Raw genomic sequence first — 52,675 nt, 5'->3', positions numbered from 1 at the left:
GTTTCCCCCAAACTACTCCCCCTATCCTTATTTTTTTTAAAACCATCTCCCCCCCCCCCACCCCCCCACCCCGCTGGTGTTGTCGGTCCCGCGGGGGGTGGGGGGGGGGTGGGCCGGCGGCCTCCTGCAACCAACCTCCCAAACCACGGGCCGCACACCTATCAACCCGTGCCGGCGACCCCTCCATCCAAACCAACGGCGCCGGCCCACATCCACGGAGCCGGCCAGCCCCCGCCGAACGAGCACGGAGCGCAGATGTCCGAGCCCACCAAGTGAACCGAAGCAGGAAACCTTCGAAGACAAACGCGACCCGCGAAGCCACCAACCCCCAGGCGAGTTCCGAGCACCGCGCGCAGGCGGCGGGGGATGGCCGGCGGCCCTCCACGAGCAGTCGGCGGGGCCAGTCAAGGTCCCGAAGGAGCGAGGCCCCGCAAACCCCAGCCCCGAACTTGACGTATTCTCAAACGCCATGCTGCGAGCCTGCATCGCCCTCCTGCTCCTCCCGATCGCCGCCTGCACCGCGCCGCCCGCCCACGTCGCCGCGGCCAGCGCCGGCGGCAACCCGGGCAGTCCGGCGACCAAGGAGTTCAAGGCCCCCGGAGACCCGAAATCGGCCACCACCTCGCCGACCATCCGCGGCATCACCGTCTCCACCCACCGCGACGGTCAGGACTGGGGCACCGACGTCATCGACCCCGCCCTCGACGATCTGCAGAGCGTCGGCGCCAACTGGGTCGCCATCCACCCCTATGGCTGGATTCGCGGCGACGGCACCGTGCGCTTTCGCGAATTCGATCCCGAAAACCCACCGGCCCACATCACGCGCCCCATCGCCGCGGCCCACGCCCGCGGCCTCAAGATTCTGATCAAGCCGCACCTCGGCTACTGGCGCTCGCCCTTCCGCTGGCGCGGCGACATCACCTTCGACGACGACGCCTCCTGGGAGCGCTTCTGGAGCAGCTACGAGCGCTGGATCCTCGCCATGGCCCACGCCGCCCGCGGCGCCGACGCCTTCGCCGTCGGCACCGAGCTCGACCGCACCCTCGACCAGAGCGAGCGCTGGCGCACCCTGATCGCCAAAGTGCGCCGCATCCAGAAAGCCCCCCTTACTTACGCCGCCAACTGGACCGACTACCAGCGCGTCGAGTTCTGGGACGACCTCGACTGGATCGGCATCCAGGCCTACTTCCCGCTCACCGAAGAGGCCCTCAAGGATCCGCGAGCGCTGGAGCCCGAGATCACTGCCGGCTGGCGCCAAGAGATGCAGCGGCTGCGCGCCTTCGCCGACCGCCACGAGCGCGACATCGTGTTTACGGAGCTGGGCTACAACCGCTCCTTCTCCGCCCCGGTAGCGCCCTGGGAGTACCGCACCGACGGCGCTGAAGCGGAGGCCATCCAGGCCGTGTGCCTGCGAGTCGCTCTCGACGCCGTCGAAGGCGAGCCGCGGGTGCTGGGCTCCTTCCTGTGGAAGTGGTTTCCGCCGCCCCACACCGTGGGACGGAACTTTCAGCTCGCCACGCCCGAACTGCGCCGGGTGATCGGCGACGCCTGGGACCGTTAGCCCGGCGCCAACGCCGCGACCACCTCTGCGGAGGTTCGAATACCCGACGTCATCGCCCCCTCGAGGCCCGGGGCGACCAGCTCGGTGTGCTCGCCGGCGAAGTGAATCGGACCGATCGGCTGGGGAATCGCCGAGGCGAAGGCCTGTAGCTGGCCGGGAGCGTAGTGCGCGTAGGCGCCCTGGGCGTAGGTCGAGGCCCAATTGATGGTCATCGCCGCCTCGCAAGCGTCGGCCGCCTCGGGCCACAGCGTCGCCAGCCACTCCACCACCTGGTCCGAGTGCCGTTCGGCGCTCAGCTGCGAGAACTCCGCCAAACCCGCCCCGTTGATCCAGTTCAGCAGCAAGCCACGACTGCCTTCCCCCTCCGAGAGATCGAACAGCCGTTCGAACTTCGAGTCGCTGTAGAGCACCGAGAACTTCCCATCGGCGAGCCAGAACCGCCGCTTCGTCGGGATGAAGGTCTTCGCCACCTGGGTGTAGGGCAGATCATCGATCATGCGCTGCCGCTCCGCCGGCAGAGGCGGCTCGAACTCGACTTGGCGAAGGGCCGTGAACGGCAGGGTCAGAATGACGCGGGCGGCGCGGTAGGTTTCTTCGCCCCCCGGTGAAGCGAACACCAGACGCAAACCGTCGCCGTCCCGCACCACGGCATTCAGCTTGCGGCGATAGGTGATCGCCCCACCGAGGCCGGCGGCCATCGCCTCCGGCAGGGCGCCCTGGCCGTCTTTCAGGCGCAGGGCGATGCCGGAGTCCCCCAGCCGGCGCAAGAAATCGCGCAGCGCGCTCAAGGCGGAAACGGTGCTCAGACGGTTGTAGTTGAGGGAGTGCTCGATCAGGCCGAGGGCCGCCGGCGAGGCGCCCTGCTGCTGCAAGAGCTCGAGCAGCGACAGGCGATCATAGGCGGCGCATTCCGGGGCCATCACCCCCTCGACCTGGCCGATCTCCTCTGCCAGCGGGCGGAGATAGTGGCTCAGAAGGCGAAAGGGCGCCAGCGGCTTCTCCGCCGGGTGCAGGTCGAGGGGCCAGCGATCGGGGTCTTGGCGCAGGTCCGAGCCGCGCACGGTGCTACCCGCGAGTCGGACGAGAGTGTCTGGACGGGGCGTCGGCATGAGGACTTCTTCGATCGCCAGCCCGAGGCGGTCGCAGAAGCCGCGCCAGTGACGATAGTCGCTGCCGGCGCTCATCGCGCCGGCGTCGATCGGGAGACCGTCCCCGAAGGGATTGCGCAAGGTCCAGACCCGCCCGCCGGGCCGCTCCGAGCCTTCGAAGAGCCGCACCTCGACCCCCGCGTCGCGCAGCTCCCAGGCCGCCGTCAGGCCGGCCAGCCCGGCCCCCACCACCGCCACCCGCCGCGGAGTCCCGGCGCCGCAGGCGGAGAGCCAGGGAGAGGCCGCCAGCAGCCCCAGGCCGGTGACGAAGCGCCGCCGATCGAATTGTCTTTCGGCCATGACAATCAGCCTACCAGGCGGCCTCAACGGCCGGGCTCCGAGGCCGGCTCAGGCAGGCGGTACCGACAGGGGCAGAAGGAGGGACTGTCTAAAGGTTGGGCAGAACAACGGCCGCCGACTTCGCCGCGGCGAGGTGGCCGCGGGCTCGCATCCAAGAATCGTTGTAGATGGTGCTCAGGTAGCGCGAGCCAGAATCGGCGAACAGGGTCACCAGTCGCGCCGGCCGAGCGAGGGATTCGGCAACCTGGCGCACACCCACCAGCGCCGCCCCGGCCGATCCGCCGACGAACATGGCCTCCCGCCGGGCCAGCTCGCGAGCCGCCAGAAAGGCGTCCCGGTCGCACACCTGGACCATGTCGTCGAAGAGCTCGAACTCGGGACAGTCGATGATCTCCTCGTCGCCCAGGCCCTCGACGCAGGAGGCCTTGGGCTCGACACGACGGCCAGTGCGGAAGTACTCGGTGAACACCGACCCTTCGATATCCACCGCCACCACCCGAATCGTCGGATCCTGCTCCTTGAGATAGCGCGCCACGCCGGAAACCGTGCCACCGGTTCCGATGCCGCAAACGAAGGCATCGATGCGGCCGTCCATCTGGCGCCAGATCTCCGGGCCGGTGGTCAGGTAGTGGGCCTCATTGTTGACCCGGTTGTTGTGCTGATCGGGAAAGTAGAGGCCTTCTTCCGCTTCGGCCAGCCGGCGCGCCTTGCGGTTGTAGCTCTCGGGATGCTCCGGCGGCAGCTCGCCGTCGACCAGCACCAGCTCCACCCCCAGAGCGCGCAGGCAGTCGAGCTTCTCGGGACTGGTCTGGCGCCGCACCACCATGCGGCAGCGCAATCCTTCGAGCACCGCCATCATCGCCAGTCCCATGGCGGTGTTGCCGGAGGAGGCCTCAAGCACGACGCCGCCGGGCCGCAGCTTGCCCTCGTCGAGGGCGCGGCGCACGATGTGGCGAGCGATGCGATCCTTGACGCTCCCCATCGGGTTCAGGTACTCGAGCTTGGCGTAGGCCTCACACGGCGCCGGCACCGTCCTGCCCAGCCGCACCAAGGGTGTCCAGCCGACGGCGTCGCTCAAGCGGTCGAAGACTCTCAGCTCGTTCACGGGCGGATTATAGCCAGCGAATGCGACATTTCCGGGGCAGCCCCCGGCCATTCCGTGACCGCTTCCCTGCTCGACCCGAGGATCTTCCCGACGGTCGATGATCGACTCTCGGTCACCGCGTCGCTACTCCAAGGCGGACAGCGTATGATCCCTAGTTCAAGCCGGCACTTTCAGAACCAACTTCAAGGAGAGTTCCCGATGTCCGAAGACTTCCCGCGCGGCCGCTTTGTCTGGTACGACCTGATCACTCCCGATACGGAGGCGGCCAAGGCCTTCTACGGCGCCATCGTCGGCTGGGGAACGATGCAGTGGGATGGCCCCGCCGACTACTCCATGTGGACCCGTGGCGAGATGCCGATGGGCGGTGTCGTCGGCCTCTCCAAGGAGGAGCTCGACGGCGGCATGCCGCCGCACTGGGTCGCCTACATCGCCACCCCCGACGTCGACGCCACCGCCGCGCGCTGCAAGGAGCTCGGCGGCCAGGTGCTGCACGGCCCCGAGGACATTCCCAACACCGGCCGCTTCGCCCTCTTGCTCGACCCCCAGGGCGCCAAGTTCGCCGCCTACACGCCGGCCGCCGAGGCCGGCGGCCACGACGGCCCGCCGGAGCTCGGCGAGTTCTCCTGGCACGAGCTGATGACCAGCGACTACGAAGGCGCCATGGCCTTCTACAGCGACCTCTTCGGCTGGCAGAAGCTCGACGCCATGGACATGGGCGAGGCCGGCATCTACCAGCTCTACGGCCGCACCGAGATGCCCCTCGGCGGCGCCATGAACCTGACGCCGGAAATGCCCATGCCGCCGTCCTGGCTGCACTATGCGCGGGTCGAAGACATCAACGTCGCGGTGGACAAGGTCAAGGAGCTCGGCGGCCAGATCGTGGTCGGCCCGATCGAGGTGCCGGGCGGCGACTGGGTGGTCCAGGCCAGCGATCCCCAGGGCGCCATGTTCGCCCTCCACCAGGTGGGAGCACCGCCAGCCGAATAGAGGCTGTCCAGCCGACAGCAGGTCGATTCGAACCGCCCACGAAGCCAACGCTCGCGGGCGGTTCTGTTTCTCGGGCTAGGTGATCGAGCGCGCCAGCCGCCTCGAGGCAGCCAGGCCAATCCAAAGGGCGAGCAGCCACAGGCCCCAGGAGCGCAGGGTCGGGATATCGGCCGGGATGGCGCCTTCCTCGAGCTCGATCACGCGGTCGACGTCGAGGTTGCGCAGCACATCGCGGCGGCCACTCGGCCAGCGCACCGCCAGCTCGTCGACGCGGGTGGCGGAGCCCAAGCCGAAGTGCGCCTCGATGGGGTTCTGCGACACGTAGTTGCTGCCGGCGCGCAGCTCCTGGAGCTGGGTGACGCCGCCAACGGTGACCTCGATGTGGGCCCCGACCGCCGAGGTGTTGCCATCGGCGCCCCGCAAACGCACCCCCAAGTAGTGCCCCAGGGCATCGCCGCCGTCGTTGCGGAAGAGGCGGGACGGCCCGGCGTTGTTGGCGATGAAGAGGTCGATGTCGCCGTCGCGGTCGTAGTCGAAGCAGACCACGCCGCGACCCTGCCGCAGGGCCTCGACGCCGAGCTTGGCGGCGCGCTCGCTGAAGGTGCCGTCGCCATTGGCGATATAGAGGCGGGCCGGATCGTCGAAGAACTCGTTGGCGCCGGACAGCGGCATGCCGTTGACGTGGAAGAGGTCCGGGTGACCATCGTTGTCGAGGTCCGCGAAGCAGCTCCCCCACCCCCAGTAGCCGTAGCGCACGCCGGCCTCGTCGGTGGCGTCTTCGAAGGTGCCATCGCCGCGATTGCGATAGAGGCGGTTGCCGCTGATCCCCCAGTTGCCGGGCACGATGCCGTCGGGATCCCAGATGCTCGACACGAACCAGTCGAGGTCGCCGTCGTGGTCGTAGTCGATGACCGCCGCACCCATGCCGTTCTCGTCGTCGATCTCGGGTCCGGTGACGTCTTCGAACCGTCCGTCGCCGAGGTTGCGAAACACCCGGCTGGTGCCGAAGTCGGCGGCGAGCAGAAGATCCGGGAGGCCGTCGAGGTCGATGTCCGCGAAGTTGGGGGTGAAGCTGAAATCCTCGCGCTCGAAGGCGACGCCCAGGCCCGAGCTTTCGTCGATGTCGGTGAAGACGCCGCCGCCCTCGTTGCGCCACAGATGCTCGCCGGCACCGGGCGGTCCCCAATGGCTCAAGAAGGCATCGAGGTCACCGTCGAGATCGATATCCGCAAAGGCCGCCGAAAAGGTGTTGCGGAAGGTCGCGAAGCCGGTGCGATCGCTGATCTCTTCGAAGGTGCCGTCGCCCTGGTTGAGGAAGGCCCGCGGTGAGGTCCCGCCGACCCCTCCGATCACCAGGTCGGGCCAGCCGTCGCCATCGATGTCGGCGAAGGTCGGGCCACTGCCACGCTCACCGCTGATCGCGACGCCGGCGGCCGCTCCGAGCTCCTCGAAGGTGCCGTCGCCGCGGTTGCGGAACAACAGGTTGGGGCCCATCGTGCCGCGCACCGCATAGAGATCGACAAAGCCATCGCGGTCGTAGTCGCCGGCCGCCACCCCGCCGGACATCATCGCCGGCTCGGTGAGCGGCGGCGTACCGAATCCATGTTCGTAGAGAACGCCGGCCGCGCGGGTGACGTCGGTGAAGGTCCACCCTTGCGCCGCAACCGCCGTCGCAGACAACAATCCAGCGAGTCCCGCCCAGAGATAACGCCTGAAAATCATGTTGCCAAAGCATAGTCGATCTCGTCGACTTGCGCTTTCGAAGATCGAACGGTTAGCATGAATGCATATCTCATAGATTGCCTAAGCGTCTGGAAGCAAAGGATTCCCGCCCTTTCGGCCCTTGTGCCCCATGGCGTACGGCCCACGGAGGTTGTAATGCGGCAGTCGATCCGGTGGATGCTGTGCCTCGTCCTGACGATTTCGTCGGCGCTGCCCCTCGGCGCCTTCACCCGGCCGACCCACCGGAGTGAGCTCGAGCCGCTGCAGAAAGCCATGCCGGCGATGCGCGAGGGCCGTGAGGTGGCCGCCGCCGCCGCGGTGATGAACCGCCTTCCGGGCCGAACCGCCTGGAGCGCCTTCCTGCCTTCCCTGGGCCCGCGAGGAGAAGTCTACTTCGATCTGTCGACCGGCGAGCCGGCGATGGTCAAGGGCGCCCCGATCGCCATGATTCCAGGCCGCGGCAACCAGCTCCCGACACCACCCCACGGCGTCGACGAGACTCTGGTGACCTCGCGATCGGACGCCTTTCTCGACCGCCACGCCGCTCTTCTGCCGGTGCCTCGGCTGGAGATCGTTCATCGCAAGACCTTTCGCGCCAGCGACCATCTGTGGGTGGTGACCTTCGAGCACCAGCCCGCCGGAGTGCTGGTGGCGAGCTCGCGCCTGACCCTGCTGATCAGCCACGGCAACCTGGTCTCCTGGGGCAGCGAGGACATCTTCCCGCGCCGCCCAGGCAGCGTCGCCGAGCCGACCTTCGGGCGCGAGCAGGCACAAGCCTTCACCGCCCAGTACGTCGATTGGGACACCAAGCGCGACGCCTGGATCGGCGAGCCGCAGCTCCTCTTTCTGCCCGAGAAGGCCGGCCTCGGCGCCTTGAGCAGCGCCCTGCCGGGCAAGCGACACCGGCTGGTGTGGGAGCTGACCTTCCGCCGCGCCGGCGTGGTCGGCACCTGGCTGGCCCACGTCGACGCCGTCCGCGGAGAGATCCTGCAGTTCGCCGACATCAACCAGTACGGCTGGATCCGCGGCGGCATCGAGCCCTCGACCTGGACCGACACCGAGGTCAACCGACCGCTACCGCTGGTGACCTTGAGCAGCGGGGGCTTTTCGAGCCTCGAGGGGCTGCTCTCGGCGACCGCTCCCTTCACCGCGTCCCTCGACGGCGAGCTGATCCAGATCGCCGACCAGTGCGGCACGCCAGGGGCCCCGGTGCTGGCCGCCGACAGCAACCACAACGTCAACTTCGGCATCGGACCACCGAATCCCGCTGGCGATGCCGACTGCACCACCAACGGCCTCGGCGACGAGCACAACACCCATGCGGCGCGCTCGGCGTACTACCACACCACGCGCCTGAAGGATAAGGGCCGCAGCTGGTTGCCGGCCAACGGCTGGCTCGACAGCTCCCACGAGGTGCGGGTCAATATCGAGGACACCTGCAACGCCTACTGGAGCCCGCCGGGAGGCTTCAACGGCTTCTTCCAGGAAGGCTTCAACACTCAGCTCGATCTGCTGTGCTGGAACACCGGTGAGATCGCCGCCATCTTCCAGCACGAGGTCGGACACGGCCTCGATCAGAACGACGCTCAGGGAACCGCCGATGGCGGCACCGGCGAGACCTATGCCGACGTCCTCGCCATGCTCGACAGCCACGAGTCCTGCGGCGGCCCGGGCTTCTGGGACCAGATGTGCCCGAGCTATGGCTTCCCTTGCACCGACTGCACCGGCGTCCGCGACCAGGACTACGCCAAACACCTCGACGGCAATGGCGAACCGGTGACCACGCCGTTCACCCCCGACAACTTCACCCGCACCTGCCCCGGCGGCTTTTTCGGTACCGGTCCCTGCGGCCAGCAGGTGCACTGCGAATCGATGCCCGGCGGCGGCGCCATCTGGGATCTGGCGGTGCGCAAGCTCGGCCCGGCCTTCGACATCGACACCGCCTGGTTGATCACCGAACGCACCTGGTTCCTCGCCATGCAGGGCGCCACCGGCGCCTTCAACTGCAACTCCACCACCTTCGTGTCCGACGGCTGCGCCACCACCTCGTGGTTTCAGACCATGCTGGCGGCGGACGATGACGACGGCGACCTGACCAACGGCACGCCCCACGCCGCCCACATCTTCGCGGCCTTCGACGACCACGCCATCGCCTGCGGCAGCGCCGCCGACGCCGGCAATCAGAACAGCTCCGGCTGCCCCGTTCTGGCCGCCCCGGTGGTGACCGCCGCGGCCACCGCCGGCACCCTCGACGTGAGCTGGCCGACGGTGCCCAACGCCGGCGGCTACACCGTCCTCAAGAACCACGGCGAGTGCAACCGCAGCTACCAGCAGGTCGCCAACCTCGGCGCCGCAGCCACCGGCTTCATCGACTCGGACGTCCTCGACAACCAGCCCTACAGTTACCGGGTGGTCGCCCTCGAGACCGCCGCGGACCTGGCTTCGAATAGCTGCTACTCGGATCTCTCGAACTGCGCCGAGGCCACCATCAGCGCCTGTCCGGCCGCCCTGGCGGCGGCTCCGTCGCTGAGCAATCCGGCCGACAACCAGGTCGAGGTGGGGTGGGATGACGCTGGCAGCTGCGCCAGCTTCAACATCTATCGCCAGCAGGGCGGCTGCACCGGCGGTGGCGGATTCGTCCGCATCGCCGCCGGCGAGGCCGGCTCGCCCTACAGCGACCTCGCCGTCTCCGGCGGCATCGCCTACGGCTACCAGATCTCGGCCCTCGATCCCACCGGGTCCTTCGAAACCGGCCGGTCGCCGTGCAGCGAGATCACCCCGACCGGTGCTTGCAACGAAATGCCGTCCTTCGACGCCGCGGCGGTCATCGCCAGCAATCGCGAGGACATCGTCTGTGGCGTCCGCCTCGAGTGGGGCGACGGCGCCACCACCTGCCCGGCCCAGGCGGTGGTCTACAACGTCTATCGCGACACCTCGCCGGGCTTCCTGCCCGGCGACGGCAATCGCATCGCCACCAACCTCGCCGCCACCAGCTATCTCGACAGCGACGTCGAGTCCGGCACCGAGTACTTCTACATCGTGCGCGCCGAGGCCCTCAGCGGCGTCGGCGGTGGACCCAACGGCGGCGTCGAAGATCCCAACGTGTCGACCGTTTCGGCGATCCCGAGCGGCCCCTTCGGCGCCCTCTTCCAGGACGACCTCGAAAGCGGCACGGCGGCCTGGTCCACCACCACCGGCCCCACCGACGAGGGCACCGTCGGCTGGGCCCTGGTCACCGACTTCAGCACTTCGGCACCGACCTCCTGGTTCGCGCCCGACACTCCCGACATCGGCGATCAGCGCATCGAGCTGGTCGGCGACACGGCGCTGGCCTCCGGCGCCGGCCTGCTGCGCTTCTGGCACCGCTTCAACACCGAGGCGACCTACGACGGCGGTGTCCTCGAGTACTCGGTGGACGCCGGCGCCTCCTGGTTTGACATCCTCGCCGCCAACGGCGGCGCGATTCCCGACAACGCCGACCGCTTCCTCGCCAACGGCTACACCGCCACCATCCGCGCCACCGCCACCACCAACCCGGCCGCCGGCCGCGACGCCTGGAGCGGCAACAACGGCAGCGACTTCGTCCAGGTGGTGGTCGATCTCGCCGACTTCGCCGGCACCTCGGTGCGCTTCCGCTGGCGCATGACCAGCGACGCTTCGGTATCCCGAGACGGCTGGTGGGTGGACGACGTCGAAGTCATCGAAGGCTCCGTCTGCAACGACCCGAGCCTGATCTTCGCGGACAGCTTCGAGTCCGGCGACACCACCGCCTGGACGACCGCTGTGCAGTAGACCCCCGCCGCCGGCGAAGCACCCGGGGCGGTCTGCAGACCGCCCTTGGCGAGCCCTCCCGGAGGCGCCGACTCTTGATAGATTCCGTCCCACACCGGACCAACATGGGCCGATGCCGAGGCGCCAGGAGCGCCGACTACCAGGAGACGAGCATGGCGGTCGAGATCAGCGGAGAATACGCCGGCAACCTGAAGGTCAACATGACTCACGGTCCTTCCGGCACCAGCCTGACCACGGCGGCGCCGGTCGACAATCAAGGCGATGGCAGCTCCTTCTCTCCCACCGACCTGGTGGCGGCGGCCCTCGGCAGCTGCATGGTGACCTTGATCGCCATCGCCGCCGAGCGCGACGGCATCGACTGCGCCGGCTTGGGCTTCAGCCTCGAGAAGCACATGAGTCTGGCGCCGCGGCGGGTCGAGTCGGTGCCGATCCGGATCCGCATGCCGGCCGGCCTCAACGGCAAGCAGCGCACCTTCCTCGAGCGCGCCGCCATGACCTGCCCGGTGCAGCGCACCCTGCGGCCCGACTTCGAGCGGCCGGTGATCTTCGACTACGGCAGCTGAGACTCACAACCAGCGGCGAGCCGCGACGGCGCAGAGCAGCGCCAAAACCAACAGCCCCCACCTCGACAGGGTCGGGATCTCGACCGCCGGCGGCTGATAGCGCAGCCGCGCCACGAAGCCGTCGACGCCCCCGCCGAAGGTCGGCTGGAAGGGGCGCGCGATCGGAAAGGCCAGCCCCTCGTCGGTCGACCCGGCGAACACGAAGTCACCGGCCGGTAGCTGCTCGACGCCGTTGATGAAGTCGTCCCCTTCACCTCCGAAGTAGGTCCCGAAGGCGAGCTCCGTGGCTTCCTGGCGCAGCAGCGCCACAAAGCCGTCGCGGCCCCGGATCAGACGATCCTGAAAGGCATCGCGCACCGCCAGATCCGGGGAGGCGGTCGAGCCGGCAACGGCGAGGCCGCCCTCCGGCAGGAGGGTCAGCGACAAGATCTCATCGGTCAAGACGCCCCCGAAGTAGCTCGCCACCTGGAGCGCCGCGCCGCTCGGCTCGAGGGCAGCGAAGAAGCCATCACGGCCGCCTCCGAGCCGCGGCTGAAAGGGCACCGCCTGCCCCCCGGCCGCCTGCACCGGAAAGTCGTCCGATTGGGTGTAGCCCCCCACCCAAGCATTGCCCGCCGCATCGAGGTCGACGTCGAGCACGAACTCGAGCTCCGTTCCTCCCAGGTAGGTCGAGTACACCAGGGCCGAAGCATTGGCCTCGAGGCGAGCCACCCAGGCATCGGAGGCGATGCCGCGGCGCACGCTCTGGAAGGGTGCGGGACTACCGGCCAAGGGAAAATCGTCCGAGAAGGTGGCTCCCGCCAGGGTGATCTCACCGCTCGGTGAAAGCGCGACGGTGCTCGCGGCCTCGTCGTCGCTTCCTCCCAGGAAAGTGCCGGCCACCAAGTTCCTGCCGGTGTCGTCGAGGTGGATCAGGAAAGCGTCCTGGCGGCCAGCCAACGCCGGCTGGAACGCCCCTGCCGGGACCGGAAATGCCGGCGACTCGGTGAACCCGGTGACATAAAGGGACTCGTTCGGCGCCACCGCGACGCCATTGGCCCGGTCCCAGCGATCGTCGCCGAGGAAGCTCAGGTAGACGAAGCGGTCGCCGGCGGCAGCGAGCTTGGCGAAGAAGGCGTCCGGCTGACCGCCATCGCAGGCCCCGTCAGAGCCGCAGGCGCCATCGAAAGCCCCGAGGGTGACCGGCAGGTCCGGCGAATCGGTCTGCCCGACGACGTAGACATTCTCGGCCTGATCGATCGCGACGTCGATCCCGAACTCGTCGCCGCTGCCGCCGAGGTAGGTCGACCAGAGAACCGTTCCGCCATCGGAAGCGAGCTTGCTGACGAAGGCATCGCGACCGCCGCCGGTGGCCGGCTGCGCCGCCCCGACGACCGGGAAGTCCGGCGAATCGGTCGTCCCGACCAGATAGAGGTCGCCGTCCGCGTCGAACTTCACCCGCACCGGCACATCGACGCCGGTACCGCCGAGAAAGCTCGCGAAAACCAACACCGTGGGGTCGATCACGAGCGGCAGCGAGGGATCGAAGGAAGCCACCCGGAAACCGACCTCGACCGCGCCCTCGAGATACTCGAGGACGTAGGAGCTGGGCACCACCCGGCGCTCTCCCGCCACCTGCTGGAAGGCGATCGGCGGTGCCTGCCGGTAGCGGCCACCGGCCGCCGACGACACGACCAGGGAGCCATCCGGCGCCAGCTCGACCTTGGAAGCACCCTCGACGGCCATTCGAACCCCCTCCGGCGAGACGCCGGCGGCGAGCTCGAAGTCATAGCGCAGAGCGCCCGGCGAGCCGTGCAGCCGCACATCGACCCCTGGCCGAATCCGCCGATAGAGCACCTCTCGGAAATGCACGAGGCCGGTGACATGGCGGTCTGCCAGCAAGTAGTGGCTGCGCCCCGGCAGGCTTCCCCGGGGCTGCACCGTCTCCGCCCTTCCCCACTTGAAGGCGATCGGCGCCGCCGGCCCGTGGGCGTCGAGGACGATTCCGTCGGCCAGCAGATGGGCACCATAGCCCGGTCCCCGAGCCGACAGCAGAACCTGCGGATCGAGCTGCCCGCCATTGACCTCGAAGAACACCCCCGGCGAGGCGGCAGCGGCCGGCACCAAGCCACAAGCGATGGTCAGAAGTGCTGCCCCAAAGCTCAGCCCGCGAGCCCTCCATCGGCGACTCGAAACTTCCGCCGCCGCGCCCTTCTCCTCTACGATCTCGATCATCATCCACTCCTCTTCCCTTGCGATGATACGGGGGTGTCGAGAGAGAAGAGGAGCGTGGCGAGGTTCCGTTCCCAGGAAGAGCCGAGGAACCTTCGCGGCCCACGAACCATGGAGTGGTTCTCGAAGGCCGTCTTCCGCCACCCCGGGCGAACGGGCAGCGGGTTCGCCCGCTGGCCATGATCGGGCCGGTGCCGGCACCGCGCTGTGGATTCCGCCCCGGCACCGACAGGATTTCGCCGCGCTTCCTGTCGCACCGTCGACGCCGAAGGGTCACATGCACCTTCTACGGTAGGCTGCCGCTATGCTCAGCCGTCCAGCCGATGACGGTCTTTTCGAGGGAGGAAATACCATGCGCACTGCACCCACTCGCCTTTGGATCATGGCACTCGTTCTGCTCGTCCCCGGCCTTTTCGCCTGCGGCGGCGCCGGGACCGATTCCGGCGAGCGACCCACCGCCGTCGTGATGATCATCGGCGATGGCCTGGGCCCCGCCCAGATCGCCTATGCCCGGCGGCAAGCCCTCGAGGTCGGTGAGCGCTTCGCCTTCGAATCGCTGCCGGTCATCGGTATGGTCTCGACCTACTCGGCCTCGAACGCCGTCACCGACAGCGCCGCCGCCGCCACCGCTTTCGCTTCCGGCGTCAAGGCGGTCAACGGCCAGCTCGGCATCGATCCCGACGGCAACCACCTGAAGACGATCAGCGAGCAAGCGCGCGAAAACGGTTGGAAGATCGGCTACGTCACCAACACGGCGATCACCCACGCCACGCCGGCCGGTTTCTACGCCCACGTCGAAAACCGCTATCTCGACGCCGACCAGATCGCCGTCGACCTTCTCGAGCAGGCTCCGGATCTGGCCCTCGGGGGTGGCTTCCGAGACTTCGTGTCGCCGGTCGACTTCGGTCGTCGCAAGGACGGCCGCAACCTGCTCGACGAGGCTCGCGAGCAGGGCTACACGGTTTGGAACTACGACTCCGACCTCGGCCAGCGGCCACCGGAGCGCCTCCTCGGCCTGTTCGCGGGCAATCACCTCGGTTTCGAGCTCGACCGCGAACGCCTGCCGGAGAGCCTGCGCACGCCGCCCCTCGATCAGCTCGCGAGCATCGCCCTCGAGGCCCTCGGCCGCGATGGCCAGTCCTTCTTCCTGCTGCTCGAAGGTGGCCGCATCGACCACGCCGGTCACGACTTCGACGCCGCCGGCGTCGCCGCCCAGGTCGAGGCCTTCGATCGCGCCGTGCAGGTGGTCCTCGACTACCAGAAAGAGCACCCCGACACGCTGATTCTGCTCACCGCTGACCACGCCACCGGCGGCCTCGCCGTCAACGACTTCGTCGATTGGGCAGCGGCCGAACGCCAGCAGGCTTCGATCGAGTGGACGGTCTCCTCACTCCAGGACGCCGAGGATCCGGCGCCGGCGCAGGACGTCCGCGATTGGATGGGCTACGAAGACCTGCCGGAAGAGACTCTCGAAGAAATCCGCGTCATCGGCGACAAGTATGAGGCCGCTCGCGCCCTCGGCAACTTGCTCGCCGAGCGCCATGGCGTCACCTGGGTGCCGAAAATCGACAGCTTCAACACCGCCGGACACACCGGCGACGACGTTCCCCTCTACGCCGGCGGCCCCGGCGCCGAGAGCTTCAGTGGCGCCCTCGACAACACCGAGATCCCGCAACGCCTTGGGGCGTTGCTCGGCTGGGGCGCTCCGAACGGCTGAGAGCCACCTCCAAACGCACCTACGATCCCCGGCAACCTAGCCGGACCCGCTCACTGAATCGGTCGATTCCGCAGAGGCCCGGAGCCGGGCGATACGTTTCTCGAGATGGCGACGGACGGCCGGGCTCGGACTGAGGGCGAGGGCTTGCCGAAAAGCCGTCTCGGCCTCGTCCCGCAGGCCGCATCGCGCGGCCAGATCGCCACGAGTGGCCCAGGCCGGGAGGTAGGTCGCCAGGGCGGCATCGGAGAACACCTCGGTCCCCTGCTCCAAAGCCTCCTGCGGCGTCTTCGCCTGGGCGAGGGCCACCAGCCGGTTGAGCGCCACGACCGGTGACGGCGCAGAGCGCATCAACCCGTCGTAGCAGCTCAAGATACGGCCCCAATCGGTGGAGTCATAGGTTTCCGCCGTGGCGTGACAGGCCGCGATCTCGGCCTGATAGTGATAGGGCGTGAGCTCGCTTCCGCGAGCCGCGCGCAGCAGATAGTCCAGGGCCTCGGCGATCAAGGAGCGGTCCCAGCACGAGCGGTTTTGATCTGCCATCAGGAGAAGATCACCGGCACCGTCGACGCGGGTCGACAGGCGGGCCGCCTGGAACCTCAACAGCGCCGCGAGGGCATAGGTGGACGGCAGCGAGGTCAGGGGATGGGCGGCCAACAAAGCACTCAGGCGCAGACCCTCTGCGAGCAGATCACGGCGCACCAGGGACTCGCCTTCGGCCGCGTCCCACCCTTCGTTGAACATCAGGTAGACGATCTCGTGAACCACCTCGAGGCGCGCGATCAGATCCGCCGACTCGGGCATCGCGAGCTCGACACCAGCATCGCGCAGACGGCGTTTGGCGCGCACCAGACGTTGCGCGATGGTCGCGCGGCGGGTCAGCAGGGCGCGAGCGATCTCCCCCACCGAGAAGCCTCCCACCGTCTTCAAGGTCAAGGCCACCTGATCGTCACGCTTGAGCAGCGGATGGCAACAGGCCAGGATCATGCGCAGCTGATCGTCCCGCACCTCCCGGGCGAAGGCCGGCGGCGGCGATTCACCATCATCCGGTAGACGCGTCAGCAGGGCCTCGATGCGCGGTCCTTCCTCGCGCCATCGGCCGCGCCGCCGCAGCACCTCGAGAGCCCGGTTCTTGGCCACCTGGATGATCCAGGCGCTGGGATTGTCGGGCATTCCCCGAAAGGGCCAGAGGCGCAGGGCCTGGAGTAGCGCCTCCTGCACCATGTCCTCGACCAGATCGAGATGGCGCAGCCCGAAGATGCGCGTCAGAACGGCGACCATCTCCCCCGCCTGGTGACGGAAGAGATGGTCGATCGACTCTCCGACGGCAGCCTGCGAGCCGGGAGTCCGTCCGGACGAGTCAGTCATCGCCTCAGCCGTGAACGTCATCGATGCGGCGCAGCTCGATGCGCTCGCCGTACTTCAGGTGCGGGCAATCACGGCACAGCTCGACGGCCTCGTCATAGTCCTCGGCGGCGATGGTGAAGTAGCCCCCGACGATCTCCTTCGCCTCACTGTAGGGGCCGTCCGTCACCCGCACGCCGCCGTCCACCAGGGAAAGCTGCCGACCGCCCTCGTCGGCGAGCTTCTCGCCCCCGATCAGGCGTCCCTGGCCCTCGAGGCGCTGGCGCCAGGCGACGTACTCTCCCACGATGCTCTGAATCTCCTCGGCGGAAACATCACTGAAGTCGGCGGGGCGGTCGTGCAAAATCAGCATGAACTGAGCCATGGTCCTTCTCCTCTCGTTGGTTCGAACGATCACCGAAGAGCGTTTCTTCGGCCGTGTCGACCCCTAGACGAACGGCCCGCCGGAGAATCGACAAGCAGCCCCAAAAAATTCTCGAGCGCCCACCCGGCAGCGGGCGCGAACCGAACCCGGGCGCCACATCTTGCCGCTCTCTCCGAGCCCTCCGCAACCCCTCTGCTAGCGCTCACCCGATTACCGACCAAATCAATAGTTGACACGTCATCTAATTTCCTCTACAGTTTCGCCATGGTCGAAAGCCGCCTCCTCCGCGAGCTCAAGCAGAGCCGGCCCTTTGCCTCTCAGGCAACGGAAGCACTGCTGTCGATTCTGAAGACCGCCGACATGGTGCGCTCGCGCACCGCGGCGATCTTCAAGGAGCGCGGACTGACGGTCCAGCAGTACAACGTCCTGCGCATCTTGAGAGGGGCGCTGCCGGAAGGCCTACCCACCCTCGAGATCGCCGACCGCATGGTCGAAAAAGCACCCGGGATCACCCGGCTACTCGACCGCCTGGAAAGCAAAGGATGGGTGCGCCGGCAGCGCTGCCCGGAAGATCGTCGACAGGTCCTCTGCTGGGCGACGCCGACCGCCCTCGAGCTGCTCGCCGAGCTCGATGGCCCGGTCAACGCCGACGAGGTTGCGACCATGGCCGGCCTCGACGCCGCAGAGCAGGCCCAGCTGATCGAGCTTCTCGGCCGCCTACGGGCCAGCCTCTGAGGAATCCACCCGCTCGAAGCGATTTTTCAAGAAAAACTTGACTGGTCAACCATAGACCTGTCATCCAAAACCACGAGGAAACCATGAACAAGACCCTTCGCCGTACCCTCATCGCCCTGATCGCCGTCTCCCTCCTCGCCATCGGTACCACCCTGCCGGCGAGCGCCGAGGTCAGCACCCACACCATCGACGCCAGCCATTCCGAGGTCGGCTTCGAGGTCCGCCACCTGCTGTCGAAGGCGCGCGGCCGCTTCGACGACTTCAGCGGCACCATCGTGGTCAACCAGAAGGAGCCCTCGGCTTCGTCAGTCGAGTTCACCATTCTCGCCGGCAGCATCGACACCAACAACGAAGATCGCGATCAGCACCTGCGGAGCGACGACTTCTTCGCCGTCGAAGAGCACCCGGAGATCCACTTCGTCAGCAAGCGGGTTCAAAAGGTGTCGGACGGCCAGTACCGCGTCACCGGCACCCTCTCGATGCGCGGCGTCTCGAAGGACATCACGCTGCCGGTGGAGTTCCTCGGCACCATCGACGATCCCTGGGGCAACACCAAGGGTGGCTTCCGCACCGAGACGGTGATCGACCGCAAGGACTTCGGCATCGTCTGGAACAAGGCCCTCGACCAGGGCGGCGCCATCCTCGGTGACGAGGTCGAGATCGAAATCGAGCTCGAGACTCAGCTGGTCAAGGAAAAGTCCTGAGGCCAGATCCCGGAGAAGGCTTCGAAAGCCGGTCGCTCATCGCCTGGGCGACCGGCACCTCCGGCCTCAGAACTGCTCGAGGCCAGCCCCCAAGTCCTTGCCGATGGCGCGCACGCTGCGGTGCATCAGCTTGTCGTACTTGCCGCCCCCCACGCCGACTCCCGATCGCCGTTCCTGCGTGAAGCGGAAAAAGACCGTTCCGGTGGCGGCATCGACCACCTCGGCGGAGATCTTGGCGCGCGTCGCCCCGGCTCCGAAGCTGGCCCAATAGCGGGCCGCCCGCGACCCCGGATCCATCTCCACCACCCGGCCGCGCAGCAGCAGCGCACCCTCGCCGCCCGACTCGCCGGCCTCCACCTTCAGCCGCGACAGCTCCTTGCGCAGGCCTTCGATGAGCGACGACTCGACATCTTCGAGCACCGCCACCACGTGGCGATAGCTGTTGTCATCGGGCTCCGGAAGGGGCGTATCCTCGGTCGCCAGTTCGGTGACCACCAAACGTTGGTAGTCGTCCAGGTCGAAAGTCTCGACGATCTCGATCTGGTCCATCTCGTCGTTCCAGTCGACGTACTCGCCCGGCGCCGTCGGGGCGCCCTTGCCCTTGCGGGCTTCCGCCAGCGCCGGAAACAGCAGCGCTACCGCCATCAGGACCATCCATCCGCGACAGGTCTTGGTCATATCCCGTTCCCATCCTTCCCTTGATTTCACTCGATCACGATCGGTGGCGGCAACTCAGACCACCGCCATGCCAATCTCCCGGTCGTAAAGCCGGCCCCGATCTTCTCACCAGATTGCTTGGCGCAAGGTCGCGGCAGCTTCGGCAACCGGCGGCCGGGAAGCAGAGAACGATTGATTAGGTCGAACTAGCGTTTCCGGAGCACATCGGCGGGCACGAAGACCGGGCCGCCGTCGAAGCCTTCGCTCTCGGTCAAGCGAGTCAGGCGGCCGCTGGCCAGCTCGAGAAGCCAAAGCTCCCAGTCGCCCTCGCTCTCGCCACCAAAGGCGAGACTCTTGCCATCCCTGGACCAGGCGGGAACCAGATCGTTCCCAGGTCGGCGAGTCAAGCGCTCCACCCTCCCCGTCGCAAGATCGAGCCGAGCAATCTCGATTTCGCCGTCGAAGCTGGTATCGAAGGCGATGGATCGCCCGTCCGGTGACCAAGCAGGGTGTCCAACGTAGACACCCCGCCGAGTCAAACGGCGCACCTCGGGGGCTTGGCCTCCAAGCGCAATGGCATGCAGATCCCAACCGGTCTCGAGACGACGAGCGAAGACCAGTTCGCTGCCATCGGGTGACCAGGCGGGATATCGATCGCTGGCCGGACCACTCGTGAGCTGCTCTTCCTGACGACCATCTATACGGGCGACATAGAGGTTTTCCTGCCCCCGCCGGCGCGCGCTGTAGGCGATCCTCTCGCCGTCCGGTGACCACACCGGCGCCGCATCCCCGGCGAGATCGTCCAACACTTTCTCACCGGACGACATCAGGATCGTCGGTTCCCCGAAGCGTTGATAGATCAGACGATCCCGAGCCGCATCGAAGCGGCCTCCACCTTCTGCCTCCGGCGAGCCGACGACAAGGCGCAACTCACCGGTCTTCGGCTGCAGGGCATAGAGGTCGCCATCGCCACTGCGAGCCGACGAAAAGACGATCCACTCGGCTGGCGGCGCACCCATCCTGCTCACCGAAGCGCAAGCGGTCGCCGCGAGCAGAACGGCCAACCCCAGCAAAAGGAGGCCCTCAGTCTGGGAGCCATCACCGTTCGGTTTCCGAGCCCTCGGTTTCATGGCGACAGCTTAGCGACCACCGCTCGACGGGTCTCGAGCCGCTGCTGCCATCATGGCTGCAATCCGGATCGAGCTTGCAGACGTCGTCACCCTTCGAAAAGGACTCTGGAGTCGAATCGGCTCAGGGGGCTCGGAAGGCGCGCCCACCACCGGCGCCGACAAACGCCAGGGCCAGTAGAACGACGATCAGCAGGAAGCTGTACTCCATGCCATTACGCCCGGCACCGACCACGAACCAACCTTCCTGAGCGTGTACCAGAACGACCCCGAGGGCGAGCTCGGCGGCGAAGGCCAGGGAGATCGGGCGAATCCAGCGCCCGAGGGCGAGAAGGCCGCTGCCGAGCAGCTCGAAGACGGTCACCGCCCAGGCGCAGGCCAAACCCAACGGAAAGCCACTGGCGGTAAGAAAAGTACCGAAATCATCGACGATCCCGAGCGCGATGCGGGCACCGCCGTGGATCGCCAACAACAAGGCGACGGCGATGCGCAAGCCGGCGAGAGCCCGCCGGGGCCGGGAATCACGAAGATCTTCGGTGCTCACCGGCCTATCCTAACCGGAGACCGCACTTCGGCCCTGGGACGACCTCTCGACCGTCGGCCTCAGCACTCGCCGCAATCACACATGCAGTCTTCCCAGTCGAGCTCGCAGCCTTCGGTGCACATGAAGGTGTTCGGCGTCAGGTTGCAGTAGCGGTTGATGCAGTTTGCGAAGGCGTCGTCGCACTCGTCAGTGCAGGTCACCGGTGGCGGATCGAGAGGCCCGGTCATGACGGTGACGTCGAGCTCGTCGACGAAGTTGATCGCCATGTAGATCATCTCGTCGAACACTCGGCCGCTGACGATGCCGAAGGCGATCTCGCCGGCAAACACGGGGCCACCGCTATCGCCGCCTTGAGCGAGGGGATCGTCCCCGGGCTCGGCGAGCATGAAAGTGGCTTCCGCTTCGATCAGATAACCCGGGGCGAAATCGCGACCGCTGATGGTGCCGCAGGTGAAGCCGGTGGACGAGCCGTGCTTGCAAACGAAGGTGCCGTTCGCCTGATTGTTGCGGTGCCGCGTTCCAGACACCGGGCGAATGGCGTTGGCCGCCTGCATCCAGGGCTTCAACGCATAGACGTCGTAGCGATGCCACTGGATGTCCTGCGAGCCGCGCACGTCTTCGCGCTGCATCGGGAAGTGGGTGCCGATGTAGTACAGACGATCCAGGCAGTGTCCGGCGGTCAAAATGCCGCGCAGGCGGGTGGCGTTGTCGAAGGCGGCAAAGCCGGTGGTGCAGTTGAGATTGCCCAGGGGTTTCTTCAAGAAACGCAGGCCGGCGTAGACCTTGGCGAGCTCGACCGGCTGCGCCAAAGCTTCGACCGCCTGGACCTCGACTGCCGCCGGCAGGCGCAGAGAACGATCCGCCAAACGGCCCCTCAGGCCCGCCGCATCGGTGCTGTAGAGCTCGACCCGATTGCCCTCGACGTCGAGATTCGCATCGATCTCGGCTCCCAGCTCGCGCGCCATGTAGATCGCCGCCTGCTGGGCCGCCTTGAGCTCCTCTCGCGAGTAGCGAGCGTCGCTGCGCAGCTCGAGGTGCGGCCGCAGCTTGCGATCGAGCTTGAGTCCATCGAGGACGTGGCGGCCGTGGGGTGCCTTGAATCGCACCACCACGCGAAAGTCCGGCTCGTGCTCGATCCACAAGCCGGCGAAGGCGCCACCGTGCTCGGCCATCAGCTTGGCGTCGAGCTCTCCCACCGCTGCTTGCAGCTGGAGGCGACGCAGGGCTTCCGCTTCATGAACTCCGTAGAGAGCCGTGTACTTCGCGACCTCCTCCCGGAACTCGACCAGCTGCGCCGACAGGGGCGAGGCGGCCAATACGACAACCATCAGAGCGAGTCCCAGGCACAGCATCCGCATCCGCGTCATGACGATCTCCTTGGCTCGGACATTCAAAGTCCAGATAATTTAAATATGCAAAATAGAGATTATCACGAATAACGGTAGCTCACCCCTCGGCGTAGGACCTCGGTTCAGCCCCGCTCGAGCTCGTAGAAAAGAGTGTCTAGGCCGGCGACCACGGCCTGCCGACGGCGGACCATCCCGAGCCGGTCCAGCAGCTTCTGCGAAGGCCGATTGCCGACATCGGTGCTGGCGGCGATGCGCTCGAAGGCGAGAGCCTCGAAGCCATGGCGAATCACCCGCGTCGCCGCTTCGAAGGCAAAGCCCTGGCCCCAGTGATCGGCCGCCAGACCGAAGATCAGCTCGAGCACCGGCGGCTCGTGGAACGGCCAGAAGCCAGCAAAGCCGATCAGCTCCGCATCGTCCCGCCGACGGAGCCCCCACAGGCCGTGCCCGAGCTCGGCGAAGCGCTGCTCATTCTCCTCGATCAGGTCACGGGTGGTCGCCAAGGGGATGACCTCGTCATCCCACAGAAAGCGCCGCACCGGCTCGGAAGTCCACAAGCGGTGAAGCGCCTCCGTATCGTCGGCAGACAGCGGTGCCAGAACCAGGCGGGGGCTCGAAATCTCCAAGGATCTACTCGGCGTTCAGGGCGCGGACCAGGCCATCGGCGGCAGCTCGACCCGCTCCGGAATGGCCTCGAGCTCCCCCGTGGCCAGCCAATGGTCGACCGCCTCGCGAAAGCCCTCGACCTCTTCGCGCGCTTCCCGCAGGGCGCCGTGGGAGCCCCCTTCGACGTGGACGAAGCGGTGCCTGCGGAAGAACGGCCGCAGCTCGACGGCGTTTTCATAGGGCGTCGAGGTGTCCCAGTTGCCTTGCACCAGGAGGGTCGGGATATCGCTCTCGAAGGGCCGACGGAAGTCCTCGCCGAGGTCCGCATCCCAGGCCGCGCAGGCGACGTCGTAGAAGCGCCAGGTGCGCCCCACCAGGGCCGCTGCCGGATCGTTGCGCAATCGCTCACCGCGCTCCTCGCTGATGCCGGAGGCGCAGTCGATCAGGAAGAACGCGGCATCGCTCATGTCGCGGTCGAGGCGGTCGTCGACATAGTCCACGGCCGCTTCCTGGAAGTCTCCCGAAATCATGGCGAGGAGATCCTTGGGCCAGGCGACCATGCGGTGCCGAAAGGCCGTGCTGCCAGAGTAGCCGCGCACCAGCGAGCGCAGGGCGTCGCCATCGAGCTCGACCTGCAGCGCCTCTCCGTCATGATCCACGCTCACCGCAATCGGATTCCCGTCGGCCGCTTCGACCAGGCTCCGATAGGCCGCCAGCAAACCTTCCGCCGGCATCGCCGCGGACAGCTCCGGCGAGGCCTCGGCGGCGGCCGCGATGCGCTCGAGGGCCGCCAGATAGTCGCTCGGCATGTCGTAGGTGTGATCCGGTCCCTCGAGACCTCCCAGGGTGGCCCGCGCCACCAGCTCCGGATGGTTGCGCATCACCGTCATCGCCCAGTGGGAGCCGAAGCTCACGCCCCAAAGCTGAATCGCGCCATAGCCCAGCTCGGTCGCGATCTCGGCGACGTCGGCCGCCGCCTCCACCACCGTGAAGCCCCCGAGATCGAGCCCCTGCTCCTCCCAGGCTCGCCGACACTCCTCGGTCGCATCGCTCAGCGCCTCGGCGAGCAAGTCGTCATCGAACACCTCGCGAGCGGTGAGCTCGCGGCTCGGCCCACAGGGCGTCTCGCCAGACGAGCCGAAGCCTCGCTGGCCGGGAATCACCACATCGGACAGCGCCGTCAGCGGCGCAATGCGGTCTTCGTAGTACCCGGGGCGATCGAGATAGGGGCCCAGCCCTCCGAATCCCGGGCCCCCGCGCAGCATGAAGATCGGTGGTGCCTCCGCAGGCGCACCGGGCTGACGAGGAAAGCGGAAGAACTCGACCTCGATGCGATCTCCCCCCTCGAGCGAGCGCCGCACCGCCGTCTCGAGGACACCGCGCTCGTACGTGGCCTCGCCACCGTCTTCGAGGGCGAGGGTCTCTTGGAACAGGGTGAGGGAACGGCGCTCGACGGTCTGAGTCGCACAAGCGCCCAGCAGCAAGACGGCCGTCATTCCAGAAAACACCACCAGAAAACGCTGCAGGCTCATGGACTCTCCTCTTGAACGGAGTTGACGATCGCGAGCAAATCGCGCAGCAGGTCGGCGAGGCGGTCGCGATCGGAAGCGGCGACGGACGCCATCAGCTCCTCGGCCGAGGCAAAGCGCGCCGCAATGGCGCGATCCACCAGCTCGCGGCCGCTCTTCGTCAAGGCCACCGAGCGTCCCCGCCGGTCCTGTGGGTTCGGCACCCGCTCGACCCAGCCCTGCCGCTCCAGCCGATCGAGGCAGGCGGTCAAGGAACCACTTTGAATCAGAACCTTCTGCAGCAGGTCGGCCGGCCGCAAGACACAAGGCTCACCGCTGCGCCGCAAGGTCGCCAGCACATCGAGATCGGTGTAACCGAGGCCAAAGGGCGCCAAGACTCGGTGGGCGCGCTTCTTGAGGGCCTCCCCGAGCAGGATGAGGCGCCCCACCACGGCCATGCCGTCGGTCGCCAGGTCGGGCCTCTCGCGCCGCCATTCCCGCTGCAGCTCATCGAGCAGGTCTTCTCTTCCCATGGCCCCATGCTAGGAATCAAGATTCTTGATGTCAAGACAATCGACCCCCGAAGGTACCTCCGGGGGTCGATTCGCAACCGGCCGCGCTGAGAGCAGGACGCCACGGTCAGTAAGACTTCATGGCAGACAGCTCCCTGCCGCCCTTGACGGGGTGCGCGGCCCGAAAAGCAATCAGCAAGCGAAGGAAAAGCCGCGAAGCGGACTTTTCAGCGCTGCTAGTTGACGCAAGCTGGCGTGCGATGGATGTCGTAGTAGCGGTCGCAGTCGACGTCGGCGATGTTGCTGCTGAAGCTTGCGCTCGGCAGCACGATGACCGCCCCACCATGAACGTTGACGTTGGCATAGCCACCACCGCGCAGCGTCGCCCGGTTTCCACTGATGCTGCTGGCCGTCACCACCACATCACCCTGGGAGTTGAGGATGCCGCCACCCAGACGCCCCCGGTTGCCGAGGATGGTGCTGTTGTCGATCTCGAGATCACCGAAGTTGTTGATCCCGCCTCCGAGGGTCGGCGAGCGATGGCCGGCCACCACACTGGCATCGAGCACCTGCAAGAAGGCGTCGGCATAGTTGACGATGCCGCCGTAGGTACTGTCGGCCCCGCTGCCGAGAACATAAACCGTCTCCAGCCGGGCCGTGCCGTGATTGGTGATCACGGCGCGGGTGGCGTCCGTCAGGCGCAGGTTCTCGAAGGTCACGTAGGCGTCGCTGTCGATCTCGAACACCGTGAGAGCGCCATTGCCATCGACCGTGGCGAAGCCGCTGGCGCAACGGATGGTGAGGTCGCGATCAACCATCAGATCACCCTCGAAGAAGGTCTCGGCCGCGAGCTCCAGGGTGTCGCCGTCACTGGCGGCGGCCAGGGCACCTTGGATCGAGCTGTAGGCGCAGCCGGAAGCGCAGACGGTCAGGGTCGCCGACTGAGCAGCCAGCGAGGTCGCGAAGAACAGGACGAAGAGGATCAGGATCGATTTGGCTTGGGACATGACGTCTCCTTTGAAGTTCGGATTCGGTGAGCACGGAAGCGTTCTTGGGATCGGCCCCGTGCTGTGACGGCCCCATCTCAGCCCACAGCGGGTCCCGGCGTCCTCTAGGAACTCTCGGGCTTTCCTCTGGAAACCTCGTCCTCCCCTCGGAGGCCGCCGAAAAGCCCCACGGACAAAGGAATTTCCGCTGGCCTGGCTGCCGACAGCCTCGAGGATGTCCTCGGGGCTGCAACGATCAGCCCCTTCAAACCACTGAAAAGACGAGCCTTGGTCATCCAGAGAGTTTCCAGAGACGAGCTAGAGGACTCGCTCCCTGGAACCGCGTTTCAATGACCTTCAACGCAGCACCGAATCACTCAGTCCTCGCGACAGATCACCGCCGCAGGGCTTTTCCTTTCAGGAGTCGAACCATGTCGACCTGCATCCAGTTCCGTCCTTCCTCAACCTCGTCCCGCTCCGCCGGCCGCGGTCTGATCCTCACGACCGTGCTTTTGCTCACCCTCGCCACCACGGCCACGGGCACCACCATCTCGGTGACCTCGACAGCCTGGGGAGACGACGGTGAAAGCACTTGCACCCTCTGGGAGGCCGTCAAGACCGCCAAAGAAGCGTCTTCCACCGGCGGCTGCCGCTGGATTTCGGGTAGCGCGGCAGCCGTGATCGAGCTCGCCGCGGACACCACTTACAAAACCGAAGGCCAGCTCCCCAAGATCGTTGGCGGCGTCACCATCAACGGTCACGGCGCGCGCATCGAAGCCGCAACCTCGGCCAGCGATCATCGTTTCTTCAATGTCGGGGGCACGGGCTCCTTGAATCTGGTTCGGCTCACCCTCGCCGGCGGCCGAGCTCCCCGCGGAGGGGCCATTTGGATCAGCCAGGAGGGCAAGGTCGAGGGACTGCGCCTCGAGCTCTCCGACAACCAAGCGACCATCGCCGGCGGCGCCATCTACAGTCGAGGAGAGGTCGATCTCATTTTCGCCACCCTGAGGAACAATGCCGCGGTGAGCGGTGGAGCCCTGGCTGCCGACCGCGGTCGCTTGGACGTCTTCAACAGCACTTTCTCGGGCAACACCGCAACCAACCGGGGCGGCGCCATCGTCGCCTGGTCGAACGTCGATCAGCTCACCTTCCGCAACAGCACCTTTTCGGGCAATGAGGCCTTCGAGGGCGGTGCCCTCTACCGCAGCGGACCTTCCAATACGCCTGCCGACACCGTCGAGCAGGTGACCTTCAAGGGCAACAGCATTCTTCCGGCCGGCAGCGGCAGCTCCCTCTACCTCGCCGGCGACCGTGCTTTCGCCATCGAAAAGACCGCCTTGCACGGCGACGCCGACCTCTGCGCCGGCGACCTCGCCGGTCTGGCGAGCGGCGGACACAACGCCGCCACCGACGCGAGCTGCGCCCTGACCCATCTCGACGACCATGAAGACGTCACCTTCACCCTGACGGAAGCCCTCGTCGACGACGGTGCATTCACCAAGGTCCACATTCCGCTCTGCGACATCCCGGCGGACGAAGATCCCTTCTGCTCGATCCTGTTTGACCAGTACCCCTGCGAGAACGTCGGCCGCGTTCCCGACCAGCGCGGAGTCGACCGCTTCAACTTCGGCGACGGCCTCAACAACCCGGCCCCCCTCTGCGACATCGGCGCCTACGAGTCGATCTGCCATACCTCCATCGCCGATCCCGACTCGGTCACCACCCTTCTCTACACCGACCAGTACAAGAGCGACGGCAACGTGCTCAACAACGGCTCCTGTGCCGGGGCCGAAGAGACCTTCACCTTCGATCCGGTTCCCGCCGACGGTTGTCAGCTCGCCTGGCAGGTCCACGGCCTGAGCCTCGGCATCCGCGCCGTCTGGTTTCTCGAGCCGGACTGTGAGCTGGACTGCTTTGCGGATCCCGCCGGCTGTCAGCAGCACTGCACCGCCGATAACTCCGACTGGGAAGCGAGCCTGCCCAGCGGCGTCGAAGCCTCCGCCGACGACACCACCGCGGACGACGCCTACTTCGTCGTCGACGTTCCCACCTGCTACCTCGAGCGAGTGAACTACGTCATGGAGTTTGTCGACGGTGAGGTCGACTTCTGGGATCCAGAAACGGCCATCGAGTCCGGCGATGGAACGTAGTCAGGGATTCTGTAGGTAGGAAATGTCCGAGCGCCGGCAGAACTCGACGAAATCCGGAGCTCGGTAGCCCGCCCGGCGCAGCCGCACGAAAAGCGGCAGCGCCGATTCCGTTTCGCCGAGCAAGATCAGCGCACGCGCCAAATCCGCGAGAAGGCGTCCATCCTCGGCCCCGGTGGCCAAGGGCTCGAGCAGGTCGCGGGCCCGCTGCCAGGTCTGCCGTGCTCGGGATTCGTCGCAAGCAGCCCGCAGAGCCTCCCCCCGCAGGAGCTCGACGGCCCCCAGGCTGCCCTGGGCTGTGCGGTCGGCTGGATTGCGATCGAGCACGGACTCGAGCACGCGGCGAGCCCGGTCGGCCTCATCGAGACCGACCGGCGCCGCTCCCCGCGCCAGCGCGAGATCGGCCAACCGCAGATGTCGAGCGGCCAACTCTCGGCGCCAGCCGGCGCGTGATTCGTCGCGCTCGACCAATCCCTCGAACATCTCCAGAGAGCGTCGATACAAACCCTCGGCAGCGGAAAGGTCTCCTAGAAACTGCCGCGCCCGCCCAACCTTGCCGAGGGCGATCGCCAGGTTGCGCTGCCAGCGAGCATTGTCGCCATCGATGGCCAGCAGGCGTTCGAAAACCGCCTGCTCGGTCTCATAGAAACTTTGTGCCGCGGCCGCGTCGCCGCGCAGCCAGTGGATCAAGCCAACATAGCCGGCACTGGTGGCGAGGCGCTCCTGGAGACGGCTGTCCTCGGGCTCCTCGGCCGTCAGTTGGAGCAGCACTCGATGATCGCTGCGATAACGCTCGAGGGCTCCGGCGAGATCTCCCTGCCGCTCCAGCACCCGCCCCAGGCGGTGAAAGCTCGAGGCCAGGGCGAGCTGCAGCTCGCGATCTTCCGGTTCCTCGGCCACCAGTTGTTCGATGATCTCCAAACGCTTCGTCATTTGCTCGCGAGCCTCGTCACTGCGACCGAGGTCGGCGAGCACTCCACCGACATTGCCGTGCCCATAGGCCAGCTCGAGACGCCACTTGCGCCGCGCCGGATCGTCTGAGACCAGCCTGCCGTAGACCGATCGGTGAGCCTCGAACGCCTTCAAGGCAGCCTTCACGTTTCCCCGTCTGCGCTGCACATCGCCGAGCCAGAAGCGGCTATCAGCCAGATCCGCCTGCCACTGCGCCCGCGACGCATCTCGGCGCGCCAGGCTCTCGGCGACGCGGGCGGCCTCGGCGAAGGCCTCCTCGGCCCGCTCGAGAGAACCGGCGCGCATGCGGACATCGCCGATCTGCCGAAGCGCCTCGGCATGGCGCGCCAGAGCTTCGTCGGTCATTTCCTCGACGGGGAGCGAGCCGTAGTACCGCAACACCTCGCCGGCCGCCGATTCGAGAGCATCGAGACGACCCACCCCCTCGAGGGTGCCGCGCAGATCTCCCAGCAGAAAGGACACCAAGGTCTCGGCACGCTCGCGGTGGGCCTCGGCCCGATGGCGGGCTTCGACGGCCCAGAAAGTCAGCACGCTGACCACCACCGCCACCAGTCCAGCCACCGCCGCCAAGGCGCTCAAGAGTCGACGCCGACGCTGGGCATGAGCCAGCGCTTGGCGCGTCGCTTCCGCTTCGGCGAGGCGACGACGCTCTTCTTCCCACCGATGACGTCGTATCTCGAGGGTGCGCAGGCGTTCGGCAATGTCGAGGGCGCTCATCGAGCGCTGCTTGGGGGAGCGATCGACACACAAGGCGATGTCTTCGCGCAACAGGTCGTCCTCGACGTCGCGCTGCCAGCCCGGCCCGATGGCGCGATCAAAACGTCCCACGACCGATTGATAGAGCACGACTCCGAGGGCGTAGAGGTCGGATTGAATGCTCGCCGGCTTGCCCTCGAGCAGCTCGGGCGCCAGGTAGAGACGGGTTCCGCTCTCGCTCGACGTGTCGTGCGTCTCGGTCAGGCCGAGAGCGGTGATCCCGGCCGCCGCCAGTTGACTGGGATCGGACACTCGCCCGATCCCGAAATCGGTCAGACAGACCCTCGGCTCGCCCTCCCGTCCCTCACCGAGCAGCAGGTTTCCGGGCTTGACATCCTTGTGCAGGATGCCGATCGAGTGCGCCGAGGCGAGCGCTTCGCAGGCCTGCGCCACCACCTCGAGGCGAGTCGCGAGCGGGATTTCCTCCAGGCCGCCCTGCGACTCGGCCCAATCCGCAAGACTGCCCCCTTCCACGTACTCGAGCTCGAGAAAGTAGGGCGCTTCGTCGAAGTTCCAGTCGAGGATGCGGGCGATATCGCGACGATCCCCGAGCCCTTCCTTGAGGAGCCGAAACAGCGTCACCTCACGCTGCAGTGCGCGCAGGCGTTCGACCTCAGTGCAGAACTTGAAGACTCGAAAATCACCGGTCTTGGCGTGGCGGGTCAACCACACCTCACCGAAACCTCCTTCACCGAGCTTCCGAACCAGCTGCCAGTGGGGGCGCTGCGGAACCACCAGCGCCGAAGCCGGCCGCCAGCCAAGCACGGTGCGCTCGACTCCGGTCGGGCGCAGGAGTCCGGTGCCCCCGGCCGGAGGCGACAAGGGTGCGAAACCTTCGACGCCGACCTCGAAGACCTCGATCGATTCCGTCGCCCCCTCCAGGGCATAGTCCCCATGGGCGAGCCAGCGCAGGGTGGCTCCCTCGTCCGAGACCTCCTCACCCGCAGCCCGGGAGAGATCGAAGACGCTGCGCGACACCAGAACCTGCCGACCGACAGCAGCGAAGACCAGCGCCGTCGCCAAGGAAACCCCGGATCCTCCGACCTCCGCCAGGGCCGACGAATCCGTCGACTCCTGCACTTCGACCTCGTCGAGATGAACCGACACGGCCGGCGCTCCGAGGGCCGGCAGCTGGCGGGCCCATTCCTGCTGAAATCCAAGGGCGAAACGTACCGCCGCGACCGCGCTCCGGAAGAGCCCGCCGAACACACCTTCGACCGGTCCTTCCACGGGATCACCAAAGCAGATCGGGCGACCTTCGTGCCGGCCGAGCAAGCCCTGGCAAAGCTCGTCAGCCTCCGCCGCGGCGACCTCCTGGCGCCAGATGACCAGAGCTCGAACCGCCACCACCGCTGGGCGACTGACTGGCGCGAGCAGCCGATATCCCCGGCGCGGCACGGTTTGAATGAAGGAAGGATTCTTGGCGTCGTCGCCAAAAGCCTTGCGCAGCTCCCAGATGCAGTGGGTCAAGGCTCCTTCCCCGACGAAGGCCTGATCCCAGACCGCATCGAGGAGCTCGTCCCGACTCAGCACTCGACCGGCATGGCGCGCCAGCTCCAGCAGCACCGCCGCGGTCCGCGGCTCGAGGTGGACGCTATCCTCGGGCCCGGTGAGCTGATGCAGCTCAGGGTCCAGTACCCACTCGCCGATACGAAACACTTGTGCTGCGCGCGGCACCAAAGCCTCCCAATTCCTTACGTAAGCATGTGATCCGGACTCTCAGGAGTATTACAAACGATCGAGTCCGGGAGCCCTGGGAACTGTCGTAGAGTCGTGGCGATCTCGGACAGAACAGTCAGTGCCTCGGGCCGCCTCTCGAGTTGGCCGCGCGAAAAAGAGTCCCACCGTTTGACCGAGGGTTTTCGAATGATGAGTTGGTTCACCCGCGTCCTTGCCGGCACTACGCTCCCGCTGCTTCTAGCCTGCGGTCCACCGCGCCTCGACATGAGCTCTCCGCAGGCCTCGGCGGCCTCGGTCGAGCGGGTGCGCAGCTCGTTGCCTGCCAGCCAGCGACCCGACTTCGACCAGGCCCTCGGTCTGATCGCTTATCGGAATCTGGAAGACGCCGAGCTCTTCGCACGATCGCGAGTCGAATCCTCTCGCCCCTTCGAGATCGGAGTGGTTCCGGAGCTCGACGGCCTGTCGGGACGCGAGGTGCTCGAAACCGGCCGGCGGTTACATATCGAGCTCAGCCTGACCGCGGTCGAAGGCCAACGCCAACGGCGCGAGAGTCAGCGCCGTGAGATCGACCGTCTCGAAGCCCGACGCTCATCGGCCGAGAGCGCCCAGCAGCACCTCGACGCCTTCGAGGTCACCCACGCCGCCTTCTCCCCGGCAACCGCCGAAGCCAGGCCACGCATCGACCTGGTGGTCACCAACGGCACCAGCAGCACCATCGAACGCGCCCGATTCCTCGTCCGCCTGGAGGTACCGGGGCGAATGGAAGCCGCCTTCGAAGGCCAGTTCGACTACCGACCGACGGAAGGACTCGCCGCCGGCGCCGTCGGGGCCTGGACGATTGAGTTCAACCGCTACGACCGTTGGGGCAGTCTCGAGCCCTCTCCGGGCAGCCGTTTCGCCGTCACGCCGATTCGACTCGATACCGACGAGGGCCGATCCCTCTTCCGCAGCCACCGCTTTTCCGAGCGCGATGCACGCAAGCTCGAACGCCTGCGAGGCAACTGAAGTCAGCCACTTCGCGCCCCTTGGCCGGAGTTCGAGCACGAGCTGAATCAAGTCGTTTGACACGGAATGTTATGCTGAAGAGATGATCGCCTTATGGCCAAAGGGTAATGCCGCCAAGCTCCTTCGGCGCCCTGGATACCTATTGCTGGTGAGCCTGCTGGCCCTGACCATCGCCGCCTGCGACAGCTCGAGCCCGACGGAGCCCGCGCCACCGTCACCGGCGGGCAACATCGTCTTCGCCAATCCCCAGGCTCTGGCGCCCTACCAGGCCACCATCACCCAGATCATCGAGGACAACTATCGGCTGGCCGGAACTCGCCTTTCGATCGCCGGCGTCCGGGTGACGGTCACCGCCGATGCCGCCCGCACCATTCCAGGCTTCGGCCTCGGCGGCTACGCTCAGGGACCGAACGACATCGAAATCGTGGTCGATCCGGCCTTCGGCAGCCTCGAGACGTCGATCGCGCAGTACCTACCGCACATCGTCGCCCACGAGCTCCACCATGCCGCCCGCTTCCGCGGTTTGGGCTTCGCCCGCACCCTCCTCGACCACATGGTTCTCGAGGGCATGGCCGACCACTTCGCCGTCGACCTGCTGGGCATCTTGCCACCCCCCTGGTCGGAAGCGCTGTCGGAAAGTCAGATCACCGAGATGCTCCAACGCGCTCGCCCGGAGCTCGACAGCAGCGCCTTCTCTTTCCAGGCCTGGTTCTTCGGCAGCGGGGCCGACATTCCCGCCTGGACGGGCTACTCCCTCGGCTTCCACCTGGTCAGCGAGTACCGGACTCGCAATCCGGGCAGCGACGCTGCATCGCTGGTCCACACCCCTTCGGACGCCTTCCGGCCGCCGTCGTAGGCGTCAGGCGCCGAAAAACTCCGCCAGCAAGCGCCCGACTTCATCGGGGCGGTCTTCTTGTAGGAAGTGGCCGCAGTCGGAGAGGGCCGTGATCTCGGTTTGCGGCAGGTCCTTCTGCACCCGCGCCATGGTTTCGGCGACGTCCGGCAAAATGCGATCGCGCTTGCCGTAGACCACTCTCACCGGGCACTCGAGGGCCTCGAGTCCCTGCTCGATGTCGACGAAGCCCTTCGGGCTGAGGGCCGAGCCGGCCTTGGCGAGCACCCGACGGGCGGCGCCGTCGCGGAAGGGCTCCTGGACTCGAGCGATGATCTCCGCCGTGAGACCTTTCTGCTGGGCGACACCCAGGCGCATGGTCTTCTCGAGAGCCCAAGGAGAGGTGCCGAGGGAGCGAAGTCCGGGAACCTTCATTGCCATGACAAACGCCTTGGCCGCCCACGACAGCTCGGGATAGAGCAACGTGTTGAGGAGTGCCAGCGACTGCAGCCGCTGCGGCTGGCGCACCGCCCAGTAGAGACCGATCGGGCCGCCGAGATCATGCACCGCCAACCCCAATCGGTCGATACCGAGCTCGGCGAGGAAATCGTTCATGATCTTTTCGAAGAAGCGGAAGCTGTAGCTCGCCTCGAGCGGCTTGTCCGACTTGCCGAACCCCGGTAGGTCGAGAGCGATCACCCGGCGGTGGCGCGCCATCGGCGGCATGACGTGACGCCAGAGGTAAGACGAGGTCGGCCAGCCGTGGAGCAGCAAAACCGGCTCCCCTTCTCCGGCCTCGACATAGTGCAGTCGAAGCCCCTCGATTTCGACGTCGTGACTCTTCATCTCGTCGGCAACAGGAGGACCACCTTCCGGAATCGCAGCCATGATGCCTTCATCCTATCGGAGGCACTCCTCGCCGCTCGGAGACGCCGCCAAAGGCAGAGAGTCCCTCAGTCGGCCGGGCAGGAGAATCCCTCCCGAATGCCGGCGAGGGTCTCCCAAATGGCGTGTGTCATGGGCTGGGGAGAAAGCTCGAAGAAAACCACCCGATGATCCGGTAGGCAGTCCCAGAGCGTGATTCGAGCAGCGATCCGTAGCGCCTTGCGGGTGACGAAGGGATCGAAGGCAGCGACCGACCCGTTCCACTGCCGCTTTCGACCTGCAACGGGCTCGAGCTCGGCCTCGATCTCCAACGGCCCGGGCTCGTACTCCAGGCGACCGGAGATGGTTTCCGCCAGGCCGCGGTAGTAGAGCACCAGGTCTTGCTCGAGGCGTCCCGCCTCGATGTCGGTCCCGATCGGCAGCCACCAGGCAAACACATAGCTCCAAAACTCGGGACTCTCCGGCTCGAACATGCCACCCGGCAGGCGCACCTCTTCCAGGCCTCGGTAGGCGAGCTCAGGTGCAAACGGCAAGGGGAAAGGGATCGTCTCGGAGCGCCAACCCTCGGGCTGGGGCATGGTGAAGGGAAGCTCTTCGACCGGCTCGGATTCGGCCGCCGCAGAACCACCCACAACGCAGATCAAGAGCAGAGCCAGCAGGACGACGGTCGATTTCTGTTTCATGCGATCGAGCTCCCTAGCGATTGGCGCCAACGCTCGTCTCTAGAATATCGTCCGAGTCTGCCCATGCGATCCTTGAATTACGACCTCGACGACCGACCTCCCCTCGCCGAAGCCTTGCCCCTGGGTCTCCAGCACTTGGTGGCGATGCTGTTGGGCAACATCACTCCCCCGCTGCTGATCGCGGGCGCTCTCGGCGTCTCCGCCGCCGACCGCGCTTTGCTGATCCAGCTCGTGCTCTTCATGGCCGGTTTGGCGACGCTGGTTCAGGCTTATCCCCTCGGCCCCGTGGGTGGACGCATCCCGATGGTGATGGGCACCTCGGTGGCTTTCGTCGGCGGTCTCGTCGCCGTCGGCCGAGCCCACGGCTTGCCGACGGTTTTCGGTGCTTGCCTGGCGGCCGCCGTCGTCGAGGTCATCCTGGGATTCTCGATCGAACGCCTGAAACGCTGGTTTCCACCTCTGGTCAATGGCATCGTGCTGATGCTGATCGGCCTCAATCTGATCCCCGTCGGCATGGACTTCATGGCCGGCGGCAAAGGCGCCACCGACTATGGCACCATCTCCAACCTCGCCATCGCCGCCCTGGTCGCCGGCGTCGTCGTGGTTCTGCATCAGTGGGGGCGAGGCTTCTGGAGCTACGGCAGCTTGCTGCTCGGCGTCGCGGCGGGCTACGGCGTCGCCCTGAGCCTCGGCAAGGTCGACTTCGCGCCCCTCGCAACCGCTTCTTGGGTGTCCATTCCCACCCCCCTCACCTTCGGCCTCGAGTTTCACTGGCCCTCGATCTTCCTGGTCGCCTGTCTCTATGTCATCAGCGCCATGGAAACCCTCGGGGATATCGCCGGCACCTTCGCGGCGGTCGGCCGCAAAGCCAGCCATCGCGAGCTGCGGGGTGGCCTGGTGGCCGATGGCGTGATGAGCGGCCTGGCCGCCCTCTGGTCCGCCTTTCCCAACACTTCGTACTCTCAGAACGTCGGTCTGGTGAGCTTCACCGGCGTCGCCAGCCGCCACGTCACCGCGGTGACCGGTGGTCTCCTCGTGGTGCTCGGAATCCTGCCCAAAGCCGGCGCCCTGTTCGCCACCATTCCCCCACCGGTGATCGGCGGCGGCGGGCTGATCATGTTCGGCATGATCTTCGCCAGCGGCGCCATAATCCTCCACCAGGGCGCTCCGTGGAACCAGCGCACCTTGGTCATTCTGGCTCTGTCCATCGGCCTCGGCCTCGGCGCCGAGCTCAGGCCCGATGCCCTGGCGGCCCTGCCACCAGCGGTCCACGGGTTCTTCACCTCGAGTTTGGTGACCGGCGGCCTGACGGCCTTGCTGCTGAATCGGCTGCTACCCGAAAGCCGCGAGTCTTGACTACCGCCGGCGATCGATCGAGAAGCCGACGATGACCGGCTCTGGATTCGGGCACGGGTGTCTCATCCTGTGGCTGCTCTTGACTGCTCTAGGATGCGAGACTCCCGAGCCACTTCCTGCCGCCGTCACCTGGACCGAACCGGTCACCGGCATCGAGCTGGTGCGCCTCGAAGGCGGACGGTTCCTGATGGGCACTCCCGAAGCGGAGCCCCTGCGGGAACCCCAGGAGATTCGTCACCCTGTCACCCTCAGCGGCGCGTTCTTCATCGCCCGCCACGAGGTCACCCAGGAGCAGTGGCAGCGCGTCATGGGCGGCAATCCGAGCTTCTTCCAGAACTGTGGCGGCGACTGCCCGGTGGAAACCGTCAGCGCCCTCGACATCGAGCGCTTCCTCGATCGCCTCGAGGTCGCCGGCGGTCACCGCCTGCGGCTACCGACCGAGGCCGAATGGGAGTTCGCCTGTCGGGCCGGCAGCGCGGCCGCCTTCACCTGGGGCGACACCCTGCAGCCGGACCAGGCTCAGTTCGACGGTTCCGATCCCTATCCGGGAGCCCGCCGCGGCCCGGTTCCCCGGACTCCCGTCGCGGTCGGCTCCTTCGCCCCCAACGGCTGGGGCCTCTACGACTTCCACGGCAACCTCTGGGAGTGGACTCAGGACGAGCACTGTCCCTACCCCAGGGGCGCAGTCACCGACCCGGTAGGTGACTGCGACAGCGAGCTCCTCGTCATCCGCGGCGGCGCCTGGAACTACGGCGCCGACAGCGCCCGCTGCGGCCTGCGCTACACCCACCGGCCCCAGGACGACGGCCCCGGCCTGGGTTTTCGCCTGGCGATGGACGCCGAGTAGACCTACGGCACCGTCCCCGACCAGGCGCTGGTGTTGCCGGACTCGAAACCGTCCGCGAACAGCGGCGCCCCGCTGACATCGATGGTCTGGAGGACGATGTCGGCGTTGCCGGTGGAGGTTCTCGGGTAGAGAGCGTACACGCGATCCCCATCGACTCCGAGCTGAACGAAGTCGCCCAGGAACTGCCCCAGCGGTGACCAAATCGAACGCGTACTTTCGATCGGCTGACTGGTGAGCTGAACCGTCTCCCAGCTCTGCCCTTTGTCCAGGCTCAGACCGTAGTGCATGTGGAAGCGACCGTTCTCGACATCGTCGTCCTGATCGAAAGAACCACCATCGAAGTAGAGCAGGTGGAAGCGGCCGAGGGCATCGATCTCCAGCCAGGGGTGAAACTGATCCCCGGGGAGTTGGGCCGGGATGATCCGCGGAGTCGACCAGGTGGCGCCCTGATTGCTCGAGCGAGCCAGGTAGAGATCGACATCGGCGTTGCCGTCGACCTGCGCCGTGGTGTCGAAGTAGAGCGCATAGAGGTCGTCATCGGTGGGATCGATCGCCAGGTAGACCAGGGGAGCGACGCGGAACTGGCCCGGGAACCGCGAGCCATCGGGCGCGTCCCAGACGTCGAGGCGGGTCGCCGCCGTCACCGGCGGCAGGAAGGTCGAGCCGCCATCGAAGCTGCGCTGCAAGCGCACCGCCGCATCGAAATTCCAATCGAGCACGTAGAGCCTGCCCTGGGAGTCGACTTCCGGATGCTGGCTGATACCGATCTCCAAGGAGGTGACCGGCGTCCAGGTCGAGCCGAGGTCGTCAGAGCTCTGAACGCCAAGGCTGAAGGCGGCATAGATCCGGGTCGCCGCCAGGTTGCCGGGAATCGGCCCCGAAGCCAGCCAACCGCGATCGACGAAGCCGCCGTCGTGAGTCGTGACCGGAGTCTCGAAGGAACTCGCTCCGGGAGCCTTGCGAGCCACGAACAAGGCCGGCGTGGTGGTGAACTGGACGCCACCGACGAAGAAGTAGCCGGAGCGCGGCTCGTAGAGGGTCATGGGATCGCCCTCGTGGTTGTCGACGCTGACGCCCGGTCGGCGAATCAGCGAATCGGACCAGGTCACTCCGCCGTCGTCGCTCACCCCCACTCCGAGACTCCAGAAGCCGCCGCTGCCGGGCTCGCGGGCATCGTTCCAGGCGGCGACGATCTGGTTTCCGCCAGGGGCGATGGCGAGGCTGGTCTCCACCGCATTGGCGCTGCCACCGTTGTCGACCCGGCGCGGCGCACTGACCTGCAGGGAGCCACTCGGCGGCAACAGCGACGCCCGCGCAGGCTTGCCGTCCAGCAGCCCGGCAAGGGCTGTTGGCACGACCTGGTCCCGCAGTCGGGCTTCTTCCACGGCCAACCGAGCGGCTTCAAGATCTCCCTGCATGTAGAGCGATACCGCCAATCGGCCGGCGGCCCGGGGATGCTGCGGATCGAGCGCCAGCACTCGCTGCCACAGCCCGGCGGCTTCTTCCCAGCGCTGCTGGGAACCGCGAATCCAGGCCATGCCAACGAGGGCTGGCGCATCATCCGGGTCGTGGTCGAGGGCGGTTGCGAAGGCTGCTTCGGCTTGATCGCGACGGCCGAGCAACCAGAGCACATGCCCCAACCGCTCCAGGGCCCGAGGATTTCTCGGCGCCGCGACCACCGCTCGGGCGGCGGCCTTCAGAGCCACGTCCTTGCGACCCTCCCGCAGGGCGACTTCAGTCTCTTGAAGCCGGTCGACCATCGAATCGAGAACACCCTCCGCAGCCTGCCGTCGCAACCGCCCGTCCTCGAACCGCAAATTTGCCAGCGCCTCGGTAAACAGTGCATCGCGCTTTCCAACCGGTCCGATACCCGGCCGATCGATCTCCTTCACGGTCTCCGTGGTCACCGCATCAGTCCCCCCGCAACCCACCAACAACAACGGGACGATCGCGAGACCTGGGCTCAACAAACGCCACCAGCTCTTCTTTCTCATCTCCACCTCCTGAGGGTCCATGAACACTTTGGATACTTCGCCAGGCGGACGAAGTTTCGACCCGCCCGGTCGGAGAATGTTCACGTTCTTCGTTAGCAGAGACAGCCTAGCCTTGGGAAAGGCTTCGTTGGGACGAGATCTGGACAGATTGCGGCCCAATTGCGACACCCTTGGCGATCGCGATCTTGCGGCGGGCCCGTCGAGGCCTAGGAGGACTCGAGTCGGCGTCGGGAAGCACCGCTTCCGAGCCAGTTGCGGTACCCGGTCACCAGGAGATTGCTCACGGCATAGGCCAGAAAGGTCAGGATCAAATACTTGAGCAAGGAGGGCCAAGCAAGCTCGAGAAGCAGGAGCGCCAGCCCGCCGAGCACCACGACGTGGACGATATAGACCCCGTAAGCGCTCTTCACCAAGGCCGTGGTCATCTTCCCTCCGGGCTTGGCGCCATATCGCCGGAAGGTCTCGATCACGGCATAGACCAGACAAAGCAGGGAGAGCTGGAAGAAAAGCCAGAGGATCACCCGGTCCGCCACCTCGCCGACCAGAACCTTTCCAGGATTGATCCAAGGGAAGAGCAAGAAGACGAGATAGCCCATGACCGGCAACCATGCCAGCGAGTTGACCACGTGGTACCAGGCCTTGCCTTTCGGAGGGTGATCGAACACACCACGGCGATAGAACAGGACGCCCAGCAGGAAGGCCATGAAGTAGATCAGGATGCGTTCGTTCTGGAAGTCGACCAGAACAGTCTTCGTCCAACCTCGGAGATCGAGAAGATCGAACACCAGCCCGTAGCCGAAGCCGATCACGAGAGCACCCGTCACGGCCGATCGCGGCAAGATCCTGGGAGTCTCGAGGCCCAGCCTCGAACCGAGCCAGTAGAGCAAGTCGAAGAGGAACAAAATCGGCAGGAACCACAACCAACTCTGGCTCAGAATTCCGTTACTGAAATGGAAGTAACTCCACCAAGGCTCCTGTGGCAGACCACGCGAAGCGAGAAACAGGATCTTGTAGAGGGGCATCAGTAACAACACCGCCAGAGCCCAGGGAACCAGCAAACGACGAACCCGGGAGAGCAAGAACCCTCGCCCACCCTTGTTTTCGAGGGAGCTGGGCGCGAAGTAGCCGGATACCAGGAAGAGGGTCGGCATGACGAAGATGTCGATCACCAGGTTGAGGAGACCCGCGAGGTCGTTGGTGGCGGGATCGTCGACAATCCAGAACACAGCTCCGACTCCGCTCGCCTCGTAAACGATCCCGACGTGGTAGAGCACCACCAACAGAATCAGGAAGGCCCTCAACTTGTCGAGGAAGAAAATCCGTGCACGCGGTGTCCCCATCTCTCCTCCGTTCCGTCGATCCCATCGCCAGCGGCGGGATCCCTGAACAAGCGGACTGCCCTCGAGAGCCGTCTATCCACTGTACTCGACAGCGTCCCTGGAGATTCCCAACGAGGTCTTTTGGAACTGGTTCGAAAGTCCTATGGAGAAACAGGAACGGCCCGACCCCTCGGGGCCGGGCCGCTCACCTCGACACCGCGAGGTCACCGCCGAGAGCTGGCGCGCTCTACCAACAGGCGCAGCCCTGACAGGAGGTCCCGCCGACACCTCCGGCCGTGACGTCAGAGCAGAAACCACAGGAGCCTCCGGAAGCGCACTCGGCACCGTTGTTGGCGCACTTGGTCCCACCGAGATTGCACATCGGGTCGCCGACCGGCGCTGCCACTGTGCCGCAGGCCTTGTCCTCCTTCTTGTCGTCTCCCTTCCCCATCACGAAGGCCGTCGTCGCCTCGATCAGCGGCGAGAGCTCGGCGGACACCACGCCCTCGACCTCGACCACGCGATAAGCGCAGAAGCCGCCGGCGGCGAGGGCGATGGCGCCGCCGCCGATCTCCGCCTTGGCGGATGCCCGAGCACCGAAGGGAGCGTCGTCGAACAAGAGAGTCATCTGGCCATCGAGGACCAGGCCGGTGTCGAGGGAGACCTCGATCCAGGTGGGATTCTCCGGGTTCTCGCGGAAACGGAATTCCCCGAGCTCCGGCGAGCTGGCGTCACCGCGATCCTCGGAGACGGTGAACCGCACCACCTTGGGATCCGCGGTGCGGGTCAGCACGCCCTTGGTGTAGCCATGACCGGAGAGCACCGACGCCCCGTCGCCGAGGGTGGCGAAGCTTCCGCCGGGCGTCACCTGGGCTTGAATCGTCGCCGGCACCCGAATCACCGCCCGACCGAAGACGGCCCGCAGCGCGGCGATGTCGCGATCATCGATGCGGCCGTTGCGATCGAAGTCGCCACTGTAGCCATCGCCCTCGAGGCCGCGGTTGGCCGACACGAAGTCGAGATCGTACTGCCCAACGAAGCCATCGCCATTGATGTCCGGGCTCTCGCCATCGCGATCCACCGCCACCGCGGCATAGGAGGGGAACAAGCCGTCCTTCTTGCGCGCATCGACCAACCAGTTCAGACGCGTCGCAACCCCCTTGGCCACCTCCACCGTTTCCTCGTGACTGCGGCCATGGGCGTCCGTGGCGCGCACCTGGTAACGGCCTGCCGGCAGGCCATCGAAGCGATAACGACCGGTGGCGTCCGCCCGCGCCACCTTGATCACCCGCTCCGGCCCGAGCATCTCCACCCGCAGGCTGGTCATCGGCGTCATCGCCGAGCGCCCTTCGTCGTTCACCACTTCACCGAAGGCATTGCCATAGACGATGCCGCTGTCCGCCGGCGCCACCAGCGGCGCCTCCACCTGCTGCCAAAGATCGGCGGCCCCATCCACCGACCAAAGCGCCGTCGTCGTCCATCCGAGGGCCACCACCGCCACAAGCAATAGAAGCTTCTTCATCTGCTGGATCCTCCAGGAGCCTCGAGGAAGAGACAGTCTTCCCCTTCCTTGAGAAGCGGGAAACGGTGCGCTATCGAACACTCGCCACTTTCAAGTCTCGAGCGACGACCGGCGCATCGGCGCAAAACCCTCGGTTGGTTAGAACCGATCCTCCGCATTCGATGTAGATTGTTCGAAGTGGAAATTATTCGAAATCTCATCTTCACCGAGCATGTCCGTCAGCTGGTCCGGGGTGACGTCTCGGCGCAAGAGCTGAGTCCCTCCTGGGAGAAGCTGCGGAGCGCTCTCGTCTCGGAGCTGAGAGCCCGCTCTCTGTTCTCGGTATCGCCGACGTGTGTGGGAATCCTCGGATCCCCACGCTGGACTCGGAACGCCATCGATGAGCTGACCGCCGACTGCTACATCTTCGTGTTTCTGAAACGCCTCAGCAGCCTCAATGCCCAGCTCGGACGCGAAAAGGCCAACATCGAAGGGCTCATCTTTCGAAACGTCCGATACTTCCTCCACGAGTTGCAGCGCAAGCACGATCCCCTGGGGTTCCGCTCCTATCTGGCCTTGAGATCTGCCATCTGTCGTGCCGTCGAGGAAGGCACGCTCGTCGTCGTGCAGGGAGACCCCGAAGTGCGGACAAACACCGCCGTCGCGCCGCCCATCGACTCAGGCCCGCTCACCAGAGCCACCAAACGATCTCCCAGCGAGCTTCGGGCCACCATCTGGGGTTGGGCCGACGAAACCATGCCGGACCTGGTGACCGCTCGTGGACGCGCCCTCGATCCCGTGATCGAAATCCTGAGAGCGAGGATCTTGGAGCTTTCTCGGGACGGAGTCGCCGAGCTTCGGTTCGGTGAAGTCTCGCGACACTTCCAAGCCCGAGTCCGCCACCTATGGAGCGCCAGCTGGCCGCGCGAGACCCCCGTCGCAGAGGTCGACCATTCCCTGGGAAGCCTCGCCGAAGCACTCCGTCCGGGGTTCGCCCTCGAGGAGCGCGAGGCCTTTCACCAACTCGTCGCCTGCGTCAGCGAAGCCGTCGAAGCCGATCCGACGACTCCACGCACCCAAGCCTACCTGCACCGCTTGTGGACCTTCCTCTGGAGTCACTGTCTCGAGGACCGCGGCAACCCTCCGTCTCGTCGCCAGCTCTCGGAGACCTTGAAGATTCCTCGTGCCCGAATCCGAGACCTCTACTCTTCGCTGCAGCGGAAGGTGAGACACTGTTTGTCACTTTCTCGCCCGTCGAACGGTGACCTGGAATGACTGAAAGATCCTCGACGCAGTCGTCAATCTTCGAACGCTTGGTGCGCCAAGGCGGCGAGGCCCGAGCTCGCCTCAGCGCCCCCATGGCGCCGCCGGCCGCGGGCCCGAGAGTGGGTGACCTTTGGATATTGCCCTCGGGAACGAAGCTCGACGATCAGACCGATACCCCCATCGAATGGGCGGTCCTCGAGGTCGAGCCGCAGGGAGCACTCCTTCTGATTCCGGTCGACACCTGCCCGATGCAGGGCAGGGCGGACGTTCTGGCAGATGACGCCCGAGTTCTGCGCTGTGGTCAGGGCTGCTGGATCGATCCGGCGGCCTTCGCGTCGGGATTTCGTTCCGGGAGTCTCACCAGGGAACAGGTCCAAGCCGCTCGTCAGCGCCGTCGCGATCTGCGAGATGGCTCGGCAGCAGCGCCCCTCGTCGTCCTCGAGACCGAGAAGGATCCAGAGTACCGACAGCTTCTGGGCCGGATCGAAGCAATCCGTCTCGAGCTGGAAGACGCCTTCCGGGAACCGACGGCGGACAGTGCCTTCGCGTCGAAGACCGCGAAGGCAACAGATTCATCTCGGGAGGCTCGACGCTGGTTCCCGGCGGTGGCGGCGGCCAGCCTCCTCGCCGCGGCCTCCATAATCGTGATCCACCAGAAGAGTGTCATCGACGACCTGGAGAGGACGACCGCGGCGCCAATCCCCAATCCGCCCGTCGTCTGGCTGGAGCCCGGCAACGACCGGGGATCTCGAGAGGTTGGAGCCGTTGCCGAAGGGACTCCCTACATCGTCCTCCTCCTGATTCCCGAGGTCACCGGCCATGTTCAGCAGTCCTACTCACTGAAGATCTTCGCTCACGGGGACGATCGTCCCCTCTGGAATGGCGAGATGGCCGGGGGAGCTCTGCCGGAGCTCTTCGTCCTCCTCCCGACCCGCCACTTTCCAGCCGGCGACTATCACCTGCAGCTCACGGCCCGGGAGGGCGACCTCGAACGATCGGCAGGCACTTACGAGCTTCGCATTCTGCAGAGCCCATAGAGCAGGCCGCCAACCCTGGCGTTGCCGACGCCAGACCAACGTCCTTGCTCGTCCCAAGAAGATTCGAAGGGATCCTCGGAGAGAACCCAACATCCGCTCGGCCTTCGATCGTGCCAATTTCAGATTCGCGCCGTTAAGCCCCCTTGAAGACCGCTCGACAGCACCCACCGCTCACTGAAGAGCGCGTGGCATTTCAAGGAGGATTGCTATGAGAAATCTGACAATCATCGCCTGGCTCATCGGACTCGTCTTGTTGTCAACGGCGGCCGGGGCGGCGGGCGATCGCAGCTCGAGGGTCGACCTGGCAAACGGATCGCACTCTGGTCCTGAGACCATGACAGACCATCAGGTCTACTTTCCCTTCTTTCCCCCGACGGCCTGCTTCACGGTCTCACCGAGGTTCGGCCCGGCACCCCTGGTGGTGAGAGTCGACGCCTCCTGCAGCTCGGATTTCAACGGTTTCATCTCCAGCTATCGCTGGACCATGGGAGACGGCACCATTCGAACGGGAAGACGCCTGAGCCAGGTCTACACTCGCTGGGGCTACTACACGATCACCCTCACGGTGACGGACAACTCAGGTCTGTCGCGGAGCACGAGCTTCCCCATTCACGTTCACGGTAGCGGCGGCGGGCACTCGGGGAGCGGAGGCAACAGCGACGGTGGTCAAGGCTCGGAAGGTCCCGAACCCTAGACGATCATGACTTGATCCTCGACTCCCGATCTGGGGCTCGCTCCTGCGAGCGAGCCCCATTCCATCCTGCCAATCGAGGGAACCACCAAGCCGATCACCGCGCCCCGTAGATCTGAAACGCGGACCAGTAGTAAGGCGCTGCCACCTCATGCCCTCGCCGAACGCCTGGGGAATCGCTCGGCGAGGCGCCACCGATCAACGCAAGCTGGGCCGCCCTCAAGGCTTCGTCCTTGGACCGCCCCTCGCGAAGCCCACGGTAGAAGTGCACCATCAGCTCAGCGGTAGCCCGATCGTCGATGTTCCAAAGTGAAGCGAGAACCGCGCGAGCCCCGGCGTAATGGAAGGCTCGAGCCAGCCCCACCAATCCCTCGCCGCCTCGTTCCTGGCCCAAGGCCGTGGCGCAGGCCGACAGGACCACCAGGTCGACATCGAGGCGCAGCCGATCGAAGATCTCCCAAGCCTGGAGCAAACCGTTCTGCGACGCCTCTTCGAGGTCTTCCGGAATGGTCAGAGCCAAGGCGGAGTTGAGCGGAAAGTGGTCGTCGACCTGACCGTGGACCGCGAAGTGGACCAGATCGAGTCCTGCCGGGAGGTCCAAAACCGCCTCCTCCGTCGCCTCGTCTCCGAGGTAGAGACGCACCGAGGCTGCCGGGAAGAGCCCTGCGATGGCCTCGACCTCGAACCGGCTGAAGGGCAGCTCCGTCCAGCGGAAGGCCTCACTCCCGCGGGCTCGCGATTCCGCGACCGTTTCCGATCTCCGAGCGGCCCAGGACGGATAACGAGGATCACCGAAGGCGGCGAGCCGGACACGGGATGCGGCGGCGCCGGTCGGCCTCGGCCGCTCTGTGAGCTGAGCATAGAGAGTCGCCGAGAGAACAGACTGGAGCGGGCGCCAAGCGATCAGATAGTCGCCCGCGGGCCGCACCAAGGCGGCGAAGGGTAGCCGGTGAAGTGCTCCATCGGGCACGATCAAAAGTCGCTCGCCGCCTTCGATGGAGTCGGCAACGGGAGCAATCAACAGGTCGTAGAGATCGCGCCCCGCCGTCGTCAGAGAACGAAACAGCGGCGAGCCGGGGTGACGCCTTTGGCGAATCAGTGTGCGAAACTCTTCGACCTTCTCTTCCAGCACCGCAGAGCCCACCGGCAGCGTCGCCGTCTCGACCAGCCCTTTCTCGGCCGTGACCACGAAGAGGTCGGTCCGACTGCTCGCAACGTGGAATGCAACCAATACCGTTCCCGGATCCAAGCGCCGCCTCACCGCTTCGACCTCGAGCGGCTGTGGGTATCGCAGGGCCGCATAGCGAGGAGCAGTCCTTCGCAGGCTCGCCACCAGACTGCTTTGCTCTTCGCGTAGTAGGGCCAAAGCGGCAAGGCGCTCCCGGAGCTCCTCGGGCTTCCCCGAGACCATCGCAGCATCGACCGCGCGACGGTAGCGCTGCTCGAGATCGAGCTGGGCCTGACGCAACGCCTCCGGAAGCTCCAACGCAAAATCGAGATCGCGTTCGGCCAGCATGTCGAGGAGGCTGCGCGCCCGCGAACGCTCCAGAAGCTGAAAGGCTTGCTCGTGATCACCCACCGTGAGCTGCGCGGCGAGCGCATCATCGTAGAGCTGGCGGGCCCGGGCTCGCAATCCACCCTGGGCCATTCGCGAGCCGCCCATGCGGAGGAACTGATTCTCGAGCACCAAAACGGCACGGGAGAGCTCCTCGGCAGCGGCCTCCGAATCGCCCTTCTGGGCCAAAGCCAGGCCCAATCGGTGGCGCGCAATCTCCTCGATGAGCCCTCCACCACGTTCGTAGATGCCGAAGCTGCGGCGCAGCACCGCCTCGGCCTCCGGCAGTCGGTCTTGGAGGCGCAATAGATCACCCAGGCGTACCAGGCAGGTGGCCAGCAGGAGGTGATGGGGAGCGTGATTCTCGAGAAAAGCCACGGCTTCTCGCAAATGACCCTCCGACGCGGCGAGATCACCCCGTGCCTGGGCGAGCTCGCCAAGCTGTCGCAATGCCCAGGGAATGGACAATCCTCGAGGAGTCACTTCGCGATAGAAGGTCAGGGTCCTTCGGGTGTGCTCCTCCGCCTCCTCGAGCCTGCCGAGGTCGGCCAAGGCGGCTGCCAGATTGCCGCGAACGTGAGCGCCAAAAAATCCATTCCCAAGGCCCTCCAAGACGACGAGAGCCCGACGATAAAGCCCTTCGGCGAGTTGCTCACGACCGCTGTCGCCGAGGATGTCGCCCAGAGTCGTCAAGGTCATGGCGAGCTGCCAGCTGCCGGGAGTCTCCGTCTCTGCAGCGTCCAGAGCTCGGCGGGCGAAGTCTTCCGCCGTCGCCAGATCGCCTTTCATGCGAGCCAGCTCGGCCATCGCCCGCTGGCGATAGGCCACCACCGCGTCGCGCTCCTCGGGCGCTAGCCTCTCCGCGATCTCCAAAGACCTTCGGACAAAGGCCTCCGATGAGCCAAGTCGGTTGCGATGCCGTTCGACGGCACCGAGGAGGAGCAGTGTCGTGCCCAGCTCATTGCTCTGCGGGGCCAGCTCGATGAGCAACTCTCGGGCACGAATCAGGGAGGACTCGGCGACATCGATCGCCCCCATGAAGGTGGCGACGTGGGCCGCGGCGTTGAGGCACCGGGCCAATGCGAAGCTCTGCGGCGCCACCTCCTCGGTCAGCGCCAGAGCGCGGAGCGTGTGCTCGTGCAGCTGCGCCATCTCACCCCGCGCCAGAGCGACCTTGCCGAGGTGCGAATGAGCCAATGCTCGGACCAGCGGCATCGACACCTCACCGAAGCTCGGCTCGAGAACCGCTCGGTAGTGTTTCGAAGCTTCATCGAGCTCGAGCGCCCGTTCCGCCAAGCGCCCGCGAGCCAGATGCAAGAGAACCTTGCCGAAGGTCTCGCCGGCGATCTCCTCGCCCCGAATCAGGGCGTTTTCGGCCTGCTCGAGAGCTCCTGCCTCCTGCAGAAGCTCGCCCAAGCGCAACCACCACCACAGCTCGATCTCCCAGGCGACTTCCTCCGGCAAGGATGCGACCACCGCCTCGGCCATAGAGAAGGCACTACCGGCCTCTCCTCTCTCGACCTCGCGGACCAGCTGCCGATAGGACTCGAGGCTCGATAGGTTCAGATCCGGCCGAATCACCGCGGTCCAGTTTCCAGGCGGCACCGCGAAGGACACCGGTCGCGAACCGCGCCTTCCGAAAATCTTCACCGGACCGCGCGGCCCCTGCTCGAGACGGAGGGCTTCGAAAGCACAGGGATGGGCCAACGCCTCGCGAGCATCTCGGCCATCCACCGCCGACCAGGTCTCCAGCACGTCCCCGGCCTCGACCCCCGCCTGCGCCAGCGCCGAGTCTGGCCCGAGAGTCTCGACCACCACGCCACCCCATACCGCGGGTGCCCAGGCCAAGTACAGCCAAAGCCAAAGTAAGGTCCGCAGAAATGCGTTGTCGGTCAGCAGTCGCCCAACCATCTCTGAGGCGGCCGCGAGCTGAGCGCGAGGCATCGGCAACGGAGTCCTGTTTGCAGTCCAGGGCGACAACCTCGGGACCCACCACAGATCGAAGATCTCTCAATATGAAACATATTAATATATTTGATATTACAGAATATAAATTTTCTGGTCAATCTCCGAACCACTGCGGCCCGCCCCCTCAGTCCGTGCACTGATCAAAGAAAGGTCCCTGTTCGGCGGCCACCGGCGGCCATGGCCCCTGATAACCTCAGGCCCTGGGAATCAACTCCGTCGCCATCGGTCGGGATGGTGAAACCCCTGCGCTTCGCGCTCCATCGTTCGGAGACCGACCATGCGATTTTCGAGACCGCCTCTTTTCTGCTGGCTCCCAACCCTCTGTTGGCTGACGGTCCTGCCGCTTTCGGCCGAGCTGCCGATCAGCGTCGTTTTGCGCGAGGGCAGCATCATCGATGGCGATGCGGTGGTCTTTCGCCTGGAAGATCCCAAGGTCAATCAGGCGGGTGAAGTCGGCTTCTTCGGGATCGCCCAGCGTGGTTCTCTGTCCGATCGTTTCGTCTGGATCGACGACGGTCCCGTCTGGTTCAACTCCCTCGGCCCCGGCGGCTTCACTTCCGGGGAAGGAGCTTTCGGGATCGGCGATGGGGGGCAATTCGTCTATCCTCCGACCATCGACGGCCAGGCGGCGCTGTGGACCGACCGCGGCCTCCTCGCCGAGGCCGGTGCCGCCGCACCGGGTCTCCCCGATGCCACGCTGGTCGGCTTCAGCTTTCTCGAGATGACGGCGAATGACCGCATTTTCTGGGCGGCCTGGGTCGACCCGGAAGGTCCTGCGTCGCGCGACCGTGCCCTCTATCGATCCACCGGACCGGGGGCACCGGTGGACCTCCTCGTCAACGGCGCCGAACCGATCGACGGCACCACCATCATCCGCTTCATCGACCTCGACGCTTCGAACGGCGGCGACCACTACGCCGCGATCGCCCTCACCGACAGCGGCTCCGTCGACACCGACCTGATCTTGATTCTCGACGGTGCCTTCGCGGGCCGCGAAGGCGAGCTGGTCACCACCACCGGGGAGAGCTGGGAGCGCTTTCAGCTCGTCGCCGTCAACGACCGCGGAAACCTGGCCGTCTCCGGCGAGCTCGCCGGTCCCGAGGACCGCGACGACGTCATCAGCCTCGACAACCACATCGTGCTGCGCGAGGGCGACGCCATCGCCGACCGCGTCTTGACGGCACCGGCCCTGATCAAGGGCCTCGCCCTCGACAATCGCGGCCGGATGCTCCACGCCTGGCGGTCCAACGGCGTCGAAACCCTGTATCTGGCCCAAGACGCCGGAGATCCCGCCAACACCTCCACCGCCCTGCTCAGCGTCGGCGACCGCATCGACACCGACGGCGATGGTGCGGTCGATGGCGCCGTCACCGAGTTCAACTTCAACTGGACGACCTTTCGACGCCTCGACCTCGCGGAGGGCGACAACGTCTGCGTCGAGGTTGATCTCGAAGGCGGCAACGACGACGAGGCGGTCCTCTGCATCGACGTCTCGAGTCTCGGCTCGAGCGCGGCAGTGCTGGAGATTCCGACCCTCTCGGGAGCGGGTCTGGCCGCCCTGCTAGGGCTCGTCACCCTTGCCGGGATCGGCTTGCTGAGACGCCGCGCCTCCTGAGGAGCCTCGACCGCCAGCATCAGCCTGGTCGAGTGGAGGATCGCCGAAGGCCAGGCCGTCCATCTCAAGGTCTCGGCGCTGCGGATGGTGGTCGTAGTAGTTCAACAGGCACACCACCTTGGGGGTGAGCTCGACGGGCTCGGCCCGGTGCTCGCAGCGGACTCCGTCCATCAGCAGTAAGGAACCGGCAACCGGCCGCACCCGGTGAACCTGGCCGTCGAGCCCGCGAATCACCGTTTCTCCGCCCTGAGCGTTGGTGGTCAGGTAAAGCAGCGCCGTCAAGCTGTTGGTGTCGACGTGCCAACCCTGGGAGCAGGACTCCGGTTGATAGATCTTGACGGTGTAGGCACTGCGCGCGAAGGGCGATTCCAACCAGGTGGACCCGGTGGCGGACGCCAATATGGGCAGCAAGGCTTGGTAGAAGGCCTCGAGCTCGGGAATCACCTGGTCCGTGGCGAAGCGATCGAAGACGTAGCTGCGCGCACTCCCCCGCCCGCGACAGAGGGCCCGCTGCGACTCCTCGAGCTCGACCCGCACCGGAGCGAGCTCGCCAGACAGGACCGCTCGAGCCCAGGATCCAGCGCGTGGCGCAACGTCCTGGACGACAAGAAAACCTCGCTCCCGAAAGGAGGCCGGATCCATTCCCTCTGGAGCAAGGTCCATTCTCGAGAACTCCCCGCTAGAAGCTGATTCCGAAATCCCCTTCACTGCGTTCGAGCAACGTCGCCCTTTGGGCGAGCTCATCGAAGTGCTCGACGAATGGCCGCACGATGATCGAGTCGCTGCCCTTGACGCAGATCAAGGTTCTGATCTCGGAACCATCCTGATCCACGTGAGGAATTCCCAAGAAGAGGCACTTTTCATCAGCGATGAGATAGGAGGCATGGATCTTCAGGGCGGTGCGATAGAAAAAGACAGACTTGGGGCCGGGATCCTCGATGCCGTTGAAGTGAACATAGTGGTCATAGCCGCGATCACCGATCGTGGTGGCCGAAACCTCCGCCTTCTCGTCGACCATCTGAAAGACCCGACGATACTCGAAGTCCGGGATCGCCTGGATCTTGCGTTCGATCGCGCCGTAATAGTCTTCGAGATGCTCACCGGGATGATCGGGACCTCCCACGTGGTGGGTCACGCAAAGGAGACTCTTCTCCGTCGTCTCGATGATCTCTCGAACCGAGGCGTAGATCTTCTCTTTGTCTCGTCTCGAACGGGCTGGAATGATGTCGATCCGATGACCCGAGGCCTGGCGCTCCATCAGGTCTGCGAGCAGCTTGTCGACTTCGGAACCCGACCCCTCCTCGAGAGCGGCCGGCGACTTCTTGAAGCGCCGTGCCGTCAGCTCGTTGCAGGTCTGATCCATCGCCTCGGAGAGGGGTTGCGCGAGGGACTCCCCGAGGGCGCTCCGCGAATACTGGATCGTTCTCATCGCCTGGAGATCGAAAGGCAGATCAGAAACACTCTGGGCGATCGAGACCACCGGTTTGCCGAGAGCCATGGCATAGCCGACTTCCCACATCACATTGGGGTTGTTGCCGGTCAGATCGGCGATGCAGACGTCCGCCTGGTTCAGCTCACGGACCAGGTCATCGGTGATCTTGCCCGGCCCCATGATCTCGTCCAGGCGTCCACAGGTCAGCCCTTGGTGCTCCCCAGACAGCTCCTTGATCGCCGCCTGAATGCTGAAGTAGACGTCGTTGAAATCCTGAGCGAACGGCATGATCACGAAACACTTCAAGACTCGGCCCCCTCATCGCGGCTCGCCGAGGGTTCACAGGCCCCCCAGGCGCTCTCCGCCGGAAATTTTCGACAACCTCAACCAGAGATCTCGGCAATTTCGGAAAGCCTACGAGGGAGGCGCGATGCCGTCAAGGTAACCCAGATCCCTCAGGCGAGGTCGTCTTGCCCCGCGATCAGGAAGTGGTGACTGTTCGAGCCGGCGGTTCGAGCCTCGAGATGGGGCTGATAGGCCGGGTCGTTCATGAAGGCCATCGCCGCTTCCTTCGACGGCCACTCGATGACAATGCGCAGCGCGGCGTCGTCGCCCTCACCCTCGAGGCGCTCGTGGCTGGCGGTGCGGGCGAGGTACTTGCCACCGTGCTGGGCAACCAGTCGGTTCGCGGGCTCGATGTAGTCCGGGATCCAGTCTTCGGTGGTCGGGGTGACGGCGAGGACGGAGTAATAGGCCATGGTCTTCTCCTCAGAAGTCGGTCAAGTTGCTTCGGCGAGGAGCGTAGGTCGACACACCATCCTTGACAAGTACCTACATTTTTGTAAGTAATGGACGTCCTTGAACGTAAGGAGAAGATCCCATGGCCCGAAAGTACTGTTGGAAAACGGGATGCGATGTCGAAGCGGCGCTCAGCGTGATCGGCGGCCGCTGGAAGCCGGTCCTCGTCTGCCACCTACTCGCGGGCCGCAAACGCTTCGGCGAGCTGCGCCGCCTCACCCCCAACGCCACCGAGCGCATGATCACTCTGCAGCTGCGCGAGCTCGAGGCGGACGGCGTGCTCACCCGCCACGTCTACGCGGAAGTCCCACCGCGGGTCGAGTACGAGCTCACCGACTTCGGACGATCCCTCGAGACCATTCTGGTTCCCATGCAGGCCTGGGGCCGAGCCTTCAAAGTTCGGCAACAGGCGGCAGAAAACAGCGAAGCGCTTGGAGAAGTTGACGACTATCCTACAGGCGCTCGGCGAGCAAACTCCGATCCGGCCTGATCCAACGATTTCCGGAAGGCGGCCACCCCGGAGCTCCCAGGCCTGGGTTTAAACCGGTCCTGCTCTAGAGGCGATCCCCGCCCTCACTCGGCCGGCAACACCCTCTCCAGGGTGGATTGCCAGGCCCTGTCCCAAAACTAAACCAGCCGGGCCAGCAAGCCCTTTTCACGTCGCGATCTGCATTTACTAGTACCTTCCAAATCAAACATTTGCAAGCCAAGATGGAAAATTATCAGTCGCACCACCGGGAATCGAACCAGGTTTGAGTTCTTTTTTAGGAATTGGACTT

41 protein-coding genes are annotated in these 52,675 nt (G+C 65.9%); 17 read left to right on the top strand and 24 right to left on the bottom strand.

Features of this window, described 5'->3' with window-relative positions:
• The first annotated feature begins 469 nt into the window (after nucleotides 1-469).
• Nucleotides 470-1,561: a hypothetical protein gene (locus tag AAF604_17400; protein MEM7051450.1), complete on the top strand. Its 1,092-nt coding sequence runs from the start codon at nucleotides 470-472 to the stop codon at nucleotides 1,559-1,561.
• Here the strand turns inward: AAF604_17400 and AAF604_17395 are convergent.
• Entirely contained in the window at nucleotides 1,558-3,009 is a 1,452-nt protein-coding gene (locus AAF604_17395) for an FAD-dependent oxidoreductase (protein MEM7051449.1), read from the bottom strand. The two genes, AAF604_17400 and AAF604_17395, sit on opposite strands and share 4 nt — an antisense overlap.
• An 88-nt stretch (nucleotides 3,010-3,097) precedes the next feature.
• Nucleotides 3,098-4,114, bottom strand: coding sequence for a cysteine synthase family protein (locus tag AAF604_17390; protein MEM7051448.1), 1,017 nt, complete (start codon nucleotides 4,112-4,114; stop codon nucleotides 3,098-3,100).
• 198 nt (nucleotides 4,115-4,312) lie between these two features.
• Here AAF604_17390 and AAF604_17385 point away from each other — a divergent pair, with 198 nt between their 5' ends.
• A complete protein-coding gene (locus AAF604_17385; protein ID MEM7051447.1) occupies nucleotides 4,313-5,101 on the top strand; it encodes a VOC family protein in 789 nt (262 codons plus the stop codon).
• A gap of 75 nt (nucleotides 5,102-5,176) precedes the next feature.
• On the opposite strand, the gene AAF604_17380 is transcribed toward AAF604_17385, so the two are convergent.
• On the bottom strand, nucleotides 5,177-6,823 hold the full coding sequence (locus AAF604_17380; GenBank protein ID MEM7051446.1) for a CRTAC1 family protein: 1,647 nt from the start codon (nucleotides 6,821-6,823) through the stop codon (nucleotides 5,177-5,179).
• A 156-nt stretch (nucleotides 6,824-6,979) separates the two neighbouring features.
• Here AAF604_17380 and AAF604_17375 point away from each other — a divergent pair, with 156 nt between their 5' ends.
• Both AAF604_17375 and AAF604_17370 read left to right on the top strand, forming a co-directional pair.
• Nucleotides 6,980-10,615, top strand: a complete 3,636-nt coding sequence (locus tag AAF604_17375; GenBank protein MEM7051445.1) for a hypothetical protein — start codon at nucleotides 6,980-6,982, stop codon at nucleotides 10,613-10,615.
• A 152-nt stretch (nucleotides 10,616-10,767) separates the two neighbouring features.
• A complete protein-coding gene (locus tag AAF604_17370; protein ID MEM7051444.1) occupies nucleotides 10,768-11,178 on the top strand; it encodes an OsmC family protein in 411 nt (136 codons plus the stop codon).
• Between the two features lie 3 nt (nucleotides 11,179-11,181).
• Here the strand turns inward: AAF604_17370 and AAF604_17365 are convergent, their stop codons facing one another.
• Entirely contained in the window at nucleotides 11,182-13,392 is a 2,211-nt protein-coding gene (locus AAF604_17365) for an IPTL-CTERM sorting domain-containing protein (GenBank protein MEM7051443.1), read from the bottom strand.
• 349 nt (nucleotides 13,393-13,741) lie between these two features.
• Here AAF604_17365 and AAF604_17360 point away from each other — a divergent pair, with 349 nt between their 5' ends.
• Nucleotides 13,742-15,106, top strand: coding sequence for an alkaline phosphatase (locus AAF604_17360; protein MEM7051442.1), 1,365 nt, complete (start codon nucleotides 13,742-13,744; stop codon nucleotides 15,104-15,106).
• Nucleotides 15,107-15,142: 36 nt separating this feature from the next.
• Here the strand turns inward: AAF604_17360 and AAF604_17355 are convergent, their stop codons facing one another.
• Both AAF604_17355 and AAF604_17350 read right to left on the bottom strand, forming a co-directional pair.
• Nucleotides 15,143-16,471, bottom strand: coding sequence for a sigma-70 family RNA polymerase sigma factor (locus AAF604_17355; protein MEM7051441.1), 1,329 nt, complete (start codon nucleotides 16,469-16,471; stop codon nucleotides 15,143-15,145).
• 4 nt (nucleotides 16,472-16,475) lie between these two features.
• Nucleotides 16,476-16,832, bottom strand: coding sequence for a YciI family protein (locus tag AAF604_17350; protein ID MEM7051440.1), 357 nt, complete (start codon nucleotides 16,830-16,832; stop codon nucleotides 16,476-16,478).
• A gap of 264 nt (nucleotides 16,833-17,096) precedes the next feature.
• Between AAF604_17350 and AAF604_17345 the strand changes: the two genes are divergently transcribed.
• Both AAF604_17345 and AAF604_17340 read left to right on the top strand, forming a co-directional pair.
• Complete coding sequence (locus AAF604_17345; protein MEM7051439.1) at nucleotides 17,097-17,567, top strand: MarR family transcriptional regulator; 471 nt, start codon at nucleotides 17,097-17,099, stop codon at nucleotides 17,565-17,567.
• An 83-nt stretch (nucleotides 17,568-17,650) separates the two neighbouring features.
• Nucleotides 17,651-18,271, top strand: a complete 621-nt coding sequence (locus tag AAF604_17340; GenBank protein ID MEM7051438.1) for a YceI family protein — start codon at nucleotides 17,651-17,653, stop codon at nucleotides 18,269-18,271.
• 66 nt (nucleotides 18,272-18,337) lie between these two features.
• Here AAF604_17340 and AAF604_17335 read toward each other — a convergent pair whose 3' ends face one another.
• From AAF604_17335 to AAF604_17300, 8 genes are all read right to left on the bottom strand, one after another.
• The gene (locus tag AAF604_17335) at nucleotides 18,338-18,949 is read right to left on the bottom strand and encodes a DUF4410 domain-containing protein (GenBank protein MEM7051437.1); all 612 of its coding nucleotides are present in this window, start codon (nucleotides 18,947-18,949) and stop codon (nucleotides 18,338-18,340) included.
• Between the two features lie 185 nt (nucleotides 18,950-19,134).
• A complete protein-coding gene (locus tag AAF604_17330) occupies nucleotides 19,135-19,947 on the bottom strand; it encodes a hypothetical protein (GenBank protein MEM7051436.1) in 813 nt (270 codons plus the stop codon).
• 232 nt (nucleotides 19,948-20,179) lie between these two features.
• Nucleotides 20,180-20,599 (bottom strand): DoxX family membrane protein, encoded by a 420-nt coding sequence (locus tag AAF604_17325; protein MEM7051435.1) that lies wholly within the window; start codon nucleotides 20,597-20,599, stop codon nucleotides 20,180-20,182.
• A 59-nt stretch (nucleotides 20,600-20,658) separates the two neighbouring features.
• Complete coding sequence (locus AAF604_17320) at nucleotides 20,659-21,966, bottom strand: S1 family peptidase (protein ID MEM7051434.1); 1,308 nt, start codon at nucleotides 21,964-21,966, stop codon at nucleotides 20,659-20,661.
• A 104-nt stretch (nucleotides 21,967-22,070) separates the two neighbouring features.
• Nucleotides 22,071-22,571, bottom strand: a complete 501-nt coding sequence (locus AAF604_17315; GenBank protein MEM7051433.1) for a GNAT family N-acetyltransferase — start codon at nucleotides 22,569-22,571, stop codon at nucleotides 22,071-22,073.
• 15 nt (nucleotides 22,572-22,586) lie between these two features.
• Nucleotides 22,587-24,083 carry an alpha/beta fold hydrolase gene (locus AAF604_17310; protein ID MEM7051432.1) on the bottom strand — a complete coding sequence of 499 codons (1,497 nt, stop codon included), beginning with the start codon at nucleotides 24,081-24,083 and terminating at the stop codon, nucleotides 22,587-22,589.
• On the bottom strand, nucleotides 24,080-24,592 hold the full coding sequence (locus tag AAF604_17305) for a MarR family transcriptional regulator (protein MEM7051431.1): 513 nt from the start codon (nucleotides 24,590-24,592) through the stop codon (nucleotides 24,080-24,082). The genes AAF604_17310 and AAF604_17305 overlap by 4 nt, the downstream gene beginning before the upstream one ends.
• 215 nt (nucleotides 24,593-24,807) lie before the next feature.
• Nucleotides 24,808-25,578, bottom strand: a complete 771-nt coding sequence (locus AAF604_17300; GenBank protein MEM7051430.1) for a hypothetical protein — start codon at nucleotides 25,576-25,578, stop codon at nucleotides 24,808-24,810.
• A 410-nt stretch (nucleotides 25,579-25,988) separates the two neighbouring features.
• Here AAF604_17300 and AAF604_17295 point away from each other — a divergent pair, with 410 nt between their 5' ends.
• Nucleotides 25,989-27,707, top strand: a complete 1,719-nt coding sequence (locus AAF604_17295) for a hypothetical protein (GenBank protein MEM7051429.1) — start codon at nucleotides 25,989-25,991, stop codon at nucleotides 27,705-27,707.
• Here the strand turns inward: AAF604_17295 and AAF604_17290 are convergent, their stop codons facing one another.
• Entirely contained in the window at nucleotides 27,708-31,109 is a 3,402-nt protein-coding gene (locus tag AAF604_17290) for a winged helix-turn-helix domain-containing protein (protein ID MEM7051428.1), read from the bottom strand.
• 189 nt (nucleotides 31,110-31,298) lie between these two features.
• Here AAF604_17290 and AAF604_17285 point away from each other — a divergent pair, with 189 nt between their 5' ends.
• A complete protein-coding gene (locus tag AAF604_17285; protein MEM7051427.1) occupies nucleotides 31,299-32,117 on the top strand; it encodes a DUF6694 family lipoprotein in 819 nt (272 codons plus the stop codon).
• 148 nt (nucleotides 32,118-32,265) lie between these two features.
• Entirely contained in the window at nucleotides 32,266-32,973 is a 708-nt protein-coding gene (locus tag AAF604_17280) for a DUF2268 domain-containing putative Zn-dependent protease (GenBank protein MEM7051426.1), read from the top strand.
• A gap of 3 nt (nucleotides 32,974-32,976) precedes the next feature.
• On the opposite strand, the gene AAF604_17275 is transcribed toward AAF604_17280, so the two are convergent.
• Nucleotides 32,977-33,837 carry an alpha/beta fold hydrolase gene (locus AAF604_17275; protein MEM7051425.1) on the bottom strand — a complete coding sequence of 287 codons (861 nt, stop codon included), beginning with the start codon at nucleotides 33,835-33,837 and terminating at the stop codon, nucleotides 32,977-32,979.
• A 65-nt stretch (nucleotides 33,838-33,902) separates the two neighbouring features.
• Nucleotides 33,903-34,517: a hypothetical protein gene (locus tag AAF604_17270; protein MEM7051424.1), complete on the bottom strand. Its 615-nt coding sequence runs from the start codon at nucleotides 34,515-34,517 to the stop codon at nucleotides 33,903-33,905.
• Between the two features lie 63 nt (nucleotides 34,518-34,580).
• Here AAF604_17270 and AAF604_17265 point away from each other — a divergent pair, with 63 nt between their 5' ends.
• Complete coding sequence (locus AAF604_17265; GenBank protein MEM7051423.1) at nucleotides 34,581-35,873, top strand: nucleobase:cation symporter-2 family protein; 1,293 nt, start codon at nucleotides 34,581-34,583, stop codon at nucleotides 35,871-35,873.
• A 31-nt stretch (nucleotides 35,874-35,904) separates the two neighbouring features.
• Complete coding sequence (locus tag AAF604_17260; protein ID MEM7051422.1) at nucleotides 35,905-36,720, top strand: formylglycine-generating enzyme family protein; 816 nt, start codon at nucleotides 35,905-35,907, stop codon at nucleotides 36,718-36,720.
• A gap of 2 nt (nucleotides 36,721-36,722) precedes the next feature.
• Here AAF604_17260 and AAF604_17255 read toward each other — a convergent pair whose 3' ends face one another.
• The 3 genes from AAF604_17255 to AAF604_17245 all read right to left on the bottom strand — a co-directional run bounded on the left by AAF604_17255 (nucleotide 36,723) and on the right by AAF604_17245 (nucleotide 41,555).
• Entirely contained in the window at nucleotides 36,723-38,714 is a 1,992-nt protein-coding gene (locus AAF604_17255) for a tetratricopeptide repeat protein (GenBank protein ID MEM7051421.1), read from the bottom strand.
• 206 nt (nucleotides 38,715-38,920) lie between these two features.
• Nucleotides 38,921-40,054, bottom strand: a complete 1,134-nt coding sequence (locus AAF604_17250) for an acyltransferase family protein (GenBank protein MEM7051420.1) — start codon at nucleotides 40,052-40,054, stop codon at nucleotides 38,921-38,923.
• A 226-nt stretch (nucleotides 40,055-40,280) separates the two neighbouring features.
• Nucleotides 40,281-41,555 carry a carboxypeptidase regulatory-like domain-containing protein gene (locus tag AAF604_17245; GenBank protein MEM7051419.1) on the bottom strand — a complete coding sequence of 425 codons (1,275 nt, stop codon included), beginning with the start codon at nucleotides 41,553-41,555 and terminating at the stop codon, nucleotides 40,281-40,283.
• Nucleotides 41,556-41,732: 177 nt separating this feature from the next.
• Here AAF604_17245 and AAF604_17240 point away from each other — a divergent pair, with 177 nt between their 5' ends.
• From AAF604_17240 to AAF604_17230, 3 genes are all read left to right on the top strand, one after another.
• The gene (locus AAF604_17240; GenBank protein MEM7051418.1) at nucleotides 41,733-42,809 is read left to right on the top strand and encodes a hypothetical protein; all 1,077 of its coding nucleotides are present in this window, start codon (nucleotides 41,733-41,735) and stop codon (nucleotides 42,807-42,809) included.
• The gene (locus AAF604_17235; protein MEM7051417.1) at nucleotides 42,806-43,837 is read left to right on the top strand and encodes a hypothetical protein; all 1,032 of its coding nucleotides are present in this window, start codon (nucleotides 42,806-42,808) and stop codon (nucleotides 43,835-43,837) included. The genes AAF604_17240 and AAF604_17235 overlap by 4 nt, the downstream gene beginning before the upstream one ends.
• A gap of 208 nt (nucleotides 43,838-44,045) precedes the next feature.
• Nucleotides 44,046-44,531, top strand: a complete 486-nt coding sequence (locus AAF604_17230) for a PKD domain-containing protein (GenBank protein ID MEM7051416.1) — start codon at nucleotides 44,046-44,048, stop codon at nucleotides 44,529-44,531.
• A 94-nt stretch (nucleotides 44,532-44,625) separates the two neighbouring features.
• On the opposite strand, the gene AAF604_17225 is transcribed toward AAF604_17230, so the two are convergent.
• Nucleotides 44,626-47,931 carry a CHAT domain-containing protein gene (locus AAF604_17225; protein ID MEM7051415.1) on the bottom strand — a complete coding sequence of 1,102 codons (3,306 nt, stop codon included), beginning with the start codon at nucleotides 47,929-47,931 and terminating at the stop codon, nucleotides 44,626-44,628.
• A gap of 397 nt (nucleotides 47,932-48,328) precedes the next feature.
• On the opposite strand from AAF604_17225, the gene AAF604_17220 reads away from it, so the two are divergent.
• Nucleotides 48,329-49,666: a hypothetical protein gene (locus tag AAF604_17220; protein ID MEM7051414.1), complete on the top strand. Its 1,338-nt coding sequence runs from the start codon at nucleotides 48,329-48,331 to the stop codon at nucleotides 49,664-49,666.
• On the opposite strand, the gene AAF604_17215 is transcribed toward AAF604_17220, so the two are convergent.
• The 3 genes from AAF604_17215 to AAF604_17205 all read right to left on the bottom strand — a co-directional run bounded on the left by AAF604_17215 (nucleotide 49,613) and on the right by AAF604_17205 (nucleotide 51,856).
• On the bottom strand, nucleotides 49,613-50,329 hold the full coding sequence (locus tag AAF604_17215) for a hypothetical protein (protein MEM7051413.1): 717 nt from the start codon (nucleotides 50,327-50,329) through the stop codon (nucleotides 49,613-49,615). The genes AAF604_17220 and AAF604_17215 overlap by 54 nt on opposite strands.
• A gap of 16 nt (nucleotides 50,330-50,345) precedes the next feature.
• Nucleotides 50,346-51,404, bottom strand: coding sequence for a nucleoside 2-deoxyribosyltransferase (locus AAF604_17210; protein ID MEM7051412.1), 1,059 nt, complete (start codon nucleotides 51,402-51,404; stop codon nucleotides 50,346-50,348).
• A gap of 149 nt (nucleotides 51,405-51,553) precedes the next feature.
• Nucleotides 51,554-51,856, bottom strand: a complete 303-nt coding sequence (locus tag AAF604_17205; protein MEM7051411.1) for a DUF1330 domain-containing protein — start codon at nucleotides 51,854-51,856, stop codon at nucleotides 51,554-51,556.
• Between the two features lie 122 nt (nucleotides 51,857-51,978).
• Between AAF604_17205 and AAF604_17200 the strand changes: the two genes are divergently transcribed.
• Nucleotides 51,979-52,386, top strand: coding sequence for a helix-turn-helix domain-containing protein (locus tag AAF604_17200; GenBank protein MEM7051410.1), 408 nt, complete (start codon nucleotides 51,979-51,981; stop codon nucleotides 52,384-52,386).
• The last annotated feature ends 289 nt before the right edge of the window (nucleotides 52,387-52,675 follow it).

The sequence above is a fragment of the Acidobacteriota bacterium genome (assembly GCA_039028635.1).
Classification (GTDB): domain Bacteria; phylum Acidobacteriota; class Thermoanaerobaculia; order Multivoradales; family JBCCEF01; genus JBCCEF01.
Note: the sequence above shows the minus strand (reverse complement) of the source record. Positions and strands in the feature narration are given on the sequence as shown.

Coding starts and splice junctions, on each gene's coding strand:
- AAF604_17400 (MEM7051450.1), top strand. CDS start 470: ATGCTGCGAGCCTGCATCGCCCTCCTGCTCCTCCCGATCGCCGCCTGC.
- AAF604_17395 (MEM7051449.1), bottom strand. CDS start 3,009: ATGGCCGAAAGACAATTCGATCGGCGGCGCTTCGTCACCGGCCTGGGG.
- AAF604_17385 (MEM7051447.1), top strand. CDS start 4,313: ATGTCCGAAGACTTCCCGCGCGGCCGCTTTGTCTGGTACGACCTGATC.
- AAF604_17380 (MEM7051446.1), bottom strand. CDS start 6,823: ATGATTTTCAGGCGTTATCTCTGGGCGGGACTCGCTGGATTGTTGTCT.
- AAF604_17375 (MEM7051445.1), top strand. CDS start 6,980: ATGCGGCAGTCGATCCGGTGGATGCTGTGCCTCGTCCTGACGATTTCG.
- AAF604_17370 (MEM7051444.1), top strand. CDS start 10,768: ATGGCGGTCGAGATCAGCGGAGAATACGCCGGCAACCTGAAGGTCAAC.
- AAF604_17365 (MEM7051443.1), bottom strand. CDS start 13,392: ATGATCGAGATCGTAGAGGAGAAGGGCGCGGCGGCGGAAGTTTCGAGT.
- AAF604_17360 (MEM7051442.1), top strand. CDS start 13,742: ATGCGCACTGCACCCACTCGCCTTTGGATCATGGCACTCGTTCTGCTC.
- AAF604_17355 (MEM7051441.1), bottom strand. CDS start 16,471: ATGACTGACTCGTCCGGACGGACTCCCGGCTCGCAGGCTGCCGTCGGA.
- AAF604_17350 (MEM7051440.1), bottom strand. CDS start 16,832: ATGGCTCAGTTCATGCTGATTTTGCACGACCGCCCCGCCGACTTCAGT.
- AAF604_17345 (MEM7051439.1), top strand. CDS start 17,097: ATGGTCGAAAGCCGCCTCCTCCGCGAGCTCAAGCAGAGCCGGCCCTTT.
- AAF604_17340 (MEM7051438.1), top strand. CDS start 17,651: ATGAACAAGACCCTTCGCCGTACCCTCATCGCCCTGATCGCCGTCTCC.
- AAF604_17335 (MEM7051437.1), bottom strand. CDS start 18,949: ATGACCAAGACCTGTCGCGGATGGATGGTCCTGATGGCGGTAGCGCTG.
- AAF604_17330 (MEM7051436.1), bottom strand. CDS start 19,947: ATGGGTGCGCCGCCAGCCGAGTGGATCGTCTTTTCGTCGGCTCGCAGT.
- AAF604_17320 (MEM7051434.1), bottom strand. CDS start 21,966: ATGACGCGGATGCGGATGCTGTGCCTGGGACTCGCTCTGATGGTTGTC.
- AAF604_17310 (MEM7051432.1), bottom strand. CDS start 24,083: ATGAGCCTGCAGCGTTTTCTGGTGGTGTTTTCTGGAATGACGGCCGTC.
- AAF604_17305 (MEM7051431.1), bottom strand. CDS start 24,592: ATGGGAAGAGAAGACCTGCTCGATGAGCTGCAGCGGGAATGGCGGCGC.
- AAF604_17300 (MEM7051430.1), bottom strand. CDS start 25,578: ATGTCCCAAGCCAAATCGATCCTGATCCTCTTCGTCCTGTTCTTCGCG.
- AAF604_17295 (MEM7051429.1), top strand. CDS start 25,989: ATGTCGACCTGCATCCAGTTCCGTCCTTCCTCAACCTCGTCCCGCTCC.
- AAF604_17285 (MEM7051427.1), top strand. CDS start 31,299: ATGATGAGTTGGTTCACCCGCGTCCTTGCCGGCACTACGCTCCCGCTG.
- AAF604_17275 (MEM7051425.1), bottom strand. CDS start 33,837: ATGGCTGCGATTCCGGAAGGTGGTCCTCCTGTTGCCGACGAGATGAAG.
- AAF604_17270 (MEM7051424.1), bottom strand. CDS start 34,517: ATGAAACAGAAATCGACCGTCGTCCTGCTGGCTCTGCTCTTGATCTGC.
- AAF604_17265 (MEM7051423.1), top strand. CDS start 34,581: ATGCGATCCTTGAATTACGACCTCGACGACCGACCTCCCCTCGCCGAA.
- AAF604_17260 (MEM7051422.1), top strand. CDS start 35,905: ATGACCGGCTCTGGATTCGGGCACGGGTGTCTCATCCTGTGGCTGCTC.
- AAF604_17255 (MEM7051421.1), bottom strand. CDS start 38,714: ATGAGAAAGAAGAGCTGGTGGCGTTTGTTGAGCCCAGGTCTCGCGATC.
- AAF604_17250 (MEM7051420.1), bottom strand. CDS start 40,054: ATGGGGACACCGCGTGCACGGATTTTCTTCCTCGACAAGTTGAGGGCC.
- AAF604_17245 (MEM7051419.1), bottom strand. CDS start 41,555: ATGAAGAAGCTTCTATTGCTTGTGGCGGTGGTGGCCCTCGGATGGACG.
- AAF604_17235 (MEM7051417.1), top strand. CDS start 42,806: ATGACTGAAAGATCCTCGACGCAGTCGTCAATCTTCGAACGCTTGGTG.
- AAF604_17230 (MEM7051416.1), top strand. CDS start 44,046: ATGAGAAATCTGACAATCATCGCCTGGCTCATCGGACTCGTCTTGTTG.
- AAF604_17220 (MEM7051414.1), top strand. CDS start 48,329: ATGCGATTTTCGAGACCGCCTCTTTTCTGCTGGCTCCCAACCCTCTGT.
- AAF604_17215 (MEM7051413.1), bottom strand. CDS start 50,329: ATGGACCTTGCTCCAGAGGGAATGGATCCGGCCTCCTTTCGGGAGCGA.
- AAF604_17205 (MEM7051411.1), bottom strand. CDS start 51,856: ATGGCCTATTACTCCGTCCTCGCCGTCACCCCGACCACCGAAGACTGG.
- AAF604_17200 (MEM7051410.1), top strand. CDS start 51,979: ATGGCCCGAAAGTACTGTTGGAAAACGGGATGCGATGTCGAAGCGGCG.